This window comes from Burkholderia sp. 9777_1386, from assembly GCF_015712265.1.
GTDB lineage: Bacteria > Pseudomonadota > Gammaproteobacteria > Burkholderiales > Burkholderiaceae > Burkholderia > Burkholderia cenocepacia.
This window is the reverse complement of sequence record NZ_JACCQB010000001.1, coordinates 282432-339728: the sequence shown is the minus strand read 5'-3', so window position 1 is coordinate 339728 and position 57297 is coordinate 282432. Positions and strand designations below refer to the sequence as shown.

Here is a 57297-nt window from a genome sequence, read left to right as displayed (position 1 = left end):
TGAAAAAAGGGGTGATCGCATTGCTCGCAGCGGCGAGCATGGTGGGCGCGCTCGGCGGGTGCGTCGCCTATGTTCCTGGCGCGCCGGTCGTGGTCGCGCCGCAAGGCGGGCCGGGAAATGGATTCTGTCCGCCGGGACAGGCCAAGAAAGGCAACTGTTGACGAAAAGCCCGCGCCTCGCGGGCTTTGTTTCGTCCGTCTAGCGAGCCGACCGGCGGCCACGCCGGTCGTCTGCACGCATCCCCGCTTTCCCGCTCGTCACTCCGCCATCTTCGGCGGCCACGCATGGCCTTCTGCCTGGCAATGCCGGCACCACGCATACAGCGCGTCGTACATGACGAGACCATGTTCGAGCATGTCGTGATCGTCGGAAAACATGTCCGACAGCCCGAGCGAGATGGCATAAAGCCCGCTGGACTGCGGCGTCAGATCGAGTCGCGACGTATCCGCGCCGCGAATGATGCGGGCCATGTGCTGCAACGCGCGATCGTCGGCCAGACCATATTTGTCGAGAAACGCATCGAAGCTGCATTGCTCGCCGACGTGCGTCAGCTCCACCCCCGGAATGTCGTACGGAATCGCACCGGTCTCGTCGGCGATCCGCAGCACGTCGGCCGGCGCAACGTACAGAAATTCGGGGGTCTCGTCGATGAACCGGGCAATGAGCCAGGGACACGCCACCCGGTCGATTTTCGGACGTTGTCGCGTAATCCATTGCATGGCGGCCTCCACGGTCAGTGATGCAACAGCGGATACACGATCAGGCCCAGCACGGCGGCTCCGCCCACGACCACCGGCTCCGACAGCTTCTTGAACCTGACCAGCAACACGATCGTCGCGAGCGCCACCAACGCGGTCGGCACATCGACGATCGAACGTCGGGCCAGCACGATCACCGACCCCGTGATCGCGCCGACGGCCGCGGCCGTCACGCCGTCGACGAACGCCAGAATCGCCGGCAGCCTGCCGTACTTCTTGAAGTACGGGGCCGGCAACACCGTGAACAGATAGCACGGCAGGAACGTGCCGGCAGCCGCCACGCACGCACCGGGCAGCCCGGCCACCAGATAGCCGATGAAGCCCACCGTGATCACGACCGGGCCCGGCGTGATCATCGCGACCGCCACGGCGTCGACGAACTGCTTCTCGTTGAGCCAATGGTGCTCGGTGACGACGCCGCCATAGAGGAACGGCACGATGGCAAGCCCCGAGCCGAACACGAACGCGCCGGCCTTCGCAAAGAACGCGGCAAGTTGCGCGAGCTGCGGCCAGTCGACGATACCGAGCCACGCGCCGGTGGCGGAGACGGGCAACACCATCGCCGCATTGACGCGCCGTTGGCGTAGCCACCTGGGCGGCGCGCGCGTGAACCAGACGAGCAGGCCCGCCGCGAGAAACAGCCACGCCACTTCCGATTCGGTGATCACCGTCACGGCGACCAGCGCGAGATAGATCGCCCACAGCAGCTTGTCGTGGCCGATGCTTTTCGCGGTCAGCTTGCGCGCGCTGATCGCGATGATGCCGATCACCGCCGCGCCGACACCGTAGAACACCGACTGCATCCACGTCAGGCCGCCGAATCGCGTGTACGCGTAGCCGAGCCCGACCACCATCAGGAACGACGGCAGCACAAACGCGATCCCGACCAGCGTCGCGCCGACGATGCGGTAGTGCACGTAGCCGAGATAGATCGCCAGTTGCGCGGCAAGCGGGCCCGGCGCGAGTTGCGCGAGCGCCAGGCCTTCCTTGTAGTCCGCGTCGGCGATCCATCGACGCGTGTCCACGAGATCGCGATGCATGTAGCCGGCGAGCGCGACCGGTCCGCCGAAACCCGTCGCGCCGAGCCACGCGAAGTACCTGATCAGTTGCCACAACGTATAAGCCGGGCGGTCGCGATGTGTGTTCATGTTCGGGCGAGCAACAAGGTCAGGGTTGGCGGTTGCCGCGGAAATGCACGTACAACGAATCGAGTACGGCGCCGATCTCCGTCAACAGCGCATCGTCGTCGGCGAGACGCTTTCGGGCACCGGCGAGAATGGCCTCGAACCCGCCGGCTTCCGGCACGGTCGCGCCGCCCACATCCAGCGCATGCACCATGGCGCCCAGCCGGACGAGTCCGTCGTTGTCGCCGAGCCCGAAGCTGGCGACCAGTACCTCGAACGACACGCGGTCGCCCACGTGCGTGAACGGCGCGCCGTCGAAATCGAAACCGAGCGCGTCGGGCGGGCAATCGGCGAGGTTGTCCAGCCACACGAAGCGTGCATGCGGATCGATGAAACGCTGAATCAGCCACGCGCTGGCGACGCGATCCACCCACAGGTGACGGCGCGTCGCCCACAGCCTGCCCTGATACTGCGCAGGGTCGCGGCGTGGAATGCCGCGTTGGGCGGCATGCGGCTCGCCGGGCGAGCGCAACGCTTCGATCGCGGCGGTGAAGTCCCGCCATTGCGCATCCGCGCGCAGCGAGGTTTCACCAGGAAAGAAATCGATGCGTCGAATGGCCTCGTACGTGCGAGCGTGGCGGCGTTGCATGCGATTGAGATCGGCTGCCGCCAGTTCGGGCAGCGTCTTGCGAGCCTCCGAAAGCTCGGCGAGCCAGCCCGTGTAATCGGCCGCGCGATCGAACAGCGCCTTGTACGCGTCTTCGTCCGCGGGGTCGTCCGCACGGACATCCAGCAACCACGCCTGCCCTTCGCCGTTACGGGCCTCGTCGGCGAGGTTACGCAACTGCGCCGCCTGCTCGGCATGCGCGGGCAACAGGTAAGCGCCGTCCCGCAGTGCGCCGCAGCCGAGCGCCTTGACGGTACGCCAGATGCGCATGCGCGCGGTCGCGCCGGCAGTCGGCAGACTGACGATCAACAGGAGCCAGGAAGTCGGGACCGGATTCATGAAGGCAGCATAATGGGCCGTCACGAACACTGCAATTCAGTAGATATCGCTACAACGTTTCGTCAGCCGGAAGCCCCACTCGACGCGTGGCGCGCGCGCCGCACCTGACGACCGGATCGCTCTCGTCGCCGGACCGCAACGCGCACGCCGACCGAAACCGGATACGCAATCGCCCCCGCACGGGATCGTTACGATATCCTGCGAATCGAGCGGTTCAACGCATAGACTGAACACACATCACGGCGAACGCCCGTCACTCCATCGCACGCTTTCCCCGCCGCCGTTCCGAATGCAGCCGGGCGGCAAACGCAGGCCCATCTACGAAACCGCTCCAATGACAATCGATCCCGGCTCCATTCCTTACTATCTCGTCCTTCGGGCCGGCTGGCCACCGTATGTGCTGAATTCGGATCGTCAAGTGCTGCGCCGCCAGGCGAGTCCGCTATTGCTGGCATTCGCGCGCACGCGCGGCGCGATCGCGCATGTCGACGACAGCGCGTGGAACGTCTTCTCCGACAGCGAGGGGCTCACGGTAGTCGAACGTCGCGAGACCGGGTTCTTTTCGCTGGTCGCGGGCGACGAGACCGAACGTCAGTTGCATTTGCTGACGACGCTCTGACGTCGTCGCCGGGCGTGCCGCTGCGTACTTGCGGCCACCGAATAAATCGACCGCTCGGCAAACGATGCGCGTATGATGGGTCCATCCGCGCGATCAGCCGTCCTTTGGCCGTTCGCCCCTCCACCCGCCCGCTTGCTGCATCGCCCCGCCTTCGCGCTGCAACGTTGTCCCCTTCACCCACTGGCCCGTCCCACAACGGAAGTACAGGCCGGATGTGTTCGCCCATGCGACTCGTCGTGGCCGAACGCCAGGAGTTCGTCATGAGCATGCACGTCTATCGTGGATTCGAGATTTATCCACTGATTTACTCTCACGTGGCCGCGCCGCATGGCTGCCCGCACAACTACGACGCCGGGTTCGACGCGGCAGTCAAGATTTGCCTGCGCGGCACCACCGATACGCTGACGCAGAGCCAGACCTTCAGATTGCGCGACACGTCCCCCTTCGACAACGCCGGTGACGCGCGTCGTGCGTCGGTCCGCTATGCCGAGAACATCATCGACGACAATCGCGGCAAACAGGGATTCTTCGCCAACGCGAGCTGACGCGGCTCGTCAATGCCATACACTTTTTCGGTATTTTGGAGGTCGAAATGATCATCGACGAACTGCTCGGCTTGATCAGACGGCGTGAAGTCACCCGGCTCGACACCGCCGTGCCCGCCGGAATCGCCGATTCAGCGATGTGCCATCAACCGGAGCTCCACATGTTCATGGCGGTACGTGCGCTATCGATCGGAGCAGGCTATTCGGAATTCGAATCCGACGAGATAGCCAGCGCCGTCATGACACGGCTCGGCTAGCCTTCCGTTCCAACCGCTTTCCAGACAGGATCTACATGACGACAATTACGCCGAAGCTCAACGAACCGATCGATGTCGCACTGCGGCGATTCCGGCGCGACATCGAGAAAACCGGGCTGATTCGCGAGCTGCGCAGTCGCACGAGCTATGAGAAGCCCACGACGGAGCGCAAGCGAAAAAAGGCCAGCGCCGTTGCCCGACAGCGCTTGCAGACGAAGCGCCTGCTTCCGCCCCGGAAAATGTACTAGGAGCCCATCGTGTACAACATGCCGGCCGACGCGCTTCCGTTCTTCCCGTTGACGAAATGCGAAGTCGATTTCGATCGGCAGAACGACATGGTGACACTGCTGCCGAGCTTCTATGCCTTCGGGTGCGAGTACACCAGCCGCGGGTTTCTGATCGCGCGCGGCGATGCGTTCAAGCTGATTGCCGCGCTCGAGAAGGCGCTCAGCGTGCAGGGGTGAGCCGGCACCGGCACGGCAGCACGCTCGTCGGATTGCCGGTGTCGATGTCCTGCATCATCAGGCAGTCGCCGCGCGCGAGAATCCCCAGCCCGACACGCGCCGCCGACAGAAGCGCCTCGTTGTCGTTGCCGATCATGCTGCAGCCTGCGTTGATCGCATGTTGCTCGCCGTCCGGCGTCCGCTTCCCCTGCGGATACGTGTGCAGCCCGGTGACAGGATGCAGCGACCGCCCATGAAGGCCGCGGGCCGACTCGACGTCTCGTCGTCTCCGCGCAGGCACGCCCGCACATGCGATCCACGACGTCCGGTGATAAGCTCAGCATCGACGCACCGTCGCGCGTCCGTCACCCGACCGACCCCATGCCTCCCGCGAGTCCGCTCATGCCCATCGCTCCCGCTGTCGTCTCCGCCTTCACGCCCACCGGCAAGCTCCGCGCCTCGATCAACCTCGGCAACCCGATCCTCGCGAACCGCGACCCGGCGACGGGCGAACCGTTCGGCGTCTCGATCGACCTCGCCCGCGCCTTCGCCGAGCGCCTGTCGGCCGACCTGGAACTCGTGGTGTTCGACGCCGCTGGCAAATCGGTGCAGGCGCTGACCGACGAGCGCGCCGATTTCGGCTTCTTCGCGGTCGATCCGCTGCGCGGCGAAACGGTCGCGTTCACCGCGCCGTACGTGCTGATCGAAGGCTTCTATCTCGTTCCCGACGCCTCGCCGATCCGCACCAACGCGGACGTCGACCAGCCGCACAACCGCGTGGCCGTCGGCAACGGCAGCGCGTACGACCTGTTCCTCACCCGCGAACTGAAAGCCGCGCGGATCGTGCGCGCGCCGACGTCGCAAGCCGTCGTGTCGACGTTCGTCGAGCAGCAACTGGAGGTGGCGGCCGGCGTGAAGCAGCAGCTCGAAGCCGACGCCGCGAAAACACCCGGCCTGCACCTGCTCGACGAGCGCTTCATGGTGATCCGGCAGGCGATGGGCGTGCCGAAGAGCCGCGGCGACGCGGCCGCGGCGGCCCTGAACGCATTCGTGGAAGACATGAAGGCGTCCGGCTTCGTCGCCGATTCGCTGCGCCGGCACGGCATCACGGGTGCATCGGTCGCGCCGGCCGGCTGATCGAAAACCGTGGGCCGCCGCGCGCAACGCGCGCATTCGCCGACCGCCGGGATCGTCCGGTGCGTGGCGCAGGCCCGCGATTTCAGCACGAGGCAGCGGGATCTCCGTGCGCATGACCGGGGCGAAACGCGCGGCGCCGGTCGTCGCAATGCGGCGGCCTTCATACAGGCGACGTGCTGCTCCGCACAAACCGGCATCGGGTTGCACCGGCGTCGGGCACGAAGCGCCACCGGTGCAATCGCCGTCGCCCGGACCGGCCATCACCCGGCGCTAGCGCAAACCCGAACCCGGTTGCACTGTTCATCGTCATTCTGGTCCTGTATCGTCCTTCCATCCCCCGATTGCGAAACCGCTGCATGGGAGGCTCACGATGCGCAAAAAGAATGCTGCAGCCGTCTGGATCCTGATCGCGATGGTGGCAGGCATCGCGATCGGCTACATGGTCTTCACGAGCTTTCCGGACAAGAAGGCCGCCGCCGAAGTCGCCGGGTACATCTCGCTCGTCTCCGACGTGTTCCTGCGCCTGATCAAGATGGTGATCGGGCCGCTCGTCTTCTCCACGCTGGTCGTCGGCATCGCGCACATGGGCGACGCGGCGTCGGTCGGACGCGTGTTCGCGAAATCGATCGCCTGGTTCATCACCGCGTCGCTGGTTTCGCTGCTGCTCGGGCTGCTGATGGCGAACCTGCTGCGGCCCGGCGACAATCTCGGCTTGCCGCTGCCGGACATCGGCGCCTCCGCGAACCTCGCGACGTCCAAGTTCACGCTGAAGGATTTCGTCGGCCACATGGTGCCGAAGTCGTTCGCCGAGGCGATGGCGAACAACGAGATCCTGCAGATCGTCGTGTTCTCGATGTTCTTCGGCGTCGCGCTCGCCGCACTCGGCGACCGCGGCAAGGTCCTCATCGCCGCGATCGACCAGCTGTCGCACGTGATGCTCAAGATCACCGGCTACGTGATGAAGCTCGCGCCGCTCGCGGTGATGGCCGCGATGGCCGCGACCGTCGCGGTCAACGGGCTGTCGGTACTGCTGAAGTTCGCGGTGTTCATGGGCGACTTCTACGTGAGCCTGTTCCTGCTCTGGGCACTGCTCGTCTGTGCGGGGCTCGTGTTCCTCGGGCCGCGCGTGTTCAAGCTGCTGGTGCTGATCAAGGAAGCGTTCATGCTGTCGTTCGCGACGGCCAGCTCCGAAGCCGCGTACCCGAAGATCCTCGATGCGCTCGACCGCTTCGGCGTGAAGCGCAAGATCTCGAGCTTCGTGATGCCGATGGGCTATTCGTTCAACCTCGACGGCTCGATGATGTACTGCACGTTCGCGTCGCTGTTCATCGCGCAGGCGTACAACATGCACCTGTCGCTCGGCACGCAGATCACGATGCTGCTGGTCCTGATGCTCACGTCGAAGGGGATGGCCGGCGTGCCGCGCGCATCGCTCGTCGTGATCGCGGCCACGCTGCACCAGTTCGGGCTTCCGGAGGCCGGGCTGCTGCTGATTCTCGGCGTCGACACGTTCCTCGACATGGGCCGCTCGGCCACCAATGCGGTGGGCAACTCGATCGCGAGCGCGGTGGTCGCGAAATGGGAAGGCCAGCTCCTGTCGGAAGCGGAAGCCGAAGCCAACGCGGCGCGCATCGAAGCGGAACAGGAAGCGACGATCGCACATCCGACGGAAGTCTGACGGAGGCCCGGCGATGAAGATGCAGCGATTCTGGCGTGCGCTCGCGCTCGCGGGCCTGCTTGCGACGGGCGCGACCGCGCGCGCGGAAGATGCGCCTTCGACGCTGCCGCGCGTCGAGCCGTTCGCGCCGGCCCAACTGACCGGCACGCTCGCGAAGGTGCGCGGCAGCGGGACGATCGCGCTCGGCTATCGCGACGCGTCGATACCGTTTTCGTACCTGAACGCGCGCAACCAGCCGATCGGCTATTCGATCGAGCTATGCAAGGCGCTCGTGTCGTCGATCGAGGATGCGATCAACCGGAGCCTGACGATCCGCTGGGTGCCGGTCACGTCCGACACCCGCATCGACGCGGTGGTCAGCGGGAAAGTCGATCTGGAATGCGGCTCCACGACCAGCAACCTCGAGCGCCAGAAACGCGTGGCGTTCTCGCCGGTCATCTTCGTGGCCGGCACGAAGGTGATGGTGAAACGCGGCGCGCCGATCCGCTCGTTCCGCGACCTCGCGGGCAAGAAAGTCGCGGTGACGGCCGGTACGACCAACGAGAAGGCGCTGCGCGACCTGAACGACAAGTTCCGGCTCGGGATCCAGCTACAGGTGGTGCCGGACCATGCGCAGGGTTTCGCGCTCGTCGCGAATGGCGGCGCCGACGCGTTCGCGACGGACGACGTGCTGCTGTACGGCCTCATTGCCGAGAATGCGGGCAAGGGTGGCCAGTACGACGTGGTCGGCGACTTTCTTTCGTACGACCCGTACGGAATCATGTTCCGCAAGGACGATCCGCAACTCGCGCAGGTCGTGAAAACCACGTTCCAGGAATTGGCCGCCGACGGCGAGATCGCGCGTCAGTACAAGCGCTGGTTCCTGCGCCCGCTTCCGTCGGGCTTGAGTCTGAACCTGCCGATGAGCCCGCAACTGGAGACCATCATCGAGACGATCGGCGTCAACGGGAGTTGAGCGCGTCGACATGAACGACGAAACACGCGCGGCCCCGATGCCTCGCCAGGCACCGGGGCCGCTCACCGGACACGATGCGTTCAGCCGACCCGCGCCGCGCCCTGCTGCTCCGCTTCATCGTCTTCGCTGGCCGTTCGTGCGAGCACCGGCTTCAACGCCTGCCCCGTATGGCTCGCGCTCACCTTCGCGAGCGCTTCCGGCGGCGCCGCCGCGACGATCGTGCCGCCGCCCACGCCGCCTTCCGGCCCAAGATCGATGATCCAGTCGGCTTCCGCGATCACGTCGAGGTCGTGCTCGATCACGACGACGCTATGCCCGGCATCGACCAGCCGATGCAGCACACGGATCAGCTTCGCGACGTCGGCCATATGCAGGCCGACCGTCGGCTCGTCGAGCACGTACAGCGTATGCGGCGCCTTCTGGCCGCGCCGCGTGATGTCGTCGCGCACCTTCGTCAGCTCGGTGACGAGCTTGATGCGCTGTGCTTCGCCGCCGGACAGCGTCGGCGACGGCTGACCGAGCGTCAGATAGCCGAGCCCGACGTCCTTCATCAATTGCAACGGATGCGCGATGTTCGAAATCGGCGCGAAGAACTCCACCGCCTCGTCGATCTCCATCGTCAACACGTCGCCGATGTTCCGGCCGCGCCACGTGACGGCGAGCGTTTCCGGATTGAAGCGCTGCCCGTGGCACACGTCGCACGGCACCTTGACGTCGGGCAGGAAACTCATGCCGATCGTGCGCACGCCTTGCCCTTCGCAGGCAGGGCAGCGCCCATCGCCGGTATTGAACGAGAAACGCGATGCCGTATAGCCGCGTGCGCGCGCCTCGAGCGTATCGGCGAACAGCTTGCGGATCGTGTCCCACACGCCGATATAGGTGGCCGGACACGAACGCGGCGTCTTGCCGATCGGCGTCTGGTCGACTTCGAGCACGCGATCGATCTGCTCCCAGCCGCTCAGCGATTCGCAACCCTGCCATGCGTGCGTGACGTTCAGCGACGGCCGCGGTGCGCTGCGCGCCAGGACGCTCGAACGGCGATTGGTGGCCGGCGCGTCCTGCTGCGCGGCCTTGCGCGCACGCCGCGTGGCCGGCGACGACAGCACCGAGCGGCCGACCGCATCCAGCAGGTTCGTCATCAGCACGTCGCGCGCGAGCGTCGACTTGCCCGACCCGCTGACGCCCGTCACCGCGACGAGCCGCGCGAGCGGAATGCCGACCGTGACGTCGCGCAGGTTGTGCAGCCGGGCGCCATGGACGGTCAGCCACGCTTCCGGCACGGCCGCACCGCCCTTCTTGCCCGGCAGGCTCACGCTGCGGCGCGGCTGCAACGGATGCGTCATCGGCTGCGCGAGCAGGCGCCCCGTCACCGAATCGGCCTGCGCCGCGAGGTCGGCGACCGCGCCTTGCGCGACCAGCGTGCCGCCGCGCTTGCCGGCGCCCGGGCCGACGTCGATGATGTGATCCGCGCGGCGGATCGTGTCCTCGTCATGCTCGACGACGACCAGCGTATTGCCCTTGTCGCCGAGCTTGCGCAATGCGTCGAGCAGGATCTGGTTGTCGCGCGGATGCAGGCCGATCGTCGGCTCGTCGAGCACGTAGCACACGCCCTGCAGGTTGCTGCCGAGCTGCGCGGCGAGCCGGATGCGCTGCGCTTCGCCGCCCGACAGGCTCGGCGCCGCACGATCGAGGCTCAGATAGCCGAGCCCGACCTCCTCGAGAAACGCGAGGCGGCTGCCGATCTCGCTGACGATGTCGCGCGCGATCTGCGCGTCGCGCCCGGTGAGTTCGAGCGCATCGATCCAGCGGCGCGTATCCGACACCGTCCATTGCGCGACCTCGACGATCGGATGCGCGTCGAACGTGACCGCGCGTGCGGACGGATTCAGCCGCGTGCCGTGGCAGTCCGGGCACGGCTCGTTGCCGACGCCTTCCGGTTCCTGCTCGTCCGACGGCAAGGTTTGCTCGCGGCCGCGATCGTCGCCGGCGAGCACCGTGTCGTCGTACGCGGCGCGCTGTTCGCGCGTGAGCGTGACGCCGGTGCCGACACAGGTCGTGCACCAGCCGTGCTTGCTGTTGTACGAGAACATCCGCGGGTCCAGCTCCGGATAGCTCGTGCCGCACACCGGGCACGCGCGCTTGACCGACAGCACCTTGACCGCGCCGACCTGCGCGGTCGAATGATCGTTCCGCATCGCATCGTGCAGCCCGTCGAGCGGCGCGAGCAGGTGCATCACGCCCTTGCCGAGCTCGAGCGTCTCGTCGAGCCTGCGCCGCAACTCGGCTTCGTTGTCCGGCGACACGACGATATCGGCCACCGGCAATTCGATCGTGTGCTCGCGGAAACGGTCGAGCTTCGGCCACGGATCGACCGTGACGAACTCGCCGTCCACCCGCAGATGCGTGCTGCCGCGCGCCTTCGCCCACTTCGCGAGATCCGTATACACGCCCTTGCGGTTGACGACGAGCGGCGCGAGCAGCCCGACGTGCTCGCCGCGATGATCGCGCAGCAGTTGCGCGGCGATCGATTCGACGGATTGCGACGTGACCGGCGTGCCGTCGTGGATGCAGTGCTGCAGGCCGAGCTTCACATACAGCAGCCGCAGGAAATGCCACACCTCGGACGTGGTCGCGACCGTGCTCTTGCGCCCGCCGCGCGACAGCCGCTGCTCGATCGCGACGGTCGGCGGGATGCCGTACACCGCGTCGACCTCGGGACGGCCGGCCGGCTGCACGATCGAGCGCGCATACGCGTTCAGCGATTCGAGGTAGCGGCGCTGGCCTTCGTGGAACAGGATGTCGAACGCGAGCGTCGACTTGCCGGAACCCGATACGCCGGTGATCACGTTGAACTTGCCGTGCGGGATGTCGACGTCGAGCGACTTCAGGTTGTGCTCGCGCGCGTTGACGATCCGCACGACGTCCTCGCCTTCGATCGCCCGGCGCGCGCGCGCCGCGTTCAGCACGGCCTGCAGCGGCACGCCTTCGTCGGCGCGCACCGCCTCGCCATCCATCTCGCGGTCGTACTGCAGCAGCGCCACGCCGGTATGCGATGCGGCGCAGGCCTTCACGTCGTCGGGCGTGCCGGCGCACAGCACGAGGCCACCGCCGTCGCCGCCTTCCGGGCCGAGGTCGATCAGCCAGTCGGCCGCGCGGATCACGTCGAGGTTGTGCTCGATCACGATCAGCGAATGGCCGGCGGCAAGCAGCTTGCCGAACGCCTGCATCAGCTTCGCGATGTCGTCGAAGTGCAGCCCGGTGGTCGGCTCGTCGAACATGAACAGCTTCGCACGCGCGATGCGCGCTTCTTCCGTCGCGACCCGGCGCCCGTTGGCCGCCGCCGCCGATTCGGCGAGGAAGCCGGCGAGCTTCAGGCGCTGTGCTTCCCCGCCCGACAGCGTCGGCACCGGCTGGCCGAGCTTCACGTACTCGAGGCCGACGTCGACGATCGGCTGCAGCACGCGCAGCACCTCGGCGTCGGTCGCGAAGAACGCGGCTGCCTCGCTGACGGTGAGATCGAGCACGTCGGCGATGTTCAGCGCGCGGCCGTCGCGCTCGATGCGCACTTCGAGAATCTCGGCGCGGTAGCGGCTGCCGTCGCAATCCGGGCAACGCAGGTAGACGTCGCTCAGGAACTGCATTTCGATGTGTTCGAAGCCCGAGCCGCCGCAGGTCGGGCAACGGCCGTCGCCCGAGTTGAAGCTGAACGTGCCGGCGCCGTAGCCGCGCTGCAGCGCGAGCGGCGCCTTCGCGAACAGCTTGCGGATTTCGTCGAATGCGCCGACGTAGCTAGCCGGGTTCGAGCGTGTGGTCTTGCCGATCGGCGACTGGTCGACGAACACGACGTCGCCGACCTGGTCGGCGCCCGTGAGGCTGCGGTACGCGCCCGGCGACTCGGTCGCCTTGCCGTGGTGCCGCGCCATCGCCGGATACAGCACGTCCTGCAGCAGCGTGGATTTGCCGGAGCCGGATACGCCCGTCACGCACACGAGCCGCTGCAGCGGAATCTCGACCGTGACGTCGCGCAGGTTGTGTTCGGTCGCGCCTTCGAGCACGATGCGCGGCGTGTTGGCGTCGACCACGCGGCGCGCCCAGTTCGACGCATGCGCGACCTGCTTGCGGCCGCCGAGATACTCGCCCGTCAGCGTGTGCGCGGACCGGATGTCGGCCGGCGTGCCGTCATAGACGATCGTGCCGCCGCGCTCGCCCGGGCCGGGGCCCATGTCGATCAAGCGATCGGCCGCGAGCATCACCGACGGATCGTGCTCGACCACGACCAGCGTATTGCCCGCGTCGCGCAGCCGCTGCATCGCCTCGACGATCCGCGTGAGGTCGCGCGGATGCAGCCCGATGCTCGGTTCGTCGAGCACGAACAGGGTTTTCGTGAGCGACGTGCCGAGCGCCGTCGTCAGGTTGATCCGCTGCACCTCGCCGCCCGACAGCGTGCGGCTTTGCCGGTCGAGCGTCAGGTAGCCGAGCCCGACGTCGCACAGATATTTCAGGCGCGTGCGCACCTCGGCGAGCAACAGCTTCAATGCGTCGTCGAGCAGCACGCTCGGCAGGACGATGTCGTCGAAGAAGCGCCGGATGCGCTCGATCGGCAGCAGCATCAGGTCGTGGACGGTCAGGCCAGGCAGCGCTTCGAGTTGCGCGCGGCTCCAGTCGACGCCGCGCGGCATGAAGCGGTCGGCCGGCGCGAGCACGGCGTCCGCGTTCTCTTTCGAGCCGAGCCGCCATTGCAGCGATTCCGTCTTCAGGCGCGCACCGCCGCACACGTCGCACGGCGTATAACTGCGGTATTTCGACAGCAGCACGCGGATGTGCATCTTGTACGCTTTCGATTCGAGATAACCGAAGAAGCGCTTCACGCCGTACCACTGGCTTTGCCACTTGCCGTTCCAGTCCGGCGACCCGTTGACGACCCAGTCGCGCTCGGCGTCCGTCAGCTCGGACCACGCCACGTCGCGCCGGATGCCGGCCTTCGCCGCGTAGCGCATCAGGTCGTCCTGGCACTCTTTCCATGCGGGCGTCTGCATCGGCTTGATCGCGCCGCCACGCAGCGTCTTGCGCGCGTCGGGAATCACGAGGCCGAGATCGACGCCGATCACGCGGCCGAAGCCGCGGCAGGTTTCGCACGCGCCGTACGCCGAGTTGAACGAGAACAGCGCGGCTTGCGGCTCCGCGTAGCGCAGGTCGCTGTCGGGATCGTGGAGCCCGGTGGAGAAGCGCCAGATCAACGGCTCGGCCGTCGCGTTTTCCGCTTCCGCCGCCAGCACGTACACGTTCACGCGGCCGCCGCCGCGCTTCAGCGACGCCTCGATCGCCTCGACCACCCGCACCTTGTCGGCCTGCTGCACGCGAAAGCGGTCGGCCACCACGTCGAGCATCTTGCGCGGCCCGGTGGGCGACGCGACTTCGCGCTGCGCCTGCACGCGCGTGTAGCCGCTCGCCGACAGCCACTGCGCGATTTCCTCGTCGGACACCGCTTCCGGCAATTCGACCGGGAACGTGACGACGACGCGCGGATCGTCGGCGCGCGTGCGCGCGACGAGCTCCGCGTAAATCGTCTCCGGCGTGTCGTGCCGCACCTGCCGCGCGGTCTTGCGGTCGAACAGCTCGGCCGCGCGCGCGTACAGCAGCTTCAGGTGGTCGTTCAGCTCGGTCATCGTGCCGACGGTCGACCGCGAGCTGCGCACCGGGTTGGTCTGGTCGATCGCGATCGCGGGCGGCACGCCGTCGACGCGCTCGACCTGCGGGCGATCCATCCGGTCGAGGAACTGCCGCGCGTACGCGCTGAAGGTTTCGACGTAGCGCCGCTGGCCTTCCGCGTACAGCGTGTCGAACACGAGACTCGACTTGCCGGAGCCCGACGGGCCGGTCACGACCGTCATTTCACCGGTGCGCAGGTCGAGATCGAGATTCTTGAGGTTGTGCTGACGTGCTCCGCGAATGCGGATCAGATTGCTGGATGACAATTTGCCTGCCCGTCTGAATGAGTTAGCCAGAGTTCACGGTGCCGGAACGCTGCGGCGGATGCCCGCAGGCGCGGCGCACGGGCCGCAAGGGTTGGACCTGCGCGGCTCGAGTTCGACGGGTACTATACTGTATATTCATACAGTTTTCCATGACGACCCTGCGGGCGTCATGGACAGGCGGCGGGGAGGGGCCCGTCCTGTCGGTTGCGCCTCCCGGGGAATCGACGAGTCGACCGGCGTTTCGCGGTGCAAGCCCGGCGGCGCACGTCGATCGCGGCGGCTCCTGCCACCTCCTGCCTCGGCAGCGCGGCTCATGTTTCCACGTGTGTCGCGCCCAGTTCCCTGTACGTCTCGGCAATCCAGTCGGCGATATAGTCGCGAACGTTCGTCACGTTGTCCGCGCTGCAGTGCTCGACGCCCCCTTCCGCCGCGGTGAAGAATTTCAACTCGCGCTTCGGGCTGTTCACCGCACCCTGATACTGCTGGATCGCGTATTCCCGCGGAATCTGCCGGTCGGCGTCCCCGTGGACGATCAGGAACGGAACCGTGACCTCGTCGATGACCGGAGCCAGCGTGATCCGCTCCGAGAAGGCCATGAATTCTTCAAGCGTGGTCTTGCCCCATACCCATCGGACATGATCCCAGTAATGCGGCACCGGATTGTCGCCCTCCCGCGCGAGACGGCGTCGCTGCAGTTCGCCCCAGTTGAAATTCGCGCCCCACGCGACACACAGCCGGAAACGCTTGTCGATCGCGACCGCGCGCGGCGCGTAGTACCCGCCGAGCGACCACGCGCACATGCCGAGCATCCGACTGTCGACGTCGTTACGTCGCGCCAGGTAGTCGGCGACGGCCCCCGCCCACACCTCCGATTCGATCAACGCGGTCAACCCGTTCACGCGCAGCGCTTCGCCGGTGCCCGGTTGATCGATCGCAAGGCTCGAAATGTTGCGCGCCGCGAGCGCCTGCTGCACGCCGCTGCCGTAAATCGTCTCCTTGAAACTGTCCAGACCGTTGGCGAACACCACGCACGGCGCGGCGGCCGATGCGTTGTCGTGCGCCGCGACGAACACGCCGGCGAGCGTGGTGCCGCGATACGGGACTTCGACCCGCTCGCAATTTTTCTCGTGAAGCTCGGCGAACCGCGCGAAACAGCGCAGCGCCTTCGCATAGGCAGCCCTGCGGGGTTCGAAAGACGGATGCGTCATGCGCTCGCCCGTCAGGTAGTACACCGCCGCACGGCCGAATTTGGCGCCGGCGCTCAATCGTCGGCCGGCAGCCAGGTCGGCTTCCGCCAGCCCACGAAGACGATCGCCCAGCCCGCACCAAGCCAGAAAGAAGGCTTCGGTTGCGCCGTCGTCGCTTCGTGTCGACGCGTCGATCAACGGACGGCACACCGCGTCGATCTCGCCGCTGTTTCCGCCCGACGCCAGTGCGATGTTGACGGACAGGTTCCATACATAGTTGGTGGGGAAATATTCGACCATTGTTTGCTCGACGGGATTCGACCGCATCCCGCATAACGTGACGACAGAAAGAAACAGCGATGCAGATGACGCGCGGCGCCATGGAATGCCGGCGTTCCGCTCGATCAGACCGACGCTCCGCCCGCCCGAATGCCCGCGGTAATGAACGTCACCAGATGCGCGGTCTTGCTCTTCAACGCGCCGGCCTTGATCTTGCCGTTCGAGATGCGCTCGATGCGGCTATCGAACGCGCTCATCACCAGCGCGCCGACGGCGAACAGGTAGGCCCAGTGGGCGTAGCTGGCGCCATGGCCGGGGAGCGCCTTTCTGATCGCGCCGACGAATTCGGCCGCAAACGGGTCGAAATATTCGGCGACGATGCCGCGCTCCGCTTCGCGCGGATCGGATGCTTCGCGTGCCACGAGCTTCGCGTACGCAAGACCGGCGTCCGTACCCTGGATCTGCATGACGGGCAGCACGAACGCGCGCACGATGTGCTCGAGCGGATCCTCCCCCGCGGCCACCGGCTCGCGCAGCATCGCCAGCCGCGCGTCAAGCACGGTTTTGCGGCGCTCGAACAACGCACGGTACAGCCCCATCTTCGTCTCGAAGTGATACACGATCAGCGGCAAGCCGACGTCTGCCGCCGACGCGATATCCCGCATCGACACCCCGTCGAACCCTCCTGCGGCGAACAGGCGCTCCGCCACGTCGAGGACGCGCTCGCGCTTGCTCGTCTGCCCCGCGTCCTGCGTTCGCCCCCCGCCCCGCGTGCCGGGCGCCTTCTTCGTGGTTTCCTTTGCTTGCATGGTCCTCCCCATTCTGTGCAGGTCTTCGCACCTGTCGTTCCGGTCATCGGGCAACGACGGTTTGCATTCGCATCAAACTGACTGTACGATCGTACAGTCAATCATAACACGAGCGAGGGCGCCCCCGGTCGTCGCGGTTGACCGCACACGCGAATGCCCGTCGCGTACCCGGACTGCAGAGCCGGCGGCCACGGTCGCACCCTCCAACCACGAGTACCCGAACATGACACGACGCTTCGTCGATCTTTCGATCTATCTGGAAAACGACGTCATTTCCGATCCGCCGGGTTACGGCCCCACGATCCATTATCTGGCGCACGAGGAGACGGCCAAGAGCGTGACGGCCTTCTTTCCCGGGTTGCAGGAACACGACCTGCCGGACAGCGAAGGCTGGGCGATCGAGCACGTCCGCTTGAGCACGCACAACGGCACCCACCTCGATGCGCCTTATCACTTTCACAGCACGATGAATGAATCGACCGGCGAGCGCGAACGTGCGATCACCATCGACGAGGTACCGCTGGACTGGTGTTTCCAGCCGGGCGTGAAGCTGGATTTCACCGACCGGGCCGATGGCTACGTCGTTACCGCCGCCGACGTCGAAGCGGAACTTGCGCGCATCGATCACGTCCTCAAGCCGCTGGAAATCGTCGTGGTCAACACCCGCGCGGGGATGCGCTACGGTCAACCCGACTACGTATCGAGCGGTTGCGGCATGGGCCTCGACGCCACCCTGTACCTGCTCGAACGAGGCGTCCGGCTGACCGGCACCGACGCGTGGAGCTGGGATGCGCCGTTCGTGCATACGGCCCGGAAATACGCCGAAACGCACGACGCGTCGCTGATCTGGGAGGGGCACAAGGCTGGCCGCCATATCGGCTATTGCCATCTGGAGAAGCTTCACAACCTCGAGGTGCTGCCGCCCCACGGTTTTTTTGTCTCGTGCTTCCCGCACAAAATTCGCGGCGCCTCCGCGGGCTGGACCCGCGCGGTCGCCATCTTCGACGATGCACTCAACGCCACGGCTTGAGACCGCATCGAACCGCTTCATGCGAGGAATATCGATGGAACTGAATCACACGCACGACGTCACCCGGCGCAGCTGGGTGGATACGGCCAACGAGGCCGGAACCGACTTTCCGTTGCAGAATCTGCCGTTGGGTATCTTTCGGCGCGCGGGACGGGACGAACCCTGGCGCGGCGGAGTCGCCATCGGCAACCAGATCGTCGATCTCGCGGCGTTGCAGCAGGCAGGCGTGCTCGACGGTCTGGCCGCCGACGCCGTTCGGACCGCCACGGCAACGACGTTGAATGCGCTGCTCGATATGGGCCCCGCCGCGTGGCAGGCGTTGCGCCATGCGCTGTTCGCATTGCTGGAAGCAGGCAGCCCGCACGAAAAAACCGTGCGTCACATGCTGGTGCCGCAGACGGAAGCCGAACATGCCGTGCCCGTGCGCATCGGCGACTACACCGACTTCTACACCTCGCTCGATCACGCGTTGAACTGCAGTCGCCCGCTCGGGATGGCGATCAGCCCGAATTTCGACTGGCTGCCGATCGCGTATCACGGCCGCGTGTCGTCGATCGACGTGAGCGGCCAGCAGGTCTATCGGCCGGTGGGACAGTATCGGCCCGACCCGTCGTCCGCGCCCGTTCGAGGCGCGTGCCGCCAGCTCGACTACGAGCTGGAAGTCGGGGCGGTGATCGGCACCGGCAATTCGCGCGGCACCGCGATTCCGCTGGCCGATGCCCAGCAACACCTGTTCGGACTGTGCCTGCTGAACGACTGGTCCGCTCGCGATATCCAGGCGTGGGAAATGCAGCCGCTCGGGCCGTTCCTGGCGAAGAACTTCGCGACGACCCTGTCGCCGTGGCTCGTCACGGTCGAGGCGTTGTTGCCCTATCGTACGACGTGGTCGCGCGTGGCCGATCGTCCGCAGCCGCTCGACTATCTGGATGCCGAGGCCAACCGGCAGGCCGGCGCGTTCGATATCCGGCTCGAGGCGTCGATCCTCAGCGCGCGGCAGCTCGCGCAAGGGCAGCCACCGCGTACGTTGACGCACACCAGTTTCCGACACCAATACTGGACGCTCGGGCAAATGATCGCGCATCACACGATGGGCGGCTGCAATCTCCAGAGCGGCGACCTGCTCGGCAGCGGCACCGTTTCGGGACCGTCGCCGGGCGAAGCCGGCGCGTTGATCGAACTCACGTCGGGGGGAACACGCCCGGTGGACATCGGCAACGGCGAAGCACGCGCGTTCCTCGAGGACGGCGATACCGTGATCTTTCGTGGCTGGTGCGAGCGTGACGGTTTTGCGCGAATCGGGTTCGGCGCCAACTATGGCACGGTACTGCCCGCGCCGGTCGCGGACAGCGGACGCTGATCGGCACGCGTCTCGCGCCGGTCAGCGCGCGGCGTGGGGGCCGGCCCGGATGTCGAGCCGTACGCGCCGATGTGCTCATGAAATCGCCGCGAGCCATGCCGCTCGCGGCGATTTCCATTCGTGACGGACGCGCAGCGCTCAAAAGAGATGCCGCGCACCAACGACGAAACTGGCGCTGCCGCCGGTCGGCGCGTAGAGCGCGCCGTTCACCGTGAACCCCGTATGCATCGACCCATGGTTGTTCACGAAGGCCGCGGCGCCATACAACGTCGTTCGCTTCGACAGGAAGTAGTACAGCCCGGCGGACGTCAGCAGCGCATGGCTGGCCGGATCGTTGCTGTCCCGCATGTACCAGACACCCGCGTCGGTGGACAGCGCGGGCGTGATCAAATACTCGCCGCCGACCGAGTACACCTTCTCGTTGAAGGAATGGGCGATCTTGTAGCTCGTATACGAGCCCTTCAACGTCGCGGCGCCCCACGTGTACGCCGCGCCGATCGTGCGGCCCGCGAATTCGACCGTCGATGGAAACGGCGTGGACGTACTCGCCGAACCGCCGGGATTGCCGCTGAAGAGCGCCGCGTTGGCCACCAAGTTTCGCCACGCGTATCTCAAGCGCGCCGCGTATTGACGGCCGGCCTGAAATTTTCCGGGATCGCCGCCCAGCGCCAGCAGCGCGCTCGCCTGGAGACCGGCCACGGTCGGGCTCGTATACGACACGGCATTGGCGACGAAGATGCCCGTCGCAAAAAAATTGCCCATGTAGATGCCGGCCTGACTGCCGAAGAACGATGCGTGCCGCGCGTCCGTGTCGACGATCGCAAGCCCGAACGGCGAGTACTGCATGCCGGCCTTGACGGTCCCGAATCGTCCCGAAAGGCCGACGAACGCCTGTCGTCCGAACAGGTTGCCGTTCGAATTGCCCAGCGCGCCGTTGTTCATGGTGAAACCGCTTTCCAGCGTAAAGATCGCCTTAGTGCCTGCGCCGAGATCTTCTACGCCGGTTATCCCGAAGTGGGAGCCGGAAATCCCGCCGTCCGCCATCGAGATCCGATGGGCGCCGTTCGTCCCGGTTCCCGCGTCGAAGCTGCGACTCGTGTACATGACACCGGCATCGACGACGCCGTACAGCGTGACCGTACTTTGCGCATGCGCACTCGCGCCGACCACCAACATGGCGGCTGACGCCTGCATCCGCATGAGCGAACCGCCTCCCCTTTTCCGATTCATGATCCGATATCTCCTTTAATTTAATAGGCATGCTTATTAATATTCTTAAAAAACTTATGCGCGACACACGACGAAAGCCATCCTGGCGATATCGATCCGTCGTTTTATCAGTCATCCATATCGATATGCATCGATACTGCCCTGCCACTGAACGCGTGACGAAACATGACGGCGCTGCGCTGGACTGCCCGCCCGCAACGGGCGAGCCCGCGGAAAGTCATGCGTTCACGGAAAAGGCCAACGGCATCAAGTCGTCCGGTTGCGTCCGCGTGAGGGCGTAGAGTTCGAACCAGTTGTACCACTCGACCATCAGGTGGTCCGCGTGACCGCGAATCAAGTCGTCCGGCGCGGTCGACGGCCAGAAAATTTCCAGCCGTGCATCGAACCCCGGCGACGTATCCCTGAATTGATGCAGCAGATACCCGACCGTCTCGCCGTCGATCGACTCGATTCGCCCCATCATGCGATGCGGCATATCGGGCGCCAGTTCGATCGGGACACCGCTCCAGTCGTCCAGATGTCGGAACTTCAGCAACGCGGGGAACTGCGTATGACCCGGCACTTCGAGAATGCCCACGCGCTCGCCGGGAAGCGATAGCGCGCCGAGATGTTCGGGGTGAGCGCGCAGCATCGCGGCGCTGTTCGGGCCGCGGTAGCCGTCCCAGAACCACTTGATGAACGCCGCACCGTCGCCCGCCGCGACGTGCGCCTCGGCCACCGACGAACGGAAGCGACCATTGGCGCGCCGCGACCAGTCCCGCTCGTTCGCCTCGTGTGCCGCGATCTCCTTCGCGAACACCTTTACCATGCCGTCCGCCCCGAGCTTGTCCATCAACAGGGCCATCATGTGCCGCGCCCTTTTGACTTCCATCCTGAGGATGTCTTCGCCGGTTACCTCTGTCCCGGCTTTGAAAAACGTCACCGATTTCAATTCAACCTCCTGAGCGCTATCGAACGAGACGACATGTTTTCGCATCCCGCCCACTAATGCAAGTAAACTTGCATTAGCGTTTACCGCAAGCGAGCCCGTCCCGGCTCGGTCGGGCACGGGTTCGACATGGAACGTCCCGCCATCAGCCCTCGACGCCGCGTGTAAAATCCGCTCATGCCCAATTCCGCCGAACCACAATCGCCATCGCGTCGCCGCCGCCCTGGCGGCCGCAGCGCACGCGTCCGCGATGCCGTGGTCGCGGCAACCATCGCCCAATTGCAGGAATCCGGTTTCGAGCGGCTCAGCATCGGCGCGGTCGCCGCGCTTTCCGGCGTGAACGAGAGTTCGATCTATCGCCGCTGGAAGAGCAAGGAAGGGCTGGTGATGGAGGCCGTGTTCGAGCTTTTTGCCGAGAACATCGTGATCCCCAATCGGGGTTCGCTGCACGCGGATCTCGTCGCGCTCATGTCGGCAACCGTGCGCTACTTGCGCACCGGGGTGGGCCGGTCGGCGATCCAGTTCGTGCTCGCCACCTACAACGACGTCGGCGTCACCAGCGAGTTGCACCGGCTGTGGACCAACCGGTTTTCCGCGGTCCAGCAGATTTTCGAACGCGCGACGCAGCGGGGAGAGTGGCAAAGGGATGCGGACCCGATGCCGTTGCTTCACTGCCTCATCGGCGCGGTGTATCTGCGAACGTTCCTGCTGCGCGAACGCGTCACGGTCAATCAGCTCCGGGAATTGACGCTGTGGCTGCTGCGCGGGCAAAACGCCTGAACACGCAGATCGGTTGGACGCGAAGGAAGTCGCGGGACCGTGTTCGGGCAACCGGCTGGGCGCGACGCCGTGCTACGCGGGTTTGCGCAACGGCTCCAGCAGGTGCCGCAAGCCGTTATGGTCGATCTCGTGCATGAGCGCGAGCTGTCTGCCGAGTTCGCCGCGCGGGAACCCTTCGCGCGCCAGCCAGTTGAGGTAGGGGCCGGGCAGGTCGGCGATGAGTCGGCCCTTGTATTTTCCGAAGGGCATGGTGACGGCGACAAGGCATTCAAGATCGGGGGCTCGCATGCGCGTATTGTGCACGGCTTTCCGCCCTGCCGCGCGCATCACGGCCGCCGCTTCGCGCCCGCCGATCCACGGCTGCGAATCCGGCCCTTCACGGCGAGCCGAATCGACGAACCGGCCCCGATTGACGGCCGGAATTCGCGTCGGCCGCCGATTTCGTTGCTGCCTGCTAGACTGAAATTTCCCCCTGCAAACCCTGGAGGGAATCATGATGTCCATCTATGTCGTGAAGACCGGCGAGCAGTTCCTCTGCACCGCCGAGGACGGCGACATCGGCATGGCGCCGGCCATCGAGGATGCCGCCTCCTTTGGTTCGTATGACGAAGCGGAGAAGGCCGCGAGCGCGCATGCCGACCCGGGATACGAAATCGTGGCCGTCTGCGTGATCAGGCACTGAGCGTCGATCCACGGCCCGGTGCGAATGGCGATCCGCGTGCCGGACGCAAGGCAGCATGCGGGGCGTCGTCGCCAGGCGACGGACTCCGCATGCACACGCCGCGACGGATCTTCCTCCCGCCGCCGTCTGCGTCGTGCATCATCGCCGCAAGCGAGCCGTCGTGCTTCGACGGCCACGCTTGCGGCAATTCTGTCGCAGCGCCCTACTTCTGCAGCGAGATTTCCACGCGACGATTGCGCGCCCGTCCTTCGACCGTATCGTTCGATGCCGCCGGATTCGCTTCGCCGTGACCGTTCGCGGCAAACGAATCCGCTTTCAGCCCGTGCTCGCGCAAATATCCGGCGACCGCATCCGCCCGGCGCTTCGACAGCGCCTGATTGTGCGCATCCGAACCGGTCGCGTCGGTATAGCCGTCCACTTCCACGCGCGCGAAATGGCGGTCGCCTTGCTGGTTCAGCAGCTTGTCGAGCGCGGCGGTGGCCGCGGGCGTCAGCGCGGCCGAGTCGGTCGCGAAGTACGCATCGCCGGTCAGGCTCACCTTCTCGACCGGCGCGGGCGCCGGCGCGACGGCCGCGGCGGCCGGCGCGGGCGCCGCACCGCACTGGAACACGATCGAATGCGGATCGGCGCCGTCGCGGTACGGCGTGGTGGTGTCGACCAGGCGCACGGGTTCGTTGCCGCACATGCGCGTCGCGACCTTCATGCAGGTCTTCGCGGTCGACAGGATGCCGTGGCAGTCGACCTGGAACGTCCGGATGCCGTTTCGCGACTGCAGTTCGTATGCGTTGTACGTCGGCCCCGACGCACTCGAGCAGGCCGTGAGGGAAACGACGGACGCCAGCAGGACAAGATGGTGTTTTTTCACTTGATGACTCCGAGAATGCGATGAGCACGGCGCGTGCGGCGCGAGGTCGCGACGCATCCGCGCACGTTTGCGTTCGGCGCGGTCCGCTCCGGCAGCGCGTGCCGGAACGAACCGCTGCGCGCGATCACTTCCACTGATACAGCATGCCCGCGCCGACGACGCGCTGGCTGCCGGCGAAACCGCCGTTCAGCGTCGCCTTCAGGTTCTCCGTGACGCGCGCCTGCACGCCGACCGCCATGGCCTTCTGGCCCTGGAACGTCGCCGTGCCGACCCCCATCGCGAAGTTCGAATCACGGTCCATGTGCGGGATCGACGCCATCGCGGCGGTCGCGGCGATCCCCTCGCGGGCCATCGAATCGGTCTGCTGGATCTGCTGCTGCATCTGCGTGAGCTGGTTGTTGACCGTGTTCAGCGACTGCGTGAACTGGTTCGATACCGCATTCAGCTGATTCACGTTCACGGCGTCCGTGCCCTGCGTGCCCGCCGCGACGTTCACGACCTGCCGCGCCGAATCGGCCGAGCCGACCGCAACGACGTTCGAGCGGCCGCCGTCGTTGCTGCCCGTGCCGAGCGCGGTCGAGTTGTTGCCCGATGCCGTCGAGCCCACGCCGATCGCCGTAGAACCGTTGCCCGATGCGAGCGAACTGTTGCCGACCGCCGTGCTGTTCGAGCCCGATGCCACCGCGCCCGAACCGCCCGCCGACGAGTTCGCCCCGGTCGAGCCCGGCGGCACGTTCGCGCCGTTCGGGTTCGTCGTGTACTGCCCGCCGAGGTTGGTCGTGCGCTGGTCGATCAGCGTCGTCAACTGGTTCGCGATCGAATCGAGCTGCGACACGTTCACCGCATCCGTACCGTTCTTGCCGGCCGCGAGCCCCGTGATCTGCCGGTTGCCGACGTTCACTTCGCCGGCCGACGACTGCGGGCTGCCCAGCCCGTACGCGACGTAGTTCGTCAGCGCGCCGACCGTGGTCAGCGAACCGGCGCCCAGCGCGACGCTGTTCGCGAACGTCGCCGACGCACCGGCGCCGAGCGCGAGCGCATCGGTCGCCGTGCTGCGCGCACCCGAGCCGAGCGCGACGCTGCCCACGCTGACCGCCACCGCGTTCGCGCCCTGTGCAACGGACTGCGCGCCGGTCGCCGTCGCGCCGCTGCCCAGCGCGATCGCGTCGGCCTGCGCGGAGCTCGCCGCCTGCCCGATCGCCACGCCGCCCGGCGCGGTCTGGTCGACGATCGCGCCGTTGCCGATGCCCACGCCGTGGTCGCCGTTGACGACCGTCGTCGGCCCCACCGCGACCGATTCCGCGCCGGCCGCGAGCGAATCCGCCGCGGTCGAATTCGCGTGGAAGTACTTCTGGCCCGTGACCGCGAACGACTGCAGCGCGCCGGTCAGCTGCCGCACCGTCACCGCGTCCTGCTGGCCGGTGCCGTCCGCGACGTTGGTGATCTGGCGGTACGTCTTGTTCGTCGCATCGCCGACCGACACCGCGCCAAGCAGCGTCTGGTCGGTCGTGTCGAACGGGATCGACGCGCTGCCGTTGCGCAGGATGCCCGACGACGGCACTACCGCGCGGTCGGCCACCGAGCCCGAGCCAAGCGCGATGCTGCCGTCGACCTTGGAAATCGCGTTCGGGCCGATCGCGACGCTGTCGACGCCCACCGCCTGGCTGTCCGGCGCGGTCGAATTCGCGTGGAAGTACTTGATGCCGTGCGCGTTGATGTTGTCGATCGCCGAGCCGACGTTGTTGTTGATCGTGGTCGACCCGTCGCTGTTGTACGTCACGTACGACGGCGCCGAGATCGTGCCGGTGGTCGGATCGTAGGTGGCCCCGCCGCCGATCGCGCCGGCCGTGCTGTTGCCGAGGTTCGTGTTGTTGTTCGCGATCGAGCTCAGGCCCGTCGACAACGAACTGATCCCGGTCGACGTGGCGGTCGACAGCGAGGTCAGGTTGCTGTTCGTCGAGCTCAGGCCGGTCGACAGCGAGCCGACGACCGTCGAGGTCGACGTGGACAGCGACGTGATCGAGCTGTTGGTCGAGCTCAAGCCGGTGGACAACGAGCCGACGACGGTCGACGTCGACGTGGACAGCGACGTCAGGTTGCTGTTCGTCGAACTCAGGCCGGTGGACAGCGAGCCGACGACGGTCGAGGTCGACGTGGACAGCGACGTGATCGAACTGTTCGTGCTCGACAGGCCGGTGGACAGCGAGCTGATGCCCGTCGAGGTCGACGTCGACAGCGACGTCACCGTGCTGTTGGTCGAACTCAGGCCCGTCGACAACGAGCTGATGCCCGTCGAGGTCGACGTGGACAACGACGTCACCGAACTGTTGGTCGAACTGAGGCCGGTGGACAACGAACCGATGCCCGTGGACGTCGACGTGGACAGCGACGTCACCGCGCTATTGGTCGAACTCAGGCCGGTGGACAACGAACCGATACCCGTGGACGTCGACGTGGACAGCGACGTGATCGAACTATTGGCCGACGACAGGCCCGTCGACGTGGAAGTCGACAGCGACGTGACCGCGCTGTCGGTCGAACTCAAGCCCGTCGACAACGAGCTGATGCCGGTCGACGTCGACGTGGACAGCGACGTCACCGCGCTGTTGGTCGAACTCAGGCCCGTCGACAGCGAGCTGATACCGGTCGACGTCGACGTGGACAGCGACGTCACCGCGCTGTTGGTCGAACTCAGGCCCGTCGACAACGACGAAACCCCGGTCGACAACGACGTGATGCTCGACGCCGTCGACGTCGACAGCGAATCGAGCGCCGTGTTCGTCGCGGCAAGCTGCGAACCGTTGATCGCATCCGTGCTCGCCGAATTGACGCGCCCGGCCGCGACGTTGGTGATCTGGCGCTCGGTGCCCGCCGCGCCGACGCTGACGACGCTCGTCGGATTCGTACCGTTGTAGTTGTACGTGACGCCGCCGAGCGTACCGGTCGCCGTCGGATGCGGCACGTCCGTCACTGAACCGGAGCCGAGCGCGACATCGTTTGCATTGTTCGCGACGGCCGACGCGCCGAACGCGATCGCGCCCGCGGCTGCGGCGGTCGACGTGTTGCCGAGTGCGAGCGAACCCGTGCCCTGCGCATTGTTCGTATTGCCGATCGCCACCGCGCCGTTGCCGTTCGCGGTGTTGTTCGAGCCCATCGTGACCGCACCGGTGCCGATCGCGCTGCTCGGATCGCCGATCGCGACGGCGCCGTCACCGCTCACGGTCTGGCCCTGGCCGAGCGCCACGGCGCCGGTCCCGCCCAGCACCTTCGAGTTGTTGCCGCCGGCGATCGAACCGGCGCCCGCGCCGGCCGCGACCGAGTTGGTCGCACCGATCGCGACGGTCCAGTCCGCCGCCGCCACGCTGTTGATGCCGATCGAGGTTGCCCCGACGGCGGATGCAGTCGCGCCGGGGCCTAGTGCGGTTGCCGACGTGCCGGTCGCGAGCGCGAGATTGCCGAGCGCGACGCCGAACAGCGCCGTCGCGGTCGATTGCACGCCCATCGCGATCGAGCTGACGCCCGACGCGTTCGCGTTCAGGCCGAATGCCAGCGCATTGTCCGCGCCGGCCGTCGTGTTCGAGCCCATCGCGATCGAGCTCGTACCGAGCGACTGCGTGCCCGACCCGGGTACGCCCGCGGTGCCGCCCCAGCCGATCGCAATCGACGACGTGCCCTTCGCCCCGCTGTTGACGCCCATCGCGACGCCGGAATTACCGCTCGTCAGCGCACCGCTGCCAACGGCCACGCCGGCCGCGCCCGAACTCGTCGCCTGGTTGCCGACGGCGACCGCACCGGTGTCGGTTGCATGCGTTGCATAGCCGAGCGCCACGCTCTGCGCGCCGGCCGCGCTCGCGCCGAGACCGAGCGCGGCCGCATACTGGCCGGAAGCCAGCGCGTTGTTGCCGAGCCCGACCGCGGAAACGCCGGTCGCCGCCGCGCCGCTGCCCATCGCCACCGCACCGCTTTGGGTCGCGCTCGACAGGTTGCCGATCGCGACCGAGTAGTTCCCCGATCCGATCGCCTGAACGCCGAGCGATGCACTGTTGACGCCGGTCGCTTGCGCATTGATGCCGATGGCCGTCGATCCGTCACCCATCGCGTGCGCACCCGGGCCCAGTGCCGTGGCTGATGTGCCTGCCGCCGTGGACAGGTTACCGAACGCGGTGGAATTCACCTGCGTGGCCACCGAACCGTTACCGACCGCGATCGAACTGGCGCCGCCGGTCGCGGAGCCGCCGCCCGCCGAATACTGCGCGTGCGCGCCGGCCTGAAACAGCCCGAGATACGCGGCCGCCAGCGTCATCACGATACGCCGGGGGGACAACCCTGCATGCGCGCCCGGGCGCACGGCGGCGCCCGCCTGCGCGACGTGCTCGGCCGCCCTTCTCGACGACGCCACCCGCTTCCCGCGCGCCCGGTCAAGTTCCGAAGCCGCAACCCAGGCTCCCAGTGCTTCGTTCCAGATCGACTTGAACGACTTGTTCATCTCGTGTTCCCTCGGTTCTCATGTGCTGGATGACGCAACAGCGAACGCGACATCAGGCGCGGCGCGGACCCTCTCCGCTTTCGCCTGCCCCGCGACGCTCCGCTTGCTACTTCGCATTACTAATAAAAACTACGAACAGCGTTGCTCGACACGCTCGACACCATCGCAACGGCACGGCCGATCGACGCGCGTGCCCGTTCGGCACGACACGCGATCACGATCGCCGGCTAGCGGCTCATGGAAATCGACTTCGCCGGCCCGGCGGCGACACGGTGCATGCCGCGCTGCGAGACCGCACGCGCGTCCACCGTCGCACCCGCCGACGGGCGACTTCGAATCTCATCGGAAAAGCGTCGCTCGGACGCTGGACGAACGGAGGCCGGCCCGCATCGCGGGCGGCCCGTCATGTGTCATTCAGGCGGCGAAAGGCGCCATGCTGTCCCCGGGTCTGAAGCATGCGCCGCCGGATCGCTGACGCTGACAGCCGGCACCGGATCGATCGACCCGAGGCCCTGACCTGCCATGCTTGTCGTATTCATATTTTTCGTATCCGCCTGATTCGATAGAGCGCCGCGCACGGCCTTCGGATCGATCAAACCGCCCGGCGGCCCACGCGAAACCACTCACCCCTTTCCGTCCGGCGGGCGACCCGTTTTTCCGGATTTCCGGAAAAAACCGGCTACTCGACGAACGACCCCGGCATCGAATTAATCGATCGAATTTGCTTGACGATTTCTTCTCGCTCGATGCCTTTCACCCACACCCACGCCGTCATTTCTCGATTCGCCTTGTATATCTAGCATTTCACGAATCATGACGTTTTCATTACCCTCGTGCCTGTTATTCTTTTGTCACCGTCCTCTCATCATCTGAGAATGCCATCATTCAATGTGACATTGAATATCGGCTGCCATGGAGGCGACGGAAACAGCAATTTTCGTGGCAACCGGAGTCGGGGAAAGAACCGATTCCAGCCGCGTCGGGGCTAGTGTGCCGGCATTCGCTCAAACAAACCTTTTCCGCAGCGGACAAATCCTTTTCCCGAGCGGACAGCATTTACATTCATACACATTCGCAGGAAATTCGATTTTCCGGAAAGCGGAATATCCCCGCGACATCAACGAAAACTTAATCACCACGACAATGAATTAGCAGATTCAATTCAGACCGCACCATCGAATTTCGACAGCACGCTCACAAATTCATCATTCGGGCCATTTCGATTCCACCAGTCCATATGACCGGAAATAAAGACCGGAATTATCAAAATCGATTCGGCACATTTTTCCGAATCATTTCGTCGGCAGCGAACCACCTCGCCGGGCCGTTCCCGCGCCCGCCCGACAAGTCCACACGCGCCGCACGGAATCCTCACAGGCGATACTGTTGTCGGCATATAATTTTTTGCAACAATCGTGCAGATAGCGATGCCTCCGACCTGACAGGCCATTCCCTTCCAACGCGTTCGCAACCATGCCATCCCGCTTGTCCAGTTCGGCGTCGCCACGCACCACGCCGGATCTCGCTGGCGCACATATCCTCATCGTCGACGATCGCCCGAACGACCTGCGGCTCCTGACCGAAATCCTGCGCGCCGCGCAGTGCCGGATCAGCGTCGCGTTCGACGGGCTGCAGGCCTATCACCGCGCGCAGGCCATCGCGCCCGACCTGATCCTGATGGACGTGCGCATGCCGCGCATGGACGGCTTCGCCGCGAGCCGGCTGCTGGCGTCGACCCCGTCGACGCAATCCATTCCGGTGATCATCCTGACAGCCGCCGGCGATCTCGAGGATCGCATCGCGGGGCTCGAAACGGGGGCGCTCGACTACATCGTCAAGCCGTTCGAACCGGCGGAAGTCATCGCGCGCATCCGCAATCACCTGAAGCGCGGGCGGCGCAGCCAGCCGTTCGCGCATCTGCCCGAATTGCCCGACAACCCCGACGCGGCGCTCGTGCGCGCCGCGAGCGACGTGCTGCTGCGCGACCTGCGCCATCCGCCGGCGCTCGAGGAACTCGCCCGGCAGGTCGGCACGCACGAAAAGCGGCTGTCGCGCGTGTTCCGCGATCATCTCGGCCAGACCGTGTTCGAGTACCTGCGCGACACGCGGCTGCGCGCCGCGATGCACTTCCTGTCGGAAACGTCGATGGGGATCGGCGACATCGCCGAGGAAATCGGCTTCTCCACGCCCGGCAATTTCGCGACGGCGTTCCGCGAACGCTTCGGCATCACGCCGTCCGACTGGCGGCGCCAGCGCCACGCGGTCGGCGCGCCGGCCGCACCCGGGGGGCACCACGGCGATGCGTAGGCAATACGCGGCATGGGCAGCGGGATGTCGCGGATTGCTCCTGCTGCTGGCGGCGCTGGCCGTCACGTGCGCGACGGCCCGTGCCGCAACGGCGCCGAATCCCGCGCAACTCGAAGCCGTCGCGGTGTTCGAAGACGCCGGCACGACGCTGTCCGTCGCCGACGTGGCCGCCCGGCTCGACGATGCGCGCCGCGACGCGGCCACGGCATCCCGCCCGTCGTTCAACGTGACGTTTTCGCGCTCGGCGTGGTGGGTCCGCGCGACACTGATCAATCGCGACAGCGAAACGCGTCCGCTGGTGCTGGCGATTCGCGATGCGCGCGTCGACCGGGCCGACTTCTATGTCGAGCGGCACGGTCGCTGGCTGCCCGACCACAGCTTCCCGGCCGATCGCGGCGACGCGCGCGAGGCGCCGTCGCGCTACCCGACCCTCGACGTCACGCTGCACGCGGGCGAACAGCTCCCCGTGCTGATCCGCATCACGTCGCGCAAGGAAATGCGGCTCGCGCCGATCGCGTTCACCCGCGACGCGTGGATCGCGCAGGAGTTGCACGCGTCGATGTGGAACTTCGGCTTCTTCGGCGGGCTGCTTGCACTCGTCTGGTGCGCGCTGCTGATCGGCTTTTTCTCGCGCAGCGGCGTGTTCCACGTGCTGGCCGTGCTGACCCTGAACACCGCGCTGTTCGAAGCCGCGTACCGTGGCTATCTCGCGATGGCCCTGTCCCCCGCCGCCCGAGAATGGTCGACGCGCGGCGAAACGATCTTCGCGTACCTGTCGGTCGCGTGCTTCATCGTCTTCATCCTGATGGTCGCGCATCGCGAGAAGGCGAAGATTCCGATGCGCGCGGTGTACGTGGTGTTTCTCGCGCTCGAATGCGCGGGAATCGCCGGCGCGGCGTTCGGCGATCTGGGGACCTTCGCACGGTTCTGCCTGTGGCTGAACACCGCGCTCGCGATCGTCAACATCAGCCTGGCGCTGATGCTCGTGATCCGGCGCACGCCGACGGGCCGCGTGATGCTGATCGCGGTCGCGTTCGCGACGTTCAACATGCTGATCCGCATGCTCGATGGCCGCGACGCGTTGCCGTCCGTGCTGTCATGGATCCGGTCCGACGTCTTTCCGAACCCCGTCATCGCGATCATCGGGCTCGCGACGCACCTGCTGGTGCTGGCCGCGTGGATTCACCACGTGGGCAAACAACGCACCGAGGCGCGCAAGCGGCTCGAACACTGGCAGCTCACCGAACAGGACCGGCTGCGCGACGAAGTCGCGCGGCGCACGGTGGCGCTCAACGATGCGTTGCAACAGTCGAAGACGCACCTGCAGCAGAAGATCGAGACGCTCGGCTACGTCAGCCACGACCTGCGCGCGCCGCTGTCGACGATCAACGGCTATGCGAAGCTGCTGCTGCAAGGCGCGACGCGCGGCCAGGCGCGGCTGATCCGGTCGATCGACCGCAGCATCCGCTACCAGCTCGCGCTGATCGACGAATTGCTCGCGTTCACGAAGGCCGAACTGCAGCCGCTCGGCGTCGCGCCCGACCGCACCGACCTGCCCGGGCTGCTGGACGACATCGGCCACTACGCGCTCGCGCTGTGCGCGCAGCAGGACAACCGGTTCGTCTACCAACCGGTCACGGCGCTGCCGCGCACGGTGCTGATCGACGGCATCCGGCTGCAACAGGTGCTGTTGAACCTGCTGTCCAACGCATCGAAATTCACGCGCAGCGGCACGGTCACGCTGTCGGTTCACGCGTCGCGCGAAGGCGACGCGTGGCGCCTGCTGTTCGAGGTCGCCGATACGGGCATCGGCATCGACATCACCGCGACCACCGACATCTTCCGCGCGTACCAGCAGGTGCAGGCCGTGAACGGCGGCACCGGGCTCGGCCTGTTCATCGCGCAGCGGATCGTCGCCGCGATGGGCGGCGAGCTGGCCGTCGCGAGCCAGCCGGGCGTCGGCACGTCGTTCTCGTTCGCGGTCGTCGCGCCGGCCCTCGGCCATGCGCTCGCACCGGCGTCGGGGCTCGTCAGGCGGTTTCATCCGGCCGACGAAGCGCAGCCGGCCCGCGCCGCGCCCGCGATGCGCAGCCCGCCCGCCGATGCACTCGCGGAACTGATCGCGCTCGCCGGCGAAGGCCGGCTGACCGATATCGAGGAATGGCTCGGCCAGTATGTGGACGAGCCGGATCACGCGCCGTTCGTGCACGAAATGCGCGCGCACCTCGACGCACTGGACTTGCACGCGATCGAAAAACTGGCCGGCTCGCTGAAACGCACGCGCGTCGCGGATACGTCGTTCGACACCGAGACGGACGCGACCGGGCCGGCCTGACGGCGCGAACCCGTACGCGTCATTTCACCGCGGTACGCTCGCGCTGCCGATCGGCCCGCTCGACCACGCGGGTCAACCGAATGATGTCGGTCAGGCCGAATTCGCCGGCATCCGGGCGCGGGCGACCATGCTCGTCGGCCACGCGCATCGCGAACGCCAGCGCTTCGGAACGTTCGCGCAGCAGCACCCGCAGCGCATCGGCCACGATCCGGCAGTCGCGCGCGTCGCCCAGGTCGAGCAGCGGCCGGCGGCCGTGCTCGATAGCCAGCGTATCGGCCACGCCCGCCGTCATGTCATCACGCTTCATGCCGTTCTCCTCGCGCAAAGGGGGCGCGGTCGCACTACGACCGCCGCATCGTCGAGACCAGCGCGATGTCCTCTTCCGGCGGCGCCGGCCGCGCGGGGGCAGTATCGCGCGTCGGCCGCTGCGCGCCGAGCCCGGTGCCGCCGGTGCGCCGCCGCGTCGCGTGCCGCTCGATGACCCGCTGCAGCACGCAGAACACGCACAGCAGCGCGCCGATCACGATCCGCGTCCACCATGAACTCAGCGTACCGTCGAACGTGATCAGCACCTGGATCGTGCCGAGGATGCCGACCCCGAACACCGAACCGATCACGTAGCCCACGCCGCCCGTCAGCAGCGTGCCGCCGATCACGGTCGCGGCGATCGCGTCGAGCTCCATTCCCTGCGCCTGCAACCCGTAACCCGACAGCACGTACAGCGTGAACACCACGCCGCCGAGCGCCGAACAGAAGCCGCTCAGCGCGTAGACGCCGATCTTCGTGCGCGCGACCGGCAAGCCCATCAGCAGCGCCGAGCGTTCGTTGCCGCCGACCGCATACACGTTGCGGCCAAAGCGCGTGAAATGCGCGACGTAGATCGCGACGGCCAGCGTCGCGAGCGCGATCAGCGCGCCGGCGCTCAGCGTGCCGCCGCCGACCGGCACGCTGATGCCGGCGATCGCATGAAACGCCGGCTGGTTGATCGTGATCGACTGCGTCGTGATCAGGAAGCACGCGCCGCGCGCGAGAAACATGCCGGCGAGCGTGACGATGAACGGCTGCAACCGGAAATAGTGGATCAGCGCGCCCATCGCGGCGCCGTACAGCGCGCCGAATGCGAGCACGAGCGGCACGATCACCCATACCGGCCAGTGCAGCCGTTCGGCGCCCACCGCGCAGAAGATCGTTGTCAGCGCAACGACCGAGCCGACCGACAGGTCGATGCCGCCGGATACGATCACGAACGTCATCCCGATCGCGACGATCAGCAGGAACGCGTTGTCGACGAGCAGCCCGGTCAGCACCTGCATCGAGAAAAAGCCCGTGTACATCACGGACCCGAAACCGAACAGCGCGACGAACAGCACGATCGTCACGACGATCGGCAGCGTGCGCGGATCGGCGAGGCGGCCAAGGAAACGGGTCATCGCGGCGTCGCTCCGGTGGTGGTGGCGCGCGATCGCGCGGAAGGCAGCAGTCGCGACGCGTGCCGGACCAGCAGCGCGCGCGCCGCGTCCGACTGGATCAGCGTCACGACGATCACGACGACCGCCTTGACGACGAGCGTCGCCTCCGGCGGCACACCGATCGAGTAGGTCGTGTAGGTGAGCGTCTGGATGATCAGCGCGCCGAGCACCGAGCCCGCGAGACTGAAGCGGCCGCCGAGCAGCGACGTGCCGCCGAGCGTCACCGCGAGGATCGCGTCGAGTTCGAGCAGCAGCCCCGCGTTGTTGCCGTCGGCGCTGCGCACGTTCGAACTGGCGAGGATGCCCGCGAGCGCCGACATCACGCCCGAGCACAGATACACGCCGAACACGACCGCGCCCGAACGCAGCCCGACGAGCCGCGTCGCGACCGGGTTCACGCCGATCGCGCGAATGAACAGCCCGAGCGCCGTGCGGTTCACCAGCAGCGCGGTCGCCCCGATCGTCGCGAGCGCGATCCACACCGCGCACGGCACGGTCGCGAGATAGCCGCCGCCGAGCGCGAGATAGCCGGGCGCGCCGATCGGGATGATCTGGCCGCCCGTCAGCAGTTGCGCGACGCCGCGCCCCGCGACCATCAGGATCAGCGTCGCGATGATCGGCTGCATCCCGACGAATGCGACCAGCAGCCCGTTCCACGCGCCGGCCAGCAGCCCGACGCCGAGCGCGGCGGCCAGCGCCATGCCGACCCGCGACGGATCCGCCTCGAGCACGATCGCGGCCGCCGCGCCGGCGATCGCGACGATCGCGCCCACCGAGATGTCGATCCCGCGCGTCGCGATCACGAGCGTCATCCCGAGCGACACGATCACGAGCGGCGCCGCGCGATTGAGGATGTCGATCGGCGCGCCGAACAGGTGGCCGTCGAGCAATGCGATCGACAGGAAGCCCGGGCGATGCGCGACGTCCAGCGCGAACAGCAGCGCGAGCGTCAGCACCGGCCACGCGAGCGGATGACGAAACAGCGTGCGTAACCGCGTCATGACTGGCCTCCCGCGATCAACCGGTAAACCTGCTCCTCGGACGCATCGGCGCCCGTCAATTCGGCGACCTTGCGGCGGTCGCGCAGCACCGCGATCCGGTGGCTCACGCGTACGACCTCGCCGATCTCCGACGAGATGAACAGGATCGCGAGCCCCTGCGCGCACAGCGCGAGCACACGCTCCATGATGTCGAATTTCGCGGCGACGTCGATGCCGCGCGTCGGCTCGTCGAGAATCAGCAGCTTCGGGTCCGTCGCGAGCCAGCGCGCGAGCAGCACCTTCTGCTGGTTGCCGCCCGACAGCAGCCCGATCGGCTGCTCCGCGTCGCGCGCCTTGATGCCGAGTCGGGCGATGTACGTGTCGGCGATCTCGCGCTGGCGCGCCCGCCCGATCAGCCGCCACCAGCCGCGCCGCGCCTGCAGCGCGAGGACGATGTTCTCGCGGATCGACAGCGCGGCGACGATGCCCTCCTTCTTGCGGTCCTCCGGGCAGTACGCGATGCCGTGGCGCACCGCATCGTGCGGCGATGCGAGCCGCGTGCGCGCGCCGCCGATCTCGATCGCACCGGTATCGGGGCGCGCGGCGGCGAACGCCAGTTGCGCGGTTTCGGTGCGGCCCGAGCCGAGCAGCCCGGCCAGCCCGACGATCTCGCCGGGGCGCACGTCCAGATCGAGCGCGCTCATCATCCCGCGCCGGCCGACCTGCTGCATCGACAGGAACGGCGCGGGGGTCGCGGTGTCGCGCTCGACCGCCGCGGCGCCCGCCTGCAGCGTCTCGGACATGCGCTCGCGGCCGGTCATCTTCGCGACCAGCAGGTCGACCGGCAGGTCGCGCGCGAGATACTCGCCTTCGCGCTCGCCGTTGCGCATCACGGTGATCCGGTCGGACACCGCATAGGTCTGCTCGAGAAAGTGCGTGACGAACAGGATCGCGATGCCCGACGCCTTCAGCCGGCGCAGCACGTCGAACAGCCGCGCGACCTCGCCGTCGTCGAGGCTCGAGGTCGGCTCGTCGAGGATCAGCACGCGTGCGTCGACCGACACCGCGCGCGCGATCGCGACCATCTGCTGCACCGCGATCGGATATGAATCGAGCGAACGCGTGACGTCGAGCGCCAGGTCGAGTTCGGCGAGCGCGTCGCGCGAGCGCGCATGGATCGTCTTCCAGTCGATCGCGCCGCGCCGCATCGGCTGCCGGCCCGCGAAGATGTTCTCGGCAACCGACAGGTTCGCGCACAGGTTCACTTCCTGATAGAGCGTCTGGATGCCAGCCGCCTCGGCCTCGCGCGGCGCGGCGAAGTTCACCGGCGCGCCGCCGACGCGAATCTCGCCCGCATCGTGCGCATGCACGCCGGTGAGCACGTTGATCAGCGTCGACTTGCCCGCGCCGTTCTGGCCCATCAGCGCGTGGATCTCACCCGGAAACAGCCGGAAGTCGACGCGCTGCAGCGCGCTGACGCCCGGAAATGACTTGTCGATGCCGATCATCTCGACCACCGGCGAACTCTGCATGCAGCCTCCCTCGAAGCGTCCTCGGACGGTGGCCGCCAGGCCGCCGCCCGGGCGGACAGGTCAGTACTTGCGGGTCGGCAGCACCTGCGCCGCGACGTTCATCGGAAACACCGTTTCGTTGGTCACGATGCGCTTGGGCAACTGCTTGCCGGCGACGACGTCCTTCACCGCGGTCATCAGCTGCGGGCCGAGCAGCGGGCTGCATTCGACGTCGACGTTGATCTTGCCCGCGACCATCGCCTGGAAGCCGCCCTTGGTCGCGTCGAACGACACGACGCTCACGTCCTTGCCGGGCTTGATGCCGGCCTCTTCCATCGCCTGGATCGCGCCGAGCGCCATGTCGTCGTTGTGCGCGTAGACGACGTTGATCTGCTTGCCGTAGGTCTTCGCGAATGCTTCCATCACCTGCTTGCCGCCGGCGAGCGTGAAGTCGCCGCTTTGCGACGCGATCACCTTGAATTTCGGATTGTTCTTGATCACTTCGAGCAGGCCCGCGCGGCGGTCGTTGGCCGGCGCGGAACCGACCGTGCCCTGCAGCTCGACGATGTTGATCGGGCCCGCGTCGTTCTTGTAGCGCTCTTCCAGCCAGTGGCCGGCGCGCCGCCCTTCCTCGAGGAAGTCGGAGCCGATCATCGTCACGTACAGCGACGGGTCCTTCACGTCGACGCCGCGATCGGTCAGGATCACCGGGATATGCGCGGCCTTCGCTTCGGTCAGCACCGGCTCCCAGCCCGATTCGACGACCGGCGAGAACGCGATCACGTCGACCTTCTGCGCGATGAACGAGCGGATCGCGCGAATCTGGTTCTCCTGTTTCTGCTGCGCGTCGGAAAACTTCAGGTTGATGCCGGCGTCCTTCGCCGCGCTCTTCACCGACACGGTGTTCGCGGTGCGCCATGCGCTTTCCGCGCCGACTTGCGAGAACCCGAGCGTGATCGGCTTTTGCTGCGCGTGCGCGCCGCCTGCCAGCACCGTCGCCGCGGCGACGATCGCGCCGGCCGCCAGCTTCCTGATGAATGTCATGGTCCGTCTCCGATGATGTCGTTGTGTGCCGCGGCGCTGTTGTGTTTCTGCGTGGCGCTGGCGCGGATCGGGCTGCGCCGGCCGGCGTGTTCGGCCGGCGCGGTATACAGGCCCCGCATCAGTCTAGAAACAAGTCCGATAACCTTCCAATGAAATATTGGATTGAGCCGATGTCGGAATCGGCATACGTATAAACACCTAAGCGCGACACCCCGCGGGCGCGGCGTCTCGGCACGCCGGCCGCCTTGAACGGAGGCCGGATATCGACGATGACGAAAGCATCAGCGCATCACGCCCCTGGCGCGCAGTTCACGGCCGATACGCCCGATTTCGCGCTCGCCTTCCACCAACGCGGCGGCGCTCGTGTGCACCGAGTAGGCGCCCAGATGAAGATCGTGCGGATGCGGAATCGCCGTACCGACCACGAAGCGCGCGTCGGTCACGGCCTCGAATTCGATCGGCGCGTCGGACGCGTCGAACACGACCAGCTCGCCCCGCCCGACCGGGTCCGGCGTGCGCAGGCGGCCGTCCATCACGGCGGTCCAGCCGACCCGGTGGCCCTGCGGCGGCCGGCAGGTCCAGCGCTCACCCGCCTTCAACTGCACGACGACGTAGTTGATGCCCGGCGGCGCATCGACCGAGCTGACCGCGTCGCCGTGGCGGCCGAGCAGCACGCGGGCCGGCCCGTCCGTCGGGATGTCGTCGATCGACAGGTGCTGACTGAACGCCGGCGCCAGCTCGCGCCCCGGCGGCAACGCCACCCACAGCTGGAACGCCTTGACCGGCGGCACCACGGAACCCGTATGCCAGACGCCGCGCCCCGCGCTCATCCATTCGATGTCGCCGGCCCCTATCGGGCCTTCGTGGCCCGTCGATTCCACATAGGTGCCGTGCCCGTCGAGCATGAGCGTCAGCGTGGCGATGCCCGAATGCGGATGCCAGCCGAAGGCCGGCTTGCCGAGCGGCGCCCGCGTATCGATCAGGTCGAGGAACACGAACGGCTTGATCATCTCGCCCACGTCGGACGGGCTGACCATGCGGACGAGCGGCCCGTGCGCGTTGCCGCGCGTGCGGAACACGACACGACGGCCGGCGACGGTGGTCGAGGGAACGGAATCGAGGGTATTCAACATCGGTTCTCCGGTGGCCGGTATCCGGCGTATTGCGTCAGGCCGCGAGGGCCGCTGCCGCTTCCTTCGCCGATGCAATCGCGCCCGTGCGCTTGTCCGCCCCCATCGCGACGCCTTCGGCACGAATGAACGTGATGTCGGTGATGCCGAGAAAACCGAACGCGTCTCTCAGATAGGTTTCCTGATGATCGAACGACGCGAACGGCGACCCGACGCTGTACACGCCACCACGTGACGACGCGATGACCAGCTTCTTGCCGCCGCACAGGCCGACCGGCCCGTTTTCGTCGTAGCGAAATGTCGTGCCGGCCACCGAGATGCGATCGACCCACGCCTTCAGTTGCGACGCGATGCCGAAGTTGTACATCGGCGCGCCGATGACAACGATGTCGGCCGCAAGGAATTCCTCAAGCGCGCGCTGGCCGATCTCGACGTCCGCCTTCAGCGCGTCGTCGACCGGCGCGCCTTGCGCGGCGGCAAGGTGTTCGGCGGCCAGATGGCCGAGCGGCGTGGCGGCGAGGTCGAGGTGCGTGACCGTGAGGCCGGGATCGCGGGCGCGGAAGCGGGCGACGATTTCCGCCGACAGTTCGCGGCTGACCGAGCCCTGGCCGAGGATGCTCGAATCGATGTGCAGCAGTTTCATGCAGATTCTCCTTGAGACGGATGGATTCGCCGGTAGCGTGAGACCAGTATGGAGATCGATTCGGCTTTACACTAGATGGATAAACAGGATTTGATTAATCCATTTCTGGAGTAATCCCATGCTCGATCTGAATGATCTCGCGCTGTTCGTCCAGGTCGTCCGCGCCGGCAGCTTTTCGGAGGCCGCACGACGCCTGCGCATGCCGGCCAATACGCTGAGTCGGCGCATCGACCAGTTCGAAGGGCACATCGGCACGCGCCTGCTGCATCGCTCGACCCGCAAGCTGGCGCCGAGCACCGAGGGCCTGGCGCTGTTCGAGCGCTACGCGCCGGCACTCGACCGGATCTTCGAGATCGAACGGCAGCATGCGGACGGGCAGGAACCGGCCGGAACCGTGCGCGTGGCGGCGATGGCCGGCCTGTTCGAAGTGATCAAGCTGGAATGGCTGGCCGAGTTCTACGCGCGCCATCCGCGCATCAGCATCGACTTCCTGCTCGACGACACGCCGTCCGACCTGATCGCCGAGCGCATCGACCTCGCACTGCGCATCGGCATCGAGACCGGCGGCAGCTTCCGCGTGCGCCGGATCGCGCCGGGCACGATGATCCTCGCCGCCAGCCCCGCTTATCTCGAACGACGCGGCACGCCCCGCACGCCGCGCGAGCTGGCCGACCACGATTGCCTCACGGTGTCGAGCCGCCAGGGACGCAGCATGTGGCGCCTGCAGGGGCCGCGCGGCACGCAGGAGATTTCGATCGACAGCCGTTTCTCGGTCAACGACATGCGCGTGGTCATGCAGGCGTGCCTCGCCGGCCTCGGCATCGCGCTGGTGCCGCGGGTGCTCGCCGCGGCGGCGATCGACGAAGGCAAGCTGGCGCGCGTGCTGCCGGCCTACCAACGCTCCGGCGCCGGGCTCGGGCTGCAGCTCGTCTATACGAGCCGCCCGCCGCTGCCGCCCGCGGTGACGGCCGTCGCCGAGTTTCTGCTGGAGAAGCTCGACCAGGGGATGTCGAGGTGTCCCGAGCCCACGGCCGGCCGATGACGTTTCGTCGTCGCCGCGAACGGCATTTCCCGGCCGCTCTGCCGTCGCGTCGTACAGCCAGCCGGCGCACGATTCTTGCTCCCGTTCCGCAACGACCGCTCATGGCGTGCTGCAGGTCGCCGTCCGGGCCCATTACGAACAAGGGAGCAAACACATGACCGCCGCCCACGAGCACGGGTCGCCATCCGTCGCCATCGCCGTCTCCATCGCCGCCAACCGGCACACGCGCGCATGAAGCAGCCCGCTTCGAGCACGGCCGCGGCGCTGCGCCACGTCGACGACCGCCAGCCCGGCTACACGCGCCGCCGCCTGCGCAACGGCTTCGCGTATTACGCGCAAGACGGCACGCGGATTCGCGATGCCGCGGAAATCGCCCGCATCGACGCGCTCGCGATCCCGCCCGCGTACACCGACGTGTGGATCTGCGCGGACCCGCTCGGCCACCTGCAGGCGACGGGCCGCGACGCGCGCGGCCGCAAGCAGTATCGCTACCACCCGCAGTGGCGGGCGACCCGCGACGCGAACAAGTACGCACGAATGGCCGCGTTCGCGCGGGCGCTGCCGCGCATCCGCGCGCGCGTCACGCGCGACCTGGCGTTGCCGGGCATGCCGCGCGACAAGGTCGTCGCGACGATCGTCCGCTTGCTCGACACGACGCTCGCGCGGATCGGCAACGCGGAATACGCACGCGAAAACGGCTCGTACGGGCTGACGACGCTGCGCAAGCGCCATTTGAAGATCCAGCCCGGCCAGGTGCGGCTGCGCTTCACCGGCAAGAGCGGGATCGAACACGACGTGACGGTCGACGATGCGCGGGTCGCGCGGATCGTGCGGCGCTGCGCGGAACTGCCCGGTCACGAGCTGTTCCAGTATGTGGACGACGACGGCGTGCGCCATCCGGTCGGGTCATCCGACGTGAACGACTACCTGCGCGAAGCCGGCGGCGCCGATTTCACCGCGAAGGATTACCGGACGTGGGCCGGCAGCGTGCACGCGCTCGGGTTGCTGCGGCGCGTGGAGCACCGCGGCGTCACGCATGCCCGCAAGCAGATCGTCGAAACCGTGCGCGCGGTGGCGGACCTGCTGCGCAACACGCCGGCCGTGTGCCGGCGCTGCTACATCCATCCGGTCGTGCTCGACGCGTTCGAGTCGGGCGCGCTCGCCACGCTGGCGGTCCGGCGCTCGCCGCGCGGCCTGCGCGCGGATGAAGCGGCGTTCGTCGCGTTGCTGGTGTCCGCGAGCCGGCGCGCGGCGAGATGACCGTCCACGCCGCGCCCCGCCCGCCGGGGTGCAATCCGGGCGACGTCCCCGCGTGTCGTTTACCACCGGTTTCCGGGCGCATGACCGATAGCCGCTCGCGCCCGTTTCTCTAAACTGGTTCGCACAATACACCTGCCCGGTGCCGTCCCGCTGCGCACGTCACGCCGCCGGCATCGAGGCATCCCCGAGACATCCGCCTTCGCAGTCCGCCGGCCCGCACGACCCCGCTGCATTCCCGCCGGCCGGTTGCCAAGGCCATTCCAGGAGAGTTCATTGAGCCCGTCGCAAGCGCACCCCGCGAAAGCCCGGTCTTCGCGCAAGTCCGTCAAGCTGGATGACATCACGATCGTCGACCCTGCCGTCCTCAAGCGCGCGGTCGGCGCGATGGCGTTCGGCAATGCGATGGAATGGTTCGACTTCGGCGTCTACAGCTATATCGCCGTCACGCTCGGCAAGGTGTTCTTCCCGTCCAGCAGCCCGTCCGCGCAATTGCTCGCGACCTTCGGCACGTTCGCGGCCGCGTTCCTCGTGCGCCCGCTCGGCGGCATGGTGTTCGGCCCGCTCGGCGACCGCATCGGCCGCCAGCGCGTGCTCGCCGCGACGATGATCATGATGGCCGTCGGCACCTTCGCGATCGGCCTGATTCCGAGCTATGCGTCGATCGGCATCATGGCCCCGATCCTGTTGCTCGTTGCCCGCCTCGTGCAGGGCTTCTCGACCGGCGGCGAATACGGCGGCGCGGCGACCTTCATCGCCGAGTTCGCGACCGACAAGCGTCGCGGCTTCATGGGCAGCTTCCTCGAATTCGGCACGCTGATCGGCTATACGCTCGGCGCGGCCACGGTCGCGCTGCTGACGGCCACGCTGTCGCAGGACGCGCTGCTGTCGTGGGGCTGGCGCGTACCGTTCTTCATCGCCGGTCCGCTCGGCCTCGTCGGCCTCTACGTGCGGCTCAAGCTCGAGGAAACGCCGGCGTTCAAGAAGGAGGCCGAAGCACGCGAAGCGGACGAACGCGCGCGGCCGAAGCAGCGCTTCGCGACGCTGCTCGTCGAACAGTGGAAGCCGCTGCTGCAATGCGTCGGTCTCGTGCTGATCTTCAACGTGACCGACTACATGGCGCTGTCGTACCTGCCGAGCTACCTGTCGGCGACGCTGCACGTTCGCGAATCGCACGGGCTCTTCATGGTGCTGCTCGTGATGGTGCTGATGATGCCGATGACGCTGTACGCCGGGCACCTGTCGGACAAGGTCGGCCGCAAGCCGGTGATGATGGCCGGCTGCGTGGGCCTGCTCGCGCTGTCGGTGCCGGCGCTGATGCTGATCCGCACCGGCGGCATGCTGCCGATCTTCGGCGGGATGCTGATCTACGGCGTCCTGCTGTCGACGTTCACGGGCGTGATGCCGTCCGCGCTGCCCGCGCTGTTCCCGACGCGGATCCGCTACGGCGCGCTCGCGATCGGCTTCAACGTGTCGGTGTCGCTGTTCGGCGGCACGACGCCGCTCGTCACCGCGTGGCTGGTCGATCGCACCGGCGACCTGATGATGCCCGCGTACTACCTGATGGGCGCGTCGTTCATCGGCATCGTGTCGGTGCTTGCGCTACGCGAGACCGCGCGCCAGCCGCTGCCCGGCTCCGGGCCGTGCGTGGCGAGCCGCGCGGAAGCGTTGAGCCTCGTGCGCGGCGGCGCCGACGAAGCGCGTGTGCGCGACCGGAGGTTCACACCGGCCAGCGAGCGCGCGTAACGCAGGTCGATGCGACGCCGCGCGGCCTGCGCGCATGTCGCCGGTCGCGCGGTCGTCAGTTCGCGTGCAGCGGCTGCGCGTCGAACCAGTCGAGCAGCGTGCGCGTGACGAACGCGGGATTTTCCAGGTTCGAAATATGGCCGGCGTCCGGCACCAGCGCATGCGCGCAGCCGATCACGCTCGCCATCTTCACGGTTTCCGACGGCGGCCGCGCCATGTCGCCCGCGCCGCACATCAGCAGCGTGCGTTCCGCGTCGAGTTCGGCCAGTGCGGACAGCGTGTCGGGCCGGCCGAAGATCAGCCGACCGAGCGGCGCGATCGATTGCCGCAACCGGTCGGCGGGCAGGTTCGCCAACGCATCGCGAAACGCGGTCGGCACCGGATCTTCCAGATTCACGTCCGGCCGGAAGAACAGCGGCACGATCGCGTCGAGCAGCGGCGGCGCGATGCGGCCCGCGGCCTCGATCGCATCGAGCATTCCGAAGTAGCGGGCGCGCGTCGCGTCCGGCTCGGCGTCGAGCGACGCGTCCATGATCACCAGCGAGCGCACGCGCTGCGGCTCGCGCAACGCGAGCCGTGCGCCCCACATGCCGCCGACGCTGAGGCCGACGATCGCGCACTGTTCGATTTCCAGCGCGTCGAGCAGCGCGCTCGCCTGCGTGGCGAGATCGTCGAGCGTGTGCGTGCCGTCCGGCAGCGCGCCCGATGCGCCATGCCCCCAGAGGTCCGGCACGATCACGCGATACCGGCGCGACAGTGCGTCGATCTGCGGCGCCCACATCGTGGCATCCCACAGATAGCTGTGCCCGAGCAGCACCGGAAAACCGGTGCCGTGATCGAGGTAATGCAGGGTACTGCCTTGAATGCCGTGTGCGGGCATGCTGTCTCCGGGAGGTCAGGACTCGGCGGTGGCCCGGAACCGGGCGTCGCGGTCGGCGGCGTTCCGTGACGAACGCGAAGCGGCGCATCATCGCACAGGTTGCAGGTATTGCGCATGACGCCGCGCACGACGCATTCGCCGGGCCGCGCTATCCGACGCGATACATCGGCAGCACGTTGCTGCCGGCCGTGTCCTGCTCCGGCGCGAGCGCTGGGCACGCCTGATCGAGCAGCCAGTTGGTCAGCACCGCGATATCGAATTCGTTGCACGCATCGGGGTTCTGCACGAGCACGTAGCTGCCCGACGCAACGGTGCAATGCGGGAACAGCTCGACGAGCCGCCCCTGCTTCAGCAGCCCGTCGACCAGCGGCCGCCTGCCGATCGCGATGCCGTGCCCGTCGACCGCGGCCTGGACCAGTTGATCGTACTGGCTGAAGTGCAGCGCGCCGGCCGGCCGCAGCCGCGGCACGCCGAGCTCCTTCAGCAAATGGCTCCACCCGTGCCACGGCCATTCGCCGCGCGGGTCGTCGAGATGCAGCAGCACGTGCTTGTCGAGATCGGCCGGCTTCATCGATGCGGCGTCGCCCATCGCCGTCAACAGGCTCGGGCTGCACACCGCCACGACACGCTCGCGAAACAACACGTCCGTATCGTCGGTCGACGTATACGGGCCGGCATAACGCACCGCCAGGTGCAAACGTTTGCGTTTAAGATCTTCAATTTCGCTCGTTGCCGACACGCGCACGTCGATGTCCGGATAGCTGGCGCGGAACGAACCGAGGCGCGGAATCAGCCACAGCGCGGCGAACGAAACGGTGGTCGACAACGAAATGGCGCGCTGGCCGACGCTCGACGACAGCTTGCCGACCACCGATTCCAGATCGGACAACGCGAACGAGATCGCGTCGTACAACTCGCGCCCCTTGTCGGTCAGCGTGAGCGAACGAATGTGCCGATGAAACAGCTCGATCCGGAGCTGCTCTTCGAGCGCCTTGACCTGCCGACTCACGGCCGATTGCGTGACGTTGAGCTCCTGCCCCGCACGCGTGAAGCTCAAATGGCGCGCCGCGCATTCGAAGCCTCTCAGGAAATCCAGCGAAGGCAGACTTCTCAATCGCTTTGCCAATCTCACATTAGCCATACCGCCGCCTCAAAGTTGCACCCATCGACAGACAAGTTGCCGTTCGTCTCCCTGGATCGTCTCTCCTATTTGGATTCGGAAACGATTTTATATTGAAGCATGGATGCATATCATTCTTATTTTCAATCGTGACACTTGTATTTATCTATCAATTTTCATCGCATCGATACGCTTACACGAACATTATCAAGTAGTGATTTTGTAAATTAATATGCGAACGAATCGAGCGTACCAAAAGGGTTGATAAATTGGCGTAAAAACAGGCGATTGCCGACAAAATTCGACGTCATCGCATCCATATCGACGTCATGACAGAGAAATCATCCGATGCCTACAAATCGATTTCAATCAGCCGACTTTTCATTTTATTTTCCGGATTGCGAAAACAAACAGTCTGCAACATACATACAAAATGCCATTCAAATCCGGAATTTAGCGTTTATTAAAATATACTAAACGGATGAAATCCGGTATTTTCATGCCGCCTCGTGAAACTGACGAGCCGATTATGTCCGGAAATGCATAATCCGCCGGCCGGCAGCGCCGGTCGGTGTGCATTCGATGCGCATGTCGGGCGGAATTCGGGCCGCGCCGCGCGACGACCGTCAAGATGAATCCGCTACGGACCGTCCGCCGCGCCATTCGCGCGCGCGGTCACTTCGCGGCGATAGCGGTTCAATTCCTGAGCGGTCGCGAACGTGCGCTCGAACAGGATCGACAGGTTGTGCAGGATCCGCTCGACGACCTTCTTCTCCCACTCGCCGTCGAACCGGATCTGCTCGTCGAGCCAGCGCTCGAGCCATTCCGGATCCGGCAGACGCGACTGCACGGTATCCCGCGGGAACAGCGCCTGGTTCACGTGCAGGTTGGTCGGGTGCAGCGGTTTTTCGGTGCGGCGCGCCGACGCCATCAGCACGCCGATCTTCGCGAATGCGGCACGGGCGACGTCGCCGCAGTTGTTCAACGCCTTCTTCATGTAGCGCAGGTACGCGCCGCCATGACGCGCTTCGTCGCGCGAAATCGTTTCGTAGATCTGCTTGACGACGGGCTCGGTGTGCCAGTCGGCCGCACAGCGGTACCAGTGGTTCAGGCGAATCTCGCCGCAGAAGTGCAGCATCAGCGTCTCGAGCGGCGGCGCCGGATCGAACTGGAAGCGCACCGCATGCAGTTCCTCTTCGGTCGGCACCATCTCCGGCTTGAAGCGGCGCAGGTATTCCATCAGCACCAGCGAATGCTTCTGCTCCTCGAAGAACCACACGCTCATGAACGCGGAAAAGTCGCTGTCGTGCTGGTTGTCGCGCAGGAACATTTCCGTCGCGGGCAGCGCCGACCATTCGGTGATCGCGTTCATCTTGATCGTCTTCGCCTGCTCGTCGGTGAGCAGCGAAGCGTCGAACTTGTCCCACGGAATGTCCTTCTCCATGTCCCAGCGGACCGCTTCGAGCGACCTGAACAATTCCGGATAGAGCATCGTCGTCACCGTCGTCGCAACGCGTGGCGCGGTCATGCCGATTGGGTCGAGGCCGGCGCGGCCGCTTCGGCATCGGGCTCGCGATCGTCCCGGTCGTCGTCCACCGCACGCGGCGACAGCCGGCCGCGCAGCAACGCAGAGTAGAACTGCCGATACGTGCGGTGGTAATAGCGGATGCGCGGCGCGATCGCGCCATGCAGGTCGTGCAGCCGCTCGATCGGCAGGTTCGGCATCATGTGATGCTCGACGTGATAGTTGTTGCCGTTCGTGAACCACGTCATGAACGCGTTGCTCTCGATCGTCCGCGTGTTGCGGAACGGGTCGGTGCTCGTCAGGTCGCAGCGGTAGTGTTCGGGCATCTCGACCAGCGCATGCACGGGCGCCGCGACCGATACGAGCGGCACGACCCACACCCAGACGACGAACCACGTGTGCAACGCGAACGACAGCGCGGCCAGCAGCGCGATCGCGGCGGCCATCAGTAGGTAGTCGCGGCGGATCGCGCGCGACACGAGCGCATTGTCGCCGAAGCGCGCGCCCGGCACGACGAGCTTCGCGACGTTCTTCGCGAACTGGATATAGTGCGCGGCCATCGATAGCCGCCACATCCACAGCCCGACGTTGACGACGGGGCGTGCGCCGTACTGGTCGCCGTAATCGAAGAACTCCTTGTTCTCCGGTGTGCCGAGCAGCCGGTGATGCCGCAGGTGGCTGTCCTGGTACGCATGAAACGACACGAGCATCGGCATGCCGAGCAGCACGCCGAACACCATGTTCAGCCGCTTGCTGCGGAATCCCTGGTAATGCAGCGCCTGATGCTGCAGCTCGACGCCGTGCGCGTACATCGCGCCGATCAGCAGGATGCCGACGATCTTCAGGATCACGAGCGTCGACAGCGCGAACATCATCCCGTGCGCGATGAGCGCGACGTAGACCACCAGCTTCAGCGAGAAGACCACGCCGCTCGGGCGGCTCTTCATGTCCGCAACCGGTTTCGGGCGGGCGACAAGCGATGAGGTGACGGACAAGACGCTCTCCTTGAGCCGGACTGCCCCGGCACGATGACGCGGCGACGCTGGCGCGCTGCCGGGTTGCAATTCTTCTGTGAGTCGATGTTTCGGACAAACGAATTTTCCGAACGCATTGCATGACGCCTGCGCATGAGCGCACCACATCGTGAACTAGACGACCGGTCGAATGAGACCGACCAGTCACCTCGTGGATGCGCGCTGCTCATGCATAGCCTGCATAGATTCCGTTTGTCGCCGCCGATCGATCCGGCAAGAATCCTCCTCACTCGACGAACGGCGCCGCCGGCACCGTGGCGCGAGCGGCCGTGTTCCTCAAGGGGAGAATCCTCGTGACGAAGTGCGCTTCCACCATTCACCGCCTGATCGAATCGCTCGAGGACGTCGCGGGCGCCATGCATCGCATGACGTTCGTCGACGACGCGGGCCACGAAGCGGGCATCACGTACCGGCACTTCGCGGAAGCGGTGTTTCGCCAGGCCGGCGCGCTGCGCGAGCTCGGGGTGCGCGAGAACGACCTGGTGATGCTCGCGCTGCCGGCGTCGGTCGAGCATGCGGTCGCGATGATGGCGTGCGTGATGACGGGCGCGCTCCCGTGCACCGTGCCCGTTCCCGCGCGGCGTACCGCGGCCGGGCGGCAGGTGGCGGACGTCGCGTGCGAGCTGTACCGGCCGCGCCTCGTCATCGCCGCCGACGCGCAGGCCGCGGCCTGGCGCGACGACGCGTTTCCCGCGGCCGCCACGCGCGTCGTCGATCTCGCGACGCTGTCGAGCGCGGCGGACGTCGGCGCGCGCGCACTGATCAGTTCGAAGAGCGGCCGCGATCCGCATCATGTGCAGCTCACGTCGGGTTCGACGTCGCATCCGAAAGCCGCGGTGCTCAGTCACGAGAACGTGATCGCGAACGTGCTCGGCATCGGCGGGTCGGTGCGCTTCGACATCGCGGCCGGCGACGGCACCGCGTCGTGGCTGCCGCTCTATCACGACATGGGGCTGCTCACGCTGCTGTCGAACCTGCATTACCGCGCGCCGTTGCTGATGATGCAGCCGAACAGCTTCATCCGGAATCCGCTGGGCTGGCTCAAGCGCATCGCGTCGGCGCGCGCGACGACGACGTCGGTGCCGACCTTCGCGCTGCGCTACTGCGTGCGCCGCTTCAATGCCGCCGCGATGGATGGCGTCGACCTGTCCGCGTGCCGCAACATCTTCATCGGCGGCGAACGCGTCGACGACGCGACGCTGCGCGATTTCGCCGCGACGTTCGCGCCGTACGGCCTCGCGGCGTCGGCGCTGCAACCGTGCTACGGGATGGCCGAATCGACGCTCGCGGTATCGATGCATCGTGCTTGGCACGAAGGCGCGGTCGATGGCGCGCCGTACGTGATCGCCGATACGCTCGACCGGCGCGCGCTGATCGAGCGCCGCGACGCGCAGCCGGCCGCCGCGAACGATGGCCAGGACACGGAGACCGAAACGGTGCTCGCGATGGGCACGCCGATCGACGGGATGGCGTTCCGCATCCTCGACGACGGCGACCACGCGCTGGCCAATCGCGCGGTCGGCGAAGTCGCGATCCGCGGCACGTCGGTGATGCTCGGCTACCTGAACCCCGACGACGGCACGATCGCCGCGCCGCTGACGGCCGACGGCTGGTTCCGCACCGGCGACATCGGCTACGTCGCGGACGGCCAGTTGCATATCCTCGGCCGCAAGAAGGAAGTCATCATCATTCGCGGCAGCAACTATTTCCCGCACGAGATCGAGGAAGCGTTGGCCTCGCACTGCGCGCTGCGCAAGAGCACCTGCATCGCGTTCGGCCTGCCCGATCCCGAAACCGGCACCGAGCGGCTGGTCGTCGCGATCGAGGCGCGGCCGGTCGACGCGACGCCGCAAACGCGCACCGAGTGCCAGCAACTGCTCGCGTCGCGCATCGGCTTCGCCGCGCAGGATCTGTGTTTCGTCGAGCCCGGCTCGCTGCCGCGCACGACGAGCGGCAAGCTGCAGCGCCTGAAGTGCCGCGATCTCTATGCGAACGGCGCACTGCCCGTGATCGCCGCGCCGGTTGCCGCCGAAGCCGGCCAGGGAGCGTTCGCATGACGGCCGTCCCGCTCGACTCCGTGCTCGAACTGCGCGACGTCACCCGCGTGTACGAAGGCGCGGGCCGCGTCGTCGCGGTGCGCGGCGCGACGATCTCGATCGGCCGGCGCGACGTCGTCGCGCTCGTCGGACCGTCGGGCAGCGGCAAGAGCACGCTGCTCAACCTCGCCGGTTTTCTCGACGTGCCGAGCAGCGGCGAACGCTGGCTCGAAGGACGCCGGATCGACGACGCGCCGGACACGCTCGAACGGATTCGCCGCGAGCGCATCGGCTTCGTGTTCCAGCAATTCAACCTGATTCCGGTGATGTCGGCGCTCGAGAACGTCGAGCTCGGCTGCTTCGCGTGGGGCACGCCGCGCACGCGGCGCGAACGCGCCCGCGCGATGCTCGACGCGGTGGGCCTCGCCGCGCGCGAACGGCACCGCCCCGGCGAGCTGTCCGGCGGCGAGCAACAGCGCGTCGCGCTGGCCCGCGCGCTCGCCAAGGAGCCGGCCATCGTGATCGCGGACGAGCCGACCGCGAGCCTCGACAGCGCCAACGCGCGGGCGGTCGCCGAGCTGATCCTCGACACCCAGCGCACGCTGGGCACCGCCTTTCTGATTGCGTCGCACGACGATCGTCTGTGCGCGCACCTGCCGCGCCGCATCGAAATGCGCGACGGCGTACCGGGAGTGAATCGTGAACTGGTCGACGTTTGCGTGGCGTAACCTCTGGCGCAACCGGCGCCGCACCGTGCTGACGATGGCGATGATCGGCGTCGCCGCGTTCGCGTCGAGCCTCGCGCTCGGCTACGTGATCGCGACGTTCGACGCGGTGCGCGAAGGCTCGATCGACAGCGGCGTCGGCCACGTGCAGGTGCTGCATCACGGCTATCTCGACCTGATCGGCGAACGGCCGCTGCAGTACGGGCTGAGCGCCGACGAACAGGCTGCCGCCACGCAGGCGATTGCAAAGCTGCCCGGCGTCGCGACGACCGCGCGCGGCATCGACTTCGACGGACTCGTGTCGAACGGCGATCTCAGTTACGGGTTCGTCGGCGAAGGGATCGAGCCGAACCGCGAACCGCCCGGCTTCTTCGACTATCACACGGTGCTGTCGGGCCGCTACCTGTCGCCGACGAACGCCGGCACCGAAGTCGTCGTCGGCGCCGAACTCGCGCGCAAGCTCGGCGTGCACGTCGGCTCGGTCGTGCAGCTGATGGCGTCGACCGCGCACGGCGGGATCAACGCGACCGACGCGCAGATCGTCGGTGTGATGAGCACCGGCAACAAGGACGTCGACGAGCGGATCGTCAACGTGACGTTCGCGGCCGCGCAGGCGCTGCTGCGCACCGACCGCGCGTCGCGCATCGCGGTGTTCCTCAAGGACACCGCCGGCACGCCGGCCGCCGCCGCGACGCTGCGCGCCGCGCTGCCGACGCTCGACGTGCGGACCTGGGACCAGCTGGTGTCGCTCTATCACCAGGTCGTCGCGCTGTACAAGAACCAGTTCTCGGTATTCGGCGCGATCCTCTGCGTGACGATCCTGCTGTCGATGAGCAACTGGATCCTGATGAGCATCGTCGAGCGCCGCCGCGAGATCGCGACGCTGCGCGCGCTCGGCGTGCCGGCCGCGACGGTGCGCGGCGTGCTGATCCAGGAAACCGCGCTGCTCGGCCTGCTCGGCGCGGCCGCCGGCATCGCGCTCGCGCTGCTGACGATGGTCGCGCTCAATCACGCGCAGATCCACCTGCCCGCGCCGCCCGGCCGCGTGAAACCGATCCTGCTCGAATTCACCGTGTCGCCCGTCGCCGTGGCTGCCGTCGAAGCCGCGTTCGTCGTGCTCGGCGTGGCCGCGGCGCTGCTCGCGACGCTCGGGCTCGCGAAACGCAACATCCTCGAAGGACTCGCCCCATGAATCGCATTCGTCTCACGTTCGCCGCGTTCGTCGCGTGCGTGCCGCTCGCCGCCCACGCGGCCGACGCGCCGCCGGCGCAGACCATGCTCGCCCGTGCCGACGCTTACCGCAGCACGGCCGCCGATACGCAGACCAACATCGAGATCACCAACGAAGTCGGCGGACAATCCGGCGACGCGACGCGCTATCTCGTCTACACGCGCGGCAACGGCGACACGCTCGCGCTGACGCGCAGCGGCGAGAACGACGGCCAGAAATACCTCGCGACGACGCGCGGGCACTGGTTCTACGTGCCGAACACGCGCAGCGCGGTGCGCATCAACGGAATGCAGCGGCTGCAGGGCGAAGTCGTGATCAGCGACATCACGCGCACGCACTGGGCCGACAGCTATCGCGCGACGGTCGCGCCCGGCACGACGCCGATCGCCGGCAAGCCGGCCACCGAGCTCGACCTGACCGCGACCGATCCCGACAACGTGTACCCGACGATCAAGCTGTGGGTCACGCCCGATACCGACGTGCCGCTGCGCGCGCAGTTCTTCCTCGCGAGCGGCCTGCTGTTTCGCAGCGCCGATTTCTCCGCGCCGGTCGACGCGAACGGCCGCAAGGTGATCCGCAAGATCACGTATCGCAACGAGGTCGAGAAGCAGCGCGCGAGCGTCGTCGACATCCTCGACGGCCAGCCGCGCAAGATTCCGTCGGGCTGGTTCAATCCCGACACGCTCGCCGATGGCCAGTGAGTACGACGCCGATGCCGACGCTCATCGTGACCGCCGCCGTTCATCGCCCGAGCGCGCCCGGCGCGGCTGGCCCGGTGTGGCGCTCGCCATCCCGCTCGCGCTCGGCTGCACGCTCGCGCACGGAGAATCGCTGATGGACCAGCTCGGCACGCTCAACGGGATCGGCTACGCGCGCTCCGTCGACAGCATGGACGGCCACGCGCTGCTCGGCCGCCTGATCGGCGATTCGCCGCGCAACCAGCAGGAAGCCGGGCTGCTCGCGCGCATCGACGGCGAGAACCTGTTCGTGAATGCGCGCGTGGTCGCCAGCAACCATTCGCTCGGCACGCAGGCGAGCCGCTTCAACGAAGCCGGCGTGCGCTACGCGTTCGACAACGGCATCACGCTCACGGCCGGCAAGCGGATCGATACGCTCGACACGTCGCAGGCGTTCTTCCCGCTCGGCTTCTTCCAGAAACGGGCCGCGACGGCCGACATCTACGATCGCTACGGCGACGTCGAAGGCACACCGCTCGTCGAAGCGAAATGGGCCGGCGAGCAGACCACGCTGCAGTTCATCGCCGGCGAGAACCGCACCCTGCGCAACGACGTCGACAACCGCGACGTCGAAGGCGCGACGCAGCTGGTGCGCGGCGCGTACAACTGGTCGGGCGGCTCCGCCGCGCTGCTCGCCGGCCGTCACGCGGGCCGCGGCGGCGCGGGCGCGACGCTGTCGTTCGACGTCGCGCGCTCGAACACCGTCTACGCGAGCGCGTGGCTCGAACGCGGCACGACGCGGCCGCTGCCCGCCTTCATCGCAAACGGCACGCCGCTCGATTCGGCGGCCGCGTACGACGCCGTCGATCGCCGCAACGATCGCCAATACATGTGGCGCAGCGCGCTCGGCATGCAGAGCGCGCTGCCCGGCAACCTGTCGCTGATCGTCGAGTGGTCGCACGACGAAGCGCGTTACGACGCGAGCCAGTGGCGCCGGATGGTCGGCGCGGTGCAGGCGAACAATGCGCTGCTGCCCGTCGCGCCCGGCGCCGCGCTGGCCGGCCTCGGCGGCACGGCCAACTTCGTGAGCGTCGACGGCAGCCTGCGCGACTACCTGTTCGCGCGGCTCGGCAAGAAGGTTGGCCGCATCGAGTATTCGCTGCGCGGCGTCTATTCGCCGCAGGACAAGGGCCTGCTCGCGATCGCGCAGGTCGTCGCCGACGTGAACACACGCGTGAGCGTCGATGTCGCGCTCACCCACGCCTTCTCCGACAGCCAGTCCGAGTACCGGATGGTCGGTCTCGGCACCCGCATCGACGCCGCCGTGCGCGTGCGTTTCTGACAGGAACCCTGCCATGTCCACGCTTTCCGCCCCCGCCCCGCTCGCACCGTCGCTGCTCTTGCGCGTGGCCGATCAGGCCGCGTATCCGGTGCTGCGCCACCTCGACGCGGTCGGCACGCCGCCGCACGCGGCGGCCCGGCTCGTCGAAGCCGCCACCGTGCGGCTGCTCGACAGCGAGATGGTGATCGCGCTGCGCACCGCCACGCCGGACGTGCTGCCCGATGCGTCCGCCTCGACCCCGCTGCGGCACGACGAGGCGCCGCTCACCGAAGCGCTGCTCGAACAGATCGGCCGAGAAGGGTTTCATCACCTGTTCAAGCCGTTCATGCGCGCGTTCATCCGCATCATGTTCGGGCTGTTCTTCTCCGACGACCAGAACCGCCGCGCCTGCGAGTGCATCGACGCCGGCCATAACTTCGCGTTCCTGATGAGCGACGGCGGCGGCCCGACGCTCGCCGCGTGGCGCACCGTCGCGCGCAGCGACGACCACGGCCTCGCGCTGACCGTCGACAAGGTGTGGGGCATCGAGGCGCACCGCGACTGCATGGCCGTCGTCGCCGCGCGCCTGCCCGGCGTGATGTTCCCGGCCGCCTATCTCGTATGGCCCGACGAATACCGGAAGCTGACCCGCACGACCTGCGGCGCGCCGTTCCTCGCGGGCAACCTGCAGCTCGCGAACGTCGGCGGCCAGGTGCGCGTCGCCGCCGAGGACCGCCTGCGGATCGGCGGCCCCACCGTGTTCAACAAATACCTGACCGTCGTGCGGCCGTACTTCGTCCGCGCGCTGATGGCGCACGTCGGCTGGCTCGAACGGACCGGCCGCGTCGAGCTCGACGCCGATGCGCGCGCCGTGCACCGCTTCATCGCGGACGCCGCGCGCAGCCAGACCGACGACGCGCACTACAGCTTCGGCAAGGTGCAGCGTGTGCTCGCGATCAAGCTGCTGTCGAACGAGTTCCTGACCGCGCTCGTGCGCGACGGCAAGGTGCCGCTGTTCGACGACCAGCGCGACCTGCTGGCGTTTTCGAAGATGGAAGGCAGTTCGTACCGTTGTTATCACGAGCTTCGCAAGAGCCTGCGCTGCGAAGCCGGCAGTTGATCCACGCGACAGGCCGATCGATCCCGATCCAATCCACTCAACTTCAGGAGCTCCCCTCATGACGACCCAGAACGTTCCGGCCGACGCGCTCGACATCCTGTCCCGCGAAGTCGCGAAGATCCTCAATGTCGAAACCGTCGACACCGACGCCGGCATCGGCGAACTCGGCATCGATTCGCTGAACATCGTCGAGCTGATCGTGTTCTGCGAACAGCTTTACGGCTCGATCGATCCGGAAGCGCTGAACATCACGCAGTACACGACGCTGCAGCAGCTCGACGCGCAACTGCGCAGCCAGCAGCACGCGGCCTGATCCGACCATGCTCGCGCCCCTTGCCCCCGTGGCGGCCGCCGCCGTCCAGCCGGCCCCGGCGACCGCGCTGACCGTGCAGGCGCTCGCGTACCGGCGCGTCGCGCCGTCGCGCGACGGCGCGGCCGTGCCGCTCGACGACACGGCCCGCGCGATCGGCACGCTCGCGTGCGCCGAACGCGAGCGGCTGTGCGGTGCGATCGGCGCGGACGACTACGTGGTCAGCTCGACGATCCTGTCGATGCTGCTGATGAACGATTCGCCGCAGCATCGCGTGTTCGCGCAGGCCCTTGCCGGCGCGAACGACTACACGCCCGACTGGATGACCTGCTCGTACGAATGCGCGGGCTGGGGCTACGTGCTGCGCCGCACGCTCGCGACCGCGGCGGAAACCGGGCCGCGCACGCTGCTGCTGCAGATCGTCGACATCGACGTGCACGGCTACACGTACTGGCACGGCAACCCCGCCTGGGGGCGCTCGGGCTTCGGCGTCTGCACGCTGCTCGTCGACGTCGGCCGCGAACCGGCGCAGTCGGTCATTGCGGACGCCGCGCCGCCGGCCAGCGCGGTCGTGCGGCTCGGCCGCGACATCCGCACGTTCTGCGCGGCGCGCCCCGGCCTGCACGCGGCGCTGCCGTTCTTTCCGGCCACGTCGCGCCGCGCGCTGCTCGCGTCGGTCGGCAAGACGCCGCTGCTGCCGGACGGCCACGGCGTATTCGGCCATGCGTTCGGCAGCGACCCGTGGCTGTCGGTGCTGCTCGCGCACCGCGACGGCGATACGCCGCGCCGCGCGGCCGTCTGCTCGCTCGCGCTGAACGGCTATTACGCGATCGCGGACGTCGCGTTCGCGCCGGACGTGACGTTTTCTCTCGACGGCGAGGCGTGACATGGTGCGACCCGTTCACTTCACGTACCGGATCGAGCGCGACGCGCGGCAGCCTGTGGCGGTCGCGGCCAGCGCGTACCGGATGCCGCTCGACACGCCAGCCGATTACGCACGCGCCGCGCTCGCGGAAGCGGCCGGCGATGCGTACGACGCGGGCAATATGTACGACGTGGCCGGCGGCGAGCGCCGCGTGCTGCTCGATCACGTGCAGTATTTCGCGTTCCTCGCGGAAATCACCGCGCGGATTCGCGACGCCGTGCATCCGGACGCACGCCTGTTCATCGAAGTGTGCGCACCGTATTTCGGCGCGCTGCCGGCCGAACTGCTCGCGCCGCACGTGCTGCTCGGCGTGCACCTGTACGACGAAGCATTGCGCGACGCATCGCGCGGCGCGCCGGTCGTGTGGATCGGCGACCGCATCCTGCGCGACGCGGAGTTCGCCGGCGACAACCGCGTGTGCTGCGCGATCTGGCCCGCGCGGCTCGCCGACGCGTTCGACGCGCAACTGCGCGGCGCGTGGCCGTCGTTCGCGATCCGCGTCGAGCCGCACCCGGGCGCGTCGCGCGCCGCCGCCCCGTTCACCGATTCCGCCCATCATTCCGGCGCCGCCGCGCGGCCGGGGAGACCCTGACATGAATGACACGCTTACCGTGATGCAGGACACGGCCGATATCCGCTGGTCGATGCCCGTCGACGCGCTGATGTCGAACGACTACGCACTGCGCGAAGAGGCGCTGAACCGGCTGTACGAGAAGGCGAAGGCCGCGCAGTGGGACGTCGCGACCGACGTCGACTGGCGCCACGACCTCGACCCGGCGAACCCGCTCGGCATGCCCGA

At 67.1% G+C, this 57297-nt stretch carries 51 protein-coding genes (1 of these 51 cut by a window edge); 27 read left to right on the top strand and 24 right to left on the bottom strand.

Going from position 1 to position 57297, the window contains the following annotated elements; genetic code table 11:
* Positions 1-257: 257 nt before the first annotated feature.
* Genes H0X91_RS01470 through H0X91_RS01460 form a run of 3 tightly spaced genes read right to left on the bottom strand, consistent with a single transcriptional unit; the run spans position 258 to position 2888 of the window.
* Positions 258-719 carry a chromate resistance protein ChrB domain-containing protein gene (locus H0X91_RS01470; protein ID WP_006485541.1) on the bottom strand — a complete coding sequence of 154 codons (462 nt, stop codon included), beginning with the start codon at positions 717-719 and terminating at the stop codon, positions 258-260.
* A gap of 14 nt (positions 720-733) precedes the next feature.
* A complete protein-coding gene (locus H0X91_RS01465) occupies positions 734-1906 on the bottom strand; it encodes a chromate transporter (RefSeq protein ID WP_048985950.1) in 1173 nt (390 codons plus the stop codon).
* 19 nt (positions 1907-1925) lie between these two features.
* A complete protein-coding gene (locus H0X91_RS01460) occupies positions 1926-2888 on the bottom strand; it encodes a chromate resistance protein ChrB domain-containing protein (protein ID WP_012493704.1) in 963 nt (320 codons plus the stop codon).
* 334 nt (positions 2889-3222) lie between these two features.
* Between H0X91_RS01460 and H0X91_RS01455 the strand changes: the two genes are divergently transcribed.
* From H0X91_RS01455 to H0X91_RS01435, 5 genes are all read left to right on the top strand, one after another.
* Positions 3223-3507, top strand: a complete 285-nt coding sequence (locus tag H0X91_RS01455) for a hypothetical protein (RefSeq protein ID WP_006485538.1) — start codon at positions 3223-3225, stop codon at positions 3505-3507.
* A 260-nt stretch (positions 3508-3767) separates the two neighbouring features.
* Positions 3768-4052: a hypothetical protein gene (locus tag H0X91_RS01450; protein ID WP_034178507.1), complete on the top strand. Its 285-nt coding sequence runs from the start codon at positions 3768-3770 to the stop codon at positions 4050-4052.
* A gap of 47 nt (positions 4053-4099) precedes the next feature.
* Positions 4100-4309 carry a hypothetical protein gene (locus tag H0X91_RS01445; protein WP_006485579.1) on the top strand — a complete coding sequence of 70 codons (210 nt, stop codon included), beginning with the start codon at positions 4100-4102 and terminating at the stop codon, positions 4307-4309.
* Positions 4310-4344: 35 nt separating this feature from the next.
* Entirely contained in the window at positions 4345-4557 is a 213-nt protein-coding gene (rpsU, locus tag H0X91_RS01440; RefSeq protein WP_006485562.1) for a 30S ribosomal protein S21, read from the top strand.
* A gap of 9 nt (positions 4558-4566) precedes the next feature.
* Positions 4567-4773, top strand: coding sequence for a hypothetical protein (locus H0X91_RS01435; protein WP_077175759.1), 207 nt, complete (start codon positions 4567-4569; stop codon positions 4771-4773).
* On the opposite strand, the gene H0X91_RS01430 is transcribed toward H0X91_RS01435, so the two are convergent.
* The gene (locus H0X91_RS01430) at positions 4757-4909 is read right to left on the bottom strand and encodes a hypothetical protein (protein ID WP_164530928.1); all 153 of its coding nucleotides are present in this window, start codon (positions 4907-4909) and stop codon (positions 4757-4759) included. The genes H0X91_RS01435 and H0X91_RS01430 overlap by 17 nt on opposite strands.
* A gap of 245 nt (positions 4910-5154) precedes the next feature.
* Between H0X91_RS01430 and H0X91_RS01425 the strand changes: the two genes are divergently transcribed.
* The 3 genes from H0X91_RS01425 to H0X91_RS01415 all read left to right on the top strand — a co-directional run bounded on the left by H0X91_RS01425 (position 5155) and on the right by H0X91_RS01415 (position 8522).
* A complete protein-coding gene (locus tag H0X91_RS01425; RefSeq protein ID WP_058903877.1) occupies positions 5155-5889 on the top strand; it encodes an ABC transporter substrate-binding protein in 735 nt (244 codons plus the stop codon).
* 370 nt (positions 5890-6259) lie between these two features.
* The gene (locus H0X91_RS01420; RefSeq protein ID WP_006485551.1) at positions 6260-7567 is read left to right on the top strand and encodes a dicarboxylate/amino acid:cation symporter; all 1308 of its coding nucleotides are present in this window, start codon (positions 6260-6262) and stop codon (positions 7565-7567) included.
* 13 nt (positions 7568-7580) lie between these two features.
* Positions 7581-8522, top strand: coding sequence for an amino acid ABC transporter substrate-binding protein (locus H0X91_RS01415; RefSeq protein WP_196432743.1), 942 nt, complete (start codon positions 7581-7583; stop codon positions 8520-8522).
* 80 nt (positions 8523-8602) lie between these two features.
* Here the strand turns inward: H0X91_RS01415 and uvrA are convergent, their stop codons facing one another.
* The 3 genes from uvrA to H0X91_RS01400 all read right to left on the bottom strand — a co-directional run bounded on the left by uvrA (position 8603) and on the right by H0X91_RS01400 (position 16772).
* Positions 8603-14497: an excinuclease ABC subunit UvrA gene (uvrA, locus tag H0X91_RS01410; RefSeq protein ID WP_196432742.1), complete on the bottom strand. Its 5895-nt coding sequence runs from the start codon at positions 14495-14497 to the stop codon at positions 8603-8605.
* A 311-nt stretch (positions 14498-14808) separates the two neighbouring features.
* Complete coding sequence (locus tag H0X91_RS01405) at positions 14809-15984, bottom strand: alpha/beta hydrolase family protein (protein ID WP_196432741.1); 1176 nt, start codon at positions 15982-15984, stop codon at positions 14809-14811.
* Between the two features lie 104 nt (positions 15985-16088).
* Positions 16089-16772, bottom strand: coding sequence for a TetR/AcrR family transcriptional regulator (locus H0X91_RS01400; RefSeq protein ID WP_059723876.1), 684 nt, complete (start codon positions 16770-16772; stop codon positions 16089-16091).
* Between the two features lie 223 nt (positions 16773-16995).
* Here H0X91_RS01400 and H0X91_RS01395 point away from each other — a divergent pair, with 223 nt between their 5' ends.
* Complete coding sequence (locus H0X91_RS01395; RefSeq protein WP_196432740.1) at positions 16996-17802, top strand: cyclase family protein; 807 nt, start codon at positions 16996-16998, stop codon at positions 17800-17802.
* 34 nt (positions 17803-17836) lie between these two features.
* Complete coding sequence (fahA, locus tag H0X91_RS01390; protein ID WP_196432739.1) at positions 17837-19159, top strand: fumarylacetoacetase; 1323 nt, start codon at positions 17837-17839, stop codon at positions 19157-19159.
* A 138-nt stretch (positions 19160-19297) separates the two neighbouring features.
* On the opposite strand, the gene H0X91_RS01385 is transcribed toward fahA, so the two are convergent.
* Positions 19298-20389, bottom strand: coding sequence for a porin (locus H0X91_RS01385; protein ID WP_124551026.1), 1092 nt, complete (start codon positions 20387-20389; stop codon positions 19298-19300).
* 217 nt (positions 20390-20606) lie between these two features.
* Positions 20607-21311, bottom strand: a complete 705-nt coding sequence (locus H0X91_RS01380) for a hypothetical protein (RefSeq protein ID WP_227746406.1) — start codon at positions 21309-21311, stop codon at positions 20607-20609.
* A 183-nt stretch (positions 21312-21494) separates the two neighbouring features.
* On the opposite strand from H0X91_RS01380, the gene H0X91_RS01375 reads away from it, so the two are divergent.
* Entirely contained in the window at positions 21495-22097 is a 603-nt protein-coding gene (locus tag H0X91_RS01375; protein ID WP_080322811.1) for a TetR/AcrR family transcriptional regulator, read from the top strand.
* 72 nt (positions 22098-22169) lie between these two features.
* Here the strand turns inward: H0X91_RS01375 and H0X91_RS01370 are convergent, their stop codons facing one another.
* Complete coding sequence (locus H0X91_RS01370) at positions 22170-22385, bottom strand: DUF3820 family protein (RefSeq protein ID WP_058903869.1); 216 nt, start codon at positions 22383-22385, stop codon at positions 22170-22172.
* 205 nt (positions 22386-22590) lie between these two features.
* On the opposite strand from H0X91_RS01370, the gene H0X91_RS01365 reads away from it, so the two are divergent.
* Positions 22591-22779, top strand: a complete 189-nt coding sequence (locus tag H0X91_RS01365; protein ID WP_020980031.1) for a hypothetical protein — start codon at positions 22591-22593, stop codon at positions 22777-22779.
* 202 nt (positions 22780-22981) lie between these two features.
* On the opposite strand, the gene H0X91_RS01360 is transcribed toward H0X91_RS01365, so the two are convergent.
* The 3 genes from H0X91_RS01360 to H0X91_RS01350 all read right to left on the bottom strand — a co-directional run bounded on the left by H0X91_RS01360 (position 22982) and on the right by H0X91_RS01350 (position 29610).
* Entirely contained in the window at positions 22982-23644 is a 663-nt protein-coding gene (locus tag H0X91_RS01360) for an OmpA family protein (RefSeq protein ID WP_006498034.1), read from the bottom strand.
* 124 nt (positions 23645-23768) lie between these two features.
* On the bottom strand, positions 23769-28130 hold the full coding sequence (locus H0X91_RS01355) for a YadA-like family protein (RefSeq protein ID WP_196432738.1): 4362 nt from the start codon (positions 28128-28130) through the stop codon (positions 23769-23771).
* A 1162-nt stretch (positions 28131-29292) separates the two neighbouring features.
* Positions 29293-29610: a hypothetical protein gene (locus H0X91_RS01350; RefSeq protein ID WP_124633086.1), complete on the bottom strand. Its 318-nt coding sequence runs from the start codon at positions 29608-29610 to the stop codon at positions 29293-29295.
* Here H0X91_RS01350 and H0X91_RS01345 point away from each other — a divergent pair.
* Both H0X91_RS01345 and H0X91_RS01340 read left to right on the top strand, forming a co-directional pair.
* Complete coding sequence (locus H0X91_RS01345; RefSeq protein ID WP_006498031.1) at positions 29604-30437, top strand: response regulator transcription factor; 834 nt, start codon at positions 29604-29606, stop codon at positions 30435-30437. The genes H0X91_RS01350 and H0X91_RS01345 overlap by 7 nt on opposite strands.
* Positions 30430-32772 (top strand): sensor histidine kinase, encoded by a 2343-nt coding sequence (locus tag H0X91_RS01340; protein ID WP_196432737.1) that lies wholly within the window; start codon positions 30430-30432, stop codon positions 32770-32772. Before H0X91_RS01345 ends, H0X91_RS01340 begins: the two co-directional genes overlap by 8 nt.
* A 19-nt stretch (positions 32773-32791) precedes the next feature.
* On the opposite strand, the gene H0X91_RS01335 is transcribed toward H0X91_RS01340, so the two are convergent.
* The 7 genes from H0X91_RS01335 to H0X91_RS01305 form a co-directional block, all read right to left on the bottom strand.
* Positions 32792-33097 carry a hypothetical protein gene (locus H0X91_RS01335; RefSeq protein WP_226244984.1) on the bottom strand — a complete coding sequence of 102 codons (306 nt, stop codon included), beginning with the start codon at positions 33095-33097 and terminating at the stop codon, positions 32792-32794.
* Between the two features lie 16 nt (positions 33098-33113).
* A complete protein-coding gene (gene yjfF / locus H0X91_RS01330; protein WP_006498029.1) occupies positions 33114-34202 on the bottom strand; it encodes a galactofuranose ABC transporter, permease protein YjfF in 1089 nt (362 codons plus the stop codon).
* Positions 34199-35242, bottom strand: coding sequence for an ABC transporter permease (locus H0X91_RS01325; protein ID WP_062911490.1), 1044 nt, complete (start codon positions 35240-35242; stop codon positions 34199-34201). Before H0X91_RS01325 ends, yjfF begins: the two co-directional genes overlap by 4 nt.
* Complete coding sequence (locus H0X91_RS01320) at positions 35239-36753, bottom strand: sugar ABC transporter ATP-binding protein (RefSeq protein ID WP_006482243.1); 1515 nt, start codon at positions 36751-36753, stop codon at positions 35239-35241. Before H0X91_RS01320 ends, H0X91_RS01325 begins: the two co-directional genes overlap by 4 nt.
* Before the next feature lie 60 nt (positions 36754-36813).
* Positions 36814-37776, bottom strand: coding sequence for an ABC transporter substrate-binding protein (locus tag H0X91_RS01315; RefSeq protein ID WP_006482235.1), 963 nt, complete (start codon positions 37774-37776; stop codon positions 36814-36816).
* A gap of 281 nt (positions 37777-38057) precedes the next feature.
* Positions 38058-38909, bottom strand: coding sequence for a pirin family protein (locus H0X91_RS01310; RefSeq protein ID WP_196432736.1), 852 nt, complete (start codon positions 38907-38909; stop codon positions 38058-38060).
* Positions 38910-38943: 34 nt separating this feature from the next.
* Entirely contained in the window at positions 38944-39549 is a 606-nt protein-coding gene (locus H0X91_RS01305; RefSeq protein ID WP_006498024.1) for an FMN-dependent NADH-azoreductase, read from the bottom strand.
* 118 nt (positions 39550-39667) lie between these two features.
* On the opposite strand from H0X91_RS01305, the gene H0X91_RS01300 reads away from it, so the two are divergent.
* From H0X91_RS01300 to proP, 3 genes are all read left to right on the top strand, one after another.
* Positions 39668-40591: a LysR family transcriptional regulator gene (locus tag H0X91_RS01300; protein WP_006498023.1), complete on the top strand. Its 924-nt coding sequence runs from the start codon at positions 39668-39670 to the stop codon at positions 40589-40591.
* Between the two features lie 231 nt (positions 40592-40822).
* The gene (locus tag H0X91_RS01295) at positions 40823-41851 is read left to right on the top strand and encodes a DNA topoisomerase IB (protein ID WP_034203972.1); all 1029 of its coding nucleotides are present in this window, start codon (positions 40823-40825) and stop codon (positions 41849-41851) included.
* Positions 41852-42124: 273 nt separating this feature from the next.
* Positions 42125-43594: a glycine betaine/L-proline transporter ProP gene (proP, locus tag H0X91_RS01290; RefSeq protein ID WP_034203971.1), complete on the top strand. Its 1470-nt coding sequence runs from the start codon at positions 42125-42127 to the stop codon at positions 43592-43594.
* Between the two features lie 55 nt (positions 43595-43649).
* Here proP and H0X91_RS01285 read toward each other — a convergent pair whose 3' ends face one another.
* From H0X91_RS01285 to H0X91_RS01270, 4 genes are all read right to left on the bottom strand, one after another.
* Positions 43650-44474 (bottom strand): alpha/beta fold hydrolase, encoded by an 825-nt coding sequence (locus tag H0X91_RS01285; RefSeq protein WP_034203970.1) that lies wholly within the window; start codon positions 44472-44474, stop codon positions 43650-43652.
* 148 nt (positions 44475-44622) lie between these two features.
* The gene (locus tag H0X91_RS01280) at positions 44623-45615 is read right to left on the bottom strand and encodes a LysR substrate-binding domain-containing protein (protein WP_006482230.1); all 993 of its coding nucleotides are present in this window, start codon (positions 45613-45615) and stop codon (positions 44623-44625) included.
* Between the two features lie 619 nt (positions 45616-46234).
* The gene (locus H0X91_RS01275; protein WP_062886116.1) at positions 46235-47095 is read right to left on the bottom strand and encodes a diiron oxygenase; all 861 of its coding nucleotides are present in this window, start codon (positions 47093-47095) and stop codon (positions 46235-46237) included.
* A 23-nt stretch (positions 47096-47118) separates the two neighbouring features.
* The gene (locus H0X91_RS01270; RefSeq protein ID WP_080331957.1) at positions 47119-48066 is read right to left on the bottom strand and encodes a fatty acid desaturase family protein; all 948 of its coding nucleotides are present in this window, start codon (positions 48064-48066) and stop codon (positions 47119-47121) included.
* Between the two features lie 380 nt (positions 48067-48446).
* Between H0X91_RS01270 and H0X91_RS01265 the strand changes: the two genes are divergently transcribed.
* The 10 genes in view from H0X91_RS01265 to H0X91_RS01220 are tightly spaced (at most 58 nt apart) and all read left to right on the top strand, a layout consistent with a single transcriptional unit that may run on beyond the window.
* Positions 48447-50210 (top strand): fatty acyl-AMP ligase, encoded by a 1764-nt coding sequence (locus H0X91_RS01265; protein WP_330165480.1) that lies wholly within the window; start codon positions 48447-48449, stop codon positions 50208-50210.
* Positions 50207-50917: an ABC transporter ATP-binding protein gene (locus tag H0X91_RS01260; protein ID WP_058903861.1), complete on the top strand. Its 711-nt coding sequence runs from the start codon at positions 50207-50209 to the stop codon at positions 50915-50917. Before H0X91_RS01265 ends, H0X91_RS01260 begins: the two co-directional genes overlap by 4 nt.
* Positions 50889-52106 (top strand): ABC transporter permease, encoded by a 1218-nt coding sequence (locus tag H0X91_RS01255; protein WP_048988606.1) that lies wholly within the window; start codon positions 50889-50891, stop codon positions 52104-52106. Before H0X91_RS01260 ends, H0X91_RS01255 begins: the two co-directional genes overlap by 29 nt.
* Complete coding sequence (locus H0X91_RS01250; RefSeq protein WP_006482245.1) at positions 52103-52846, top strand: outer membrane lipoprotein-sorting protein; 744 nt, start codon at positions 52103-52105, stop codon at positions 52844-52846. The genes H0X91_RS01255 and H0X91_RS01250 overlap by 4 nt, the downstream gene beginning before the upstream one ends.
* Positions 52836-54164, top strand: coding sequence for a hypothetical protein (locus tag H0X91_RS01245; protein ID WP_060264987.1), 1329 nt, complete (start codon positions 52836-52838; stop codon positions 54162-54164). The genes H0X91_RS01250 and H0X91_RS01245 overlap by 11 nt, the downstream gene beginning before the upstream one ends.
* A 13-nt stretch (positions 54165-54177) precedes the next feature.
* The gene (locus tag H0X91_RS01240; protein ID WP_034203964.1) at positions 54178-55263 is read left to right on the top strand and encodes a hypothetical protein; all 1086 of its coding nucleotides are present in this window, start codon (positions 54178-54180) and stop codon (positions 55261-55263) included.
* A gap of 58 nt (positions 55264-55321) precedes the next feature.
* Positions 55322-55576, top strand: a complete 255-nt coding sequence (locus tag H0X91_RS01235; RefSeq protein WP_006481176.1) for an acyl carrier protein — start codon at positions 55322-55324, stop codon at positions 55574-55576.
* Positions 55577-55583: 7 nt separating this feature from the next.
* Positions 55584-56459, top strand: coding sequence for a hypothetical protein (locus tag H0X91_RS01230; RefSeq protein WP_034203963.1), 876 nt, complete (start codon positions 55584-55586; stop codon positions 56457-56459).
* A 1-nt stretch (position 56460) separates the two neighbouring features.
* Positions 56461-57090: a hypothetical protein gene (locus tag H0X91_RS01225; protein WP_059721431.1), complete on the top strand. Its 630-nt coding sequence runs from the start codon at positions 56461-56463 to the stop codon at positions 57088-57090.
* Position 57091: 1 nt separating this feature from the next.
* On the top strand, positions 57092-57297 hold the beginning of the coding sequence (locus H0X91_RS01220; RefSeq protein ID WP_048988596.1) for a ferritin-like domain-containing protein. Its footprint extends 778 nt past the window's final position; only the first 206 of its 984 coding nucleotides appear in the window; it begins with the start codon at positions 57092-57094; its stop codon lies off the right edge, out of view.

What these genes read in the sequence shown, in the direction of transcription:
- H0X91_RS01470 (WP_006485541.1), bottom strand. Translation starts at nt 719, where the DNA reads ATGCAATGGATTACGCGACAACGTCCGAAAATCGACCGGGTGGCGTGT.
- H0X91_RS01465 (WP_048985950.1), bottom strand. Translation starts at nt 1,906, where the DNA reads ATGAACACACATCGCGACCGCCCGGCTTATACGTTGTGGCAACTGATC.
- H0X91_RS01460 (WP_012493704.1), bottom strand. Translation starts at nt 2,888, where the DNA reads ATGAATCCGGTCCCGACTTCCTGGCTCCTGTTGATCGTCAGTCTGCCG.
- H0X91_RS01455 (WP_006485538.1), top strand. Translation starts at nt 3,223, where the DNA reads ATGACAATCGATCCCGGCTCCATTCCTTACTATCTCGTCCTTCGGGCC.
- H0X91_RS01450 (WP_034178507.1), top strand. Translation starts at nt 3,768, where the DNA reads ATGAGCATGCACGTCTATCGTGGATTCGAGATTTATCCACTGATTTAC.
- H0X91_RS01445 (WP_006485579.1), top strand. Translation starts at nt 4,100, where the DNA reads ATGATCATCGACGAACTGCTCGGCTTGATCAGACGGCGTGAAGTCACC.
- rpsU (WP_006485562.1), top strand. Translation starts at nt 4,345, where the DNA reads ATGACGACAATTACGCCGAAGCTCAACGAACCGATCGATGTCGCACTG.
- H0X91_RS01430 (WP_164530928.1), bottom strand. Translation starts at nt 4,909, where the DNA reads ATGATCGGCAACGACAACGAGGCGCTTCTGTCGGCGGCGCGTGTCGGG.
- H0X91_RS01425 (WP_058903877.1), top strand. Translation starts at nt 5,155, where the DNA reads ATGCCCATCGCTCCCGCTGTCGTCTCCGCCTTCACGCCCACCGGCAAG.
- H0X91_RS01420 (WP_006485551.1), top strand. Translation starts at nt 6,260, where the DNA reads ATGCGCAAAAAGAATGCTGCAGCCGTCTGGATCCTGATCGCGATGGTG.
- H0X91_RS01415 (WP_196432743.1), top strand. Translation starts at nt 7,581, where the DNA reads ATGAAGATGCAGCGATTCTGGCGTGCGCTCGCGCTCGCGGGCCTGCTT.
- H0X91_RS01405 (WP_196432741.1), bottom strand. Translation starts at nt 15,984, where the DNA reads ATGGTCGAATATTTCCCCACCAACTATGTATGGAACCTGTCCGTCAAC.
- H0X91_RS01400 (WP_059723876.1), bottom strand. Translation starts at nt 16,772, where the DNA reads ATGCAAGCAAAGGAAACCACGAAGAAGGCGCCCGGCACGCGGGGCGGG.
- H0X91_RS01395 (WP_196432740.1), top strand. Translation starts at nt 16,996, where the DNA reads ATGACACGACGCTTCGTCGATCTTTCGATCTATCTGGAAAACGACGTC.
- fahA (WP_196432739.1), top strand. Translation starts at nt 17,837, where the DNA reads ATGGAACTGAATCACACGCACGACGTCACCCGGCGCAGCTGGGTGGAT.
- H0X91_RS01385 (WP_124551026.1), bottom strand. Translation starts at nt 20,389, where the DNA reads ATGAATCGGAAAAGGGGAGGCGGTTCGCTCATGCGGATGCAGGCGTCA.
- H0X91_RS01375 (WP_080322811.1), top strand. Translation starts at nt 21,495, where the DNA reads ATGCCCAATTCCGCCGAACCACAATCGCCATCGCGTCGCCGCCGCCCT.
- H0X91_RS01370 (WP_058903869.1), bottom strand. Translation starts at nt 22,385, where the DNA reads ATGCGAGCCCCCGATCTTGAATGCCTTGTCGCCGTCACCATGCCCTTC.
- H0X91_RS01365 (WP_020980031.1), top strand. Translation starts at nt 22,591, where the DNA reads ATGATGTCCATCTATGTCGTGAAGACCGGCGAGCAGTTCCTCTGCACC.
- H0X91_RS01355 (WP_196432738.1), bottom strand. Translation starts at nt 28,130, where the DNA reads ATGAACAAGTCGTTCAAGTCGATCTGGAACGAAGCACTGGGAGCCTGG.
- H0X91_RS01345 (WP_006498031.1), top strand. Translation starts at nt 29,604, where the DNA reads ATGCCATCCCGCTTGTCCAGTTCGGCGTCGCCACGCACCACGCCGGAT.
- H0X91_RS01350 (WP_124633086.1), bottom strand. Translation starts at nt 29,610, where the DNA reads ATGGCATGGTTGCGAACGCGTTGGAAGGGAATGGCCTGTCAGGTCGGA.
- H0X91_RS01340 (WP_196432737.1), top strand. Translation starts at nt 30,430, where the DNA reads ATGCGTAGGCAATACGCGGCATGGGCAGCGGGATGTCGCGGATTGCTC.
- yjfF (WP_006498029.1), bottom strand. Translation starts at nt 34,202, where the DNA reads ATGACCCGTTTCCTTGGCCGCCTCGCCGATCCGCGCACGCTGCCGATC.
- H0X91_RS01325 (WP_062911490.1), bottom strand. Translation starts at nt 35,242, where the DNA reads ATGACGCGGTTACGCACGCTGTTTCGTCATCCGCTCGCGTGGCCGGTG.
- H0X91_RS01320 (WP_006482243.1), bottom strand. Translation starts at nt 36,753, where the DNA reads ATGCAGAGTTCGCCGGTGGTCGAGATGATCGGCATCGACAAGTCATTT.
- H0X91_RS01315 (WP_006482235.1), bottom strand. Translation starts at nt 37,776, where the DNA reads ATGACATTCATCAGGAAGCTGGCGGCCGGCGCGATCGTCGCCGCGGCG.
- H0X91_RS01310 (WP_196432736.1), bottom strand. Translation starts at nt 38,909, where the DNA reads ATGTTGAATACCCTCGATTCCGTTCCCTCGACCACCGTCGCCGGCCGT.
- H0X91_RS01305 (WP_006498024.1), bottom strand. Translation starts at nt 39,549, where the DNA reads ATGAAACTGCTGCACATCGATTCGAGCATCCTCGGCCAGGGCTCGGTC.
- H0X91_RS01300 (WP_006498023.1), top strand. Translation starts at nt 39,668, where the DNA reads ATGCTCGATCTGAATGATCTCGCGCTGTTCGTCCAGGTCGTCCGCGCC.
- H0X91_RS01295 (WP_034203972.1), top strand. Translation starts at nt 40,823, where the DNA reads ATGAAGCAGCCCGCTTCGAGCACGGCCGCGGCGCTGCGCCACGTCGAC.
- H0X91_RS01285 (WP_034203970.1), bottom strand. Translation starts at nt 44,474, where the DNA reads ATGCCCGCACACGGCATTCAAGGCAGTACCCTGCATTACCTCGATCAC.
- H0X91_RS01280 (WP_006482230.1), bottom strand. Translation starts at nt 45,615, where the DNA reads ATGGCTAATGTGAGATTGGCAAAGCGATTGAGAAGTCTGCCTTCGCTG.
- H0X91_RS01270 (WP_080331957.1), bottom strand. Translation starts at nt 48,066, where the DNA reads ATGAAGAGCCGCCCGAGCGGCGTGGTCTTCTCGCTGAAGCTGGTGGTC.
- H0X91_RS01260 (WP_058903861.1), top strand. Translation starts at nt 50,207, where the DNA reads ATGACGGCCGTCCCGCTCGACTCCGTGCTCGAACTGCGCGACGTCACC.
- H0X91_RS01250 (WP_006482245.1), top strand. Translation starts at nt 52,103, where the DNA reads ATGAATCGCATTCGTCTCACGTTCGCCGCGTTCGTCGCGTGCGTGCCG.
- H0X91_RS01245 (WP_060264987.1), top strand. Translation starts at nt 52,836, where the DNA reads ATGGCCAGTGAGTACGACGCCGATGCCGACGCTCATCGTGACCGCCGC.
- H0X91_RS01240 (WP_034203964.1), top strand. Translation starts at nt 54,178, where the DNA reads ATGTCCACGCTTTCCGCCCCCGCCCCGCTCGCACCGTCGCTGCTCTTG.
- H0X91_RS01235 (WP_006481176.1), top strand. Translation starts at nt 55,322, where the DNA reads ATGACGACCCAGAACGTTCCGGCCGACGCGCTCGACATCCTGTCCCGC.
- H0X91_RS01230 (WP_034203963.1), top strand. Translation starts at nt 55,584, where the DNA reads ATGCTCGCGCCCCTTGCCCCCGTGGCGGCCGCCGCCGTCCAGCCGGCC.
- H0X91_RS01225 (WP_059721431.1), top strand. Translation starts at nt 56,461, where the DNA reads ATGGTGCGACCCGTTCACTTCACGTACCGGATCGAGCGCGACGCGCGG.